The sequence below is a fragment of the Cellulophaga geojensis KL-A genome (assembly GCF_000568425.1).
Lineage (GTDB): Bacteria > Bacteroidota > Bacteroidia > Flavobacteriales > Flavobacteriaceae > Cellulophaga > Cellulophaga lytica.
This window is the reverse complement of the sequence record NZ_ARZX01000016.1, coordinates 1-57,671: the sequence shown is the minus strand read 5'-3', so window position 1 is coordinate 57,671 and position 57,671 is coordinate 1. Positions and strand designations below refer to the sequence as shown.

Below are 57,671 nucleotides of genomic sequence, written 5' to 3'. Positions count from 1 at the left end.
CCTCAAAATTTTGCAGAGCTTGTTTTAAAACGTTTTTAGATTTTATATCTAAGTGGTTGGTGGGCTCATCCATTACCAAAACATTTAGCGGTTGCAACAGCATTTTAGCTAATGCTAAACGGTTACGCTCACCACCAGACAATACTCTTACATACTTATCTACATCATCTCCTCTAAATAAAAATGACCCTAAAATATCTCTAACTTTGCTTCGGTTGGTTTCATTAGCAGCATCAATCATAGTATCTAAAATGGTTTTGGTACCATCTAAATACTCTGCTTGGTTTTGCGCAAAATACCCTATTTGTACATTGTGTCCTAGTTTTAAATGGCCTGTATAATCTAACTCACCCACCATAATTTTAGCCAAAGTAGATTTACCTTGTCCGTTTTGTCCAACAAATGCAGTTTTACTATCGCGTTCTATTAATAAATCTATATTATTTAATACTTGCTTTTCTCCGTAGTTTTTAGATAAATTTTCAATTTCAGCAATAATTTTTCCAGGAGTTATAGATATCGGAAAACGTAAATTCATAACACTATTATCATCCTCATCTACCTCTATCCTATCAATCTTATCTAATTTTTTAATTAAAGATTGTGCCATAGTTGCCTTAGATGCTTTTGCTCTAAATTTCTCTATCAGCTTTTCTGTTTGCTGTATTTGCTTTTCTTGATTTTTTTGCGCACTTAATTGTTGTGTTTTAAGCTCATTACGCTGAATTAGGTATTCTGAATAAGGTTTATTGTAATCGTATATTCTACCTAAAGATATTTCTATGGTTCTGTTGGTAACATTATCTAAAAACATTTTATCATGCGATACAATTACCACTGCACCAGAATATCCTTTTAAAAATTGCTCTAACCAAATAATAGATTCTATATCTAAGTGGTTGGTAGGCTCATCTAACAACAATACATCATTGGTTTGTAATAGTAATTTAGCCAACTCTATACGCATACGCCAACCACCAGAAAATGTTTCGGTTTTTTTATCAAAATCTTCTCTACTAAAACCTAAACCCTGTAACACTTTTTCTGTTTCTCCTTGGTAGTTATAACCTCCAAGAATTTCATAATGATGCGTAATATCATTTAAGTCTATTATAAGCTGACTATAACTTTCGCTTTCATAATCTGTACGTTCTGCTAGCTGATGATTTATTTCATCTAACTTTAACTCTAATGCTTTTATTTCTTCAAACGCCTGGTAAGACTCTTCTAAAACAGATCTGCCTTCTACAAAATCTATATCTTGTTTTAAAAAACCAATTTTTACATCTTTATCTGCGGCTATTGTACCACTATCTATTGGCATTTCTTTAGACAGTAGTTTTAACAGTGTAGATTTACCTGCTCCATTTTTTCCTATTAACCCAACACGGTTTCCAGGATTTAGTCTAAAAGAAATTTCTTCGAATAAAAATTCTCCTCCAAAAGAGACAGATAAATTGTGAATATTAAGCATAAATTGTGACTAATGTTACAGATGAAAATTATAGAATATAGTATTTTTGTATAAACTTTTTGCAAATGTTAAAAAAAGGAAACAAACTTGGCAGTATTTTAACAGGAACTTGTCCTAAATGTCATTCTGAGAGTATGTATAAGGATAAAAATCCTTACCATTTATCAAATGTTTACGATATGCACGAGCGCTGTTCTCATTGTGGCACCAAATATCAAATGGAACCTTCTTTTTTTTATGGTGCAATGTATGTTAGTTATGGCGTTGGTATTGCCTTTGCTGTTGCTGCATTTTTTATCTCATATTTGTTTATTAAAACAAGCCTGCTAGTAAGTTTTATTTGTATTGTTGCTACGTTAATTGGTTTTATGCCTATAATTATGAGACTTTCTCGTAATATATGGATTAATATGTTTATGCATTACGATAAAAACGCAGTTGCTAACTTTAAGAAACAGAAGTAAGATACCTTTTTACAAAACGTTTACAGTCTATTTCTGCTGCAAGTGGCTTATTATTTTCTATAAAATTGTACAACTGCTGTGCTGCATATGGCCCAGCCATTACTCCTCTAGAGCCAAAACCGTTTAACACAAATATGTTTTTATGTTTGGGGTGCTCACCTACAAGTGGTTTACGGTCTGCTACCGTGGGTCTTACGCCTGCTTTGTGGTCTACCACCTCATAATTGCATTTTAAAAATGTATGAAGCTTAGTTAACAACTCTTCTTTAGCTGCTTGTGAAGTATTGTTAGTTTTATCATCTCTGTTATATGTAGCTCCAATTCTGTATAAATTATTACCCATTGGAATAATAAAAACCGATGACTTTATAACTCTTTCTTCCTTTAAATCTGGTGCTTTTATAGTTAAAAGCTCGCCTTTGGTTCCATTTAAAGGCAAATAATTAAAATATGGATTGTTTTTTAGCCCAAAACCAGTTGCAAAAATTATTTTTTCTGCTTTTATGCCTTTGTAGTTTATACAATCATCTTCAATTGTTAGTGCATTAAAATTAAAAGTTTCTTGCAGCAAAGCATTTTTAGAAATAAGGTAATTTTTATAGGTAGATAAAAGCTCTTTAGTATCTATTCTACCTGTGTGCAAAACCTCTCCGTAGCCAAAATTAGCATCTATATTAGCATTTTTATTTTGAATAATTTTAGGCGACAAAAAATAACTAAGACTAGGTTTATCCATAGCCTCAAACCACATATTTTGTTCTTCTACAGATACAAACCTACGTAGCACTGGTATTTTATAGTCTAACTGTACTTGTAATTTTTTTTCTAGTGTTTTATAAAATGGCAAAGCAATATCTAATTGGTGTTTTGCATTCCAAGCTAACGTAAAGCGTTTTAAAATTACAGGATTATACAACCCGCCAGCAACTACAGAAGATGTCTGTGAACTATCTGCAATTACCTTAAACGTTTTATTGTTTTGCTCTAGTGTCTCACAAAAAGATATACCTGCCAAACCAAGACCTACAATTACATAATTTACCATACTACAAAAGTAGATAAAGTAGCTTAATTTAAAGCATAAAAAAACTCCCTAGGATAAATATCCTAAGGAGTTTGCTTATTTTATTTGAATTGGAATTCTAAAGCAATTTTTTTAATAGCTCCACATATCTTGTTCTCTGTCTCTAATAACCTCTTTAATTCTTTTGGCTTCTAGTAACTGGAACAATGCGTTGTCTGAAATGTAATCTTTAATTTTACGATCTCCGTGTACATTTTCTTCTTTGTAAATTGTTGCATGAAACCTTCTAGAGTTTAGCAACATATCAAAAGAAATTGGACTTGCAGAATTACGCTGGTTAAAGACTTTTGCTTTATGTAATATTTCTCTGGCATCTGGGTACCAAACCCAAAATAAAGGAATTTTATTACCATCTATATCTACAGATTCATCATCTATAAAGTTAACATCTGGTGCAACTGGTGCAATACCTAATAAACGATATTTTAACTCACCTTGTCTTTTATCAAAATACCACATTCCTTTAATTAGGTATTCTTCTAAATCTGCTGCTACAAGATCTCTTTTATTAATGTATTCTTCAGATACTTCTTCACCAGCATTGTACTGGTCATAACCGTAATCTGTTGTATCTACTTTTTGCATAGAAGCTTTTAAATCTTCTAACTTTCTTTTTTCTGTAAAGTAAGAATCTGCATAAACTTCTAATTCTCCGCTTTTAATAGCTTTCATTAAAACGTGGTATAAAGACCTTCTGTTTTTTCCTATATCAATTGTATCTATAGGGTAGTATAACGGAAAGTTTACACGCTCATCTAAATCTATAACTTCCCATACAGTTGTAGACCATAAAACATCTCTGTCGTCTACGTAACCATACTTTAAAGGTCCGTCATTATCTTTTTTAATTTGTGCCTCAGTTTTTACACCTATTTCTTCTGGCTTTTTTGCATTCAATACGTTTGATTGCGCCATAGCAGATATTGAAGACACTGCTAAAAATCCTACTACTAAAATGTTTTTCCAATTCATCATTTAAATAATTTTGTTTTGAAGCTATAAGTAAGTTGCCATTTTACAATAGCAACTTACCGTTTAGTTTCATTTATTCTAGTTTGTAATTTCTACAAGTACACTAGAAACTTTCTTTAATCTGTAACTCTTGTTATTTGTAATATAAGCTTGGATATTAAATATCTGAACCATATCACCTCTTTTTGCTCTTTTTAATGCAGACTTAGCTCTACTGTCTAATTTTCTACCATTAACTCTTATTGTTGGTTGTCCTGGAACTTTAAAGCTAAAGCCGCTTACACCAATATTTAAATCAAAATCAAAATCTTCTAATATTGCACCTATTGTAGAAACTTCTAAGTTTTTACGAGGCATTTTAACGCTACCAGTTTCTCCTCTAATAGAACCTGTTGGACTTGGTATATCTTTAATTCTAAATTCTGAAGAAGAACTAACTGGTTTGCCATCTGGCAATGTACCAGAAGCTTTAATTGTTACTGTTCTACCAGAACCAGGAGTCATAACATACTTGCTACCACTTACAGGCTTTAAACCAGGAGCAGAAGCTCTTACTTTATTGTTTGGTATACCAGGTATAGAAATTGTCATTGGGTTAGCAACACCTCGGTAAACAACGTTCATTTTATCTGCTGCAATTAATGCTGCACTTGGCTTAGATATAGTTGCAAAAGAATTTTTAACTTCTACTGGAACTTCTTCACCATCTTGCTTAAAGAAAAGTGTACCTGCTACTTCGTGATCTCCTGGGTTACCAGCACCAATTAACATTTTAACACCTCCAGCTTCTAGCTGATAATCTGTACCTTCTTTTAATTTTCTACCATCTAATGTTAACTCTGCTCTTACTGGAGTAGATGTATCATCAGTTTTGCTAATTATAATTTTACCATCATACTTTTCACCTGCATAAAATGCTGATTTAGATCCAAAAAGTGATGTTTTAAATTTCTTTAAAGAAACTTGGTCTGTTAAATTACCTTCTAACATTGCTTTTAAAGCGTCTTCTTCAGTTGCTTTAATATCAGACTGTAAAGCTGTAATTTTAGTTAAAGAAGCTATTAAAGGAAAACCTTCGTAGTGATAGTTAATCCAATCTTGCTTGGTTTTATCTTTCTTCTCTACTTTACCATTAGCGTCACCAGTTTCAAATCTAGCTTTTACAGATCCTTTAATTTTATCTGGCACAAGGCTAGATACTTGCTCACGGTAGTCTTTAATTCTTTTCATGAACTCTTTACCACCTGGAGCTAAATTTTCTCCGCTAAAGAATTTTTGATCTAAATAATCAGACTTATCCATAACTTGGTAATCTGTAGGATCCTCAACGTTCTTAGTCATCTCTTTCTTAAGACCTTCTAAATAGTCATAATACTCTTGAGATATTGCTTGTACTTTTTGTGCTTTTTTGTAATCCTCAGCATATTTTGCTGCGTTTTCTTCAGCCTTTGTTCCAAGACCTTCTAAAAAAGCTACGTTGTTTTCTGTTGTTTTTTTGTTAGAAGCTTCCATCTTTACATTCATTAAGCCGAATGCAGCTAGAACTTCTTTACTCATATTTAACGCCAGCATACAAATGAACACTAAGTACATTAAGTTTACCATTCTCTGACGTGGTGACTGTTTTCCTCCTGCCATGTTTTCTACTAATTTTAGTTAATAATTGATTTGGGGTTAAGTATTAACTAATTAGTTTTTACTCATTGCTGATAACATACCACCGTATACTCCGTTTAAAGAAGATAAGTTAGTAGCTAAAGATTCCATTTGATCTTTTAATGCAGAAGAGTTTTGTACTACTTCTTCATTAATTGAAGCTTGTCTGCTAGCACTCTCTAATTGTACTTTGTATAAGCTGTTTAATGATTCCATCTGCGTAGCAGCCTGTACCATTTCTTCAGAATACTTTCTAGTAGATTCCATTGCGTCTACAGTAGGAGCAATTCCTTTAGCAGCACCTTCAAAGTTTTTAATGCTGTTACCAAGGCTTCCCATTAATTCTGCATCAACACCAGCTTCTTTTAACATATCATCTAATTTTTTAGATAAAGATGCTTCTGTTTCTTTAACTTCTAAAGCTTCGTTTTTCTTTTTAGCTGATCCTTCACCACCTGCTAACTCTGGGTATACTAAAGACCAATCTAACTCGTCTTCTATTGGCTCAAATGCACTAATGGCAAAAATAAGTGCCTCTGTAATAAGACCAATTGCTAATAATACACCACCGTTTAATGGACCTAACTCCCAGTGAAGAATTTTAAACAATGCTCCAATAATTACTACAGATGCTCCAAGGCCATAGGCCATATTAAATAATTTCTTTGTTGATTTTGATTGTGCCATAATTTCTAATTTTAATTTGGGTTTATTAATTATAAGTATTTAAGGTTAAATTTATTCGGTTTTTTAGTCGGTAGAATCTTCTTCTCCCATATAATCTTGTACAGTTCTAAAGCCAATATAACTACGGGCAGAATCTCTGTATTCATAATCTCTTGTAGATACTTGTAAGAAGTAAGCAACATCTTTCCAAGAACCACCACGTATTACTCTTCTTGCGTTTCCACTATCTCCTCCGTTAGGATTCATTGTAGATACAAAATCATAAGTACTTGGGTCGTAGCTAGAGCTTGTCCATTCAGACACGTTACCAGCCATATTATACAAGTTAAAGTCGTTAGGCTCATAAGATTTAGCCTCTACTGTATATAATGCTGCATCTGCAGCGTAATCTCCTCTTTGTGGCTTAAAGTTTGCCATATAGCAACCTGTGTCACTAATAACATAAGGACCACCCCATGGGTACATACCACCTTCAATACCACCTCTTGCAGCGTACTCCCACTCTGCTTCTGTAGGCAATCTAAATTTGTTTACTGGTTGTTTACCTCTACTTTTTTGGTCGTCGTTCTTTAATTTTGTTCTCCAGTTACAAAAAGCTGTTGCTTGGTCCCAAGTAACACCAACTACAGGGTACTCACTATAAGCATCATGCCAAAAATAATCGTTATGCATTGGCTCGTTATAAGAGTATTCAAAATCTTTAATCCAAACTGTTGTATCTGGGTATATTGGTAACTCTGTCTGCTTAATAAAATCTTTTCTGCTTCCAGTTTTAGATCTTGCAGCTGCGTCAATATCCATCCAACTATACTTGTATATAAGTTGTGTTACATCTATAGTACGTTGGCCGTTGTATGCTTCTTCTTCAGGTATGTATAATTTATCCATTACCTCTACATAGTACTCATCTGGAAATTCAAACGTGTCCCAAATAAGTTTTTCATCCTTATTTAAAGCTCTACCTTCATATCCTAATGGGCCACCACCTCCGTAGTTGTCCATCATATACTTATCATACTCAGACATTTTAGTTGTATCTGCATCTTTAAATGCATAATCTCCAATACCACCATCTTCTGGGCCTAAGCCTAACTCGTCTGCCAGTATTGCCAATTTTGTTCTTGTGATAGAATCTTTAACCCATTCTACAAACTGACGATACTCACTATTTGTTATTTCAGTATCATCCATATAAAAAGAAGTTACTGTAACAGTTTTAGTTGGCGCATTTAAAACCTGCGCTTGGTCTTCTTCTGTTTTACCCATGATAAAAGATCCTCTTGGGATCAATTCCATACCATAAGGTTTCTCCGGATACCATTTTTTTCCTTGGGCTCCTACCAATTCTCCTTTTGTTCCTGACTTACCACAACTGCCAAGTAAAAGAACAAATCCCATGGACATTAACAATAGTTTCTTCATAATTATAGGTTAAATTTCGATTTAAGATATTTAGTTCTTAAACATATATATTCAATCATTAAAACAGCGTTTTAAACGAAATATTGTATTAAGACACGTTATTTTGTTATTTTTTTAATTGAGGCCTTTTTTAAATGCCTTAAACCACCTTTCTGGAATGTTTTGGTTGGTAGCCTCAACATAATCCGCCTTGGTGCAGGGTAATAACGCAGGCATTTCGTTTTTATTATATGAATTTAAAATTGATGGCACTTCTACCCACCATCTTTCTGTTAAATTACTTTTATAAAAAACTAGTTCCTCTAAGTCTGACGGAACTATATACTTTGTAAATGCTTCTTTATTTAAATAAGGTAGTTCTTGTACTCTAAAGTTGTATCCTTCTATAAAGTACCATATTATTTGGGCTACTAACTGAAATGATTGGTTTGAGTTTTCGCTTTCAAAAACGCCAAACACTGCTAATTTTTCACTTATACCTGCATACCTTGCAATGGCACAAATTTCTCTTCCTGTAAATCCGTTTGGAGAAAAATTATTTAACATTCCCATTTCGCTTGCGCGCACAGCTCGAGCATCTAAACTAACAATATGTGCATTTCGTAGAATTGGCTCTACCAAGGTAATGTCTGATGTTACCTCTCCTAAACGATAAGCATCAAAAAAAAGACGCTCCATTAAGTCTATTTCTTCTTGAGAGTTAAAATAGCTTTGATAGCCAATATTTGAAAAATTAAATAAGTTATTAGGCTTATCTGTAATAATTTTACTCATATAGGAATGAGAGGAAATAAGCTCTTCATGATCTCCAAAATCAAACCTACTATCTACATTTACTAGGTTAATCATATTTCGGAGTCCGTCAAAAGCTCTGTAACAAGGGTATGTTAGGTCTTGTGTAGGACCAATTACTATTGGCACTATATTTTCTTCTATTAAGCCAGCTATTACTTCTTTTACTACAAAATATGTGTCACTAACTTTTTCGCCTGGCTCTACATCTCCTAAATCTATAATGGTAGAGTTCCAATTACCTACCATTAGTTTGTATAGCTCTAGCCTAACTCCAGATAAATCTAAAGGTTCTGCTTTTTTTTCAAAAGCATTTCTGGCTTCGTTTACACCAATTATAGCTATAGATGCCATTGCCAAAACTGGCAATCCTTCTTTTTTTGTGTGTTTATATATTTTTTTTCCTAATGCTTGCGACGGTAATAGCTCACAATGAGCTATTACTTTATCTGCCACTGGAGTCAAAAAATCGAACGCCATATATTTTTACTTCTTAGTCTTTGGTTTTGCTTTTGCCTTAGGTTTTGCTTTTGCTTTGGTTTTTTTCTTTGGGGTTTTCTTTTCTATCATTGCTTTAGCTTCTTCTAAAGTAATTTTAGTAGCGTCTACTGTTTTAGCCAATTCTACTTTTATTTTACCTTTAAGAACATTATGTCTACCCCACCTTGCTTTTTCTATACGTATACCTTCTTCTGGCCATTCTTGTATTAACTTATCTATTTCTTTTTGCTTTTTAGCTTCAATAAGTTCTACAATATCTTCATAAGAAAGTGTATCAAAATCGTATTTTTTATTTACGTTAATAAACATTCCGTTCCACTTTATAAACGGACCAAAACGCCCTACACCTTTAGTAACCTCCATATCTTCATAAGAAGCTATTGGTGCATCTGCCTTTTGTTTTTCTTTAATTAACTCTATTGCTCTTTCTTTGGTAATATCTAAAGCACTTTCTCCTTTTTCCATAGAGATAAACTTTTTACCAAATTTTACATAAGGACCAAACCTACCAACGTTTGCAGATACTTCTTCACCTTCATACGTACCTAAATCTTTTGGAAGTTTAAAAAGCTCCATTGCCTCATCAAAAGTAATAGTACCTAAGGAGTGCTCTGGTAATAAACTTGCAAATTGTGGTTTCTCTTCTTCTTCTGCTGTACCTATTTGCACCATTGGCCCAAACCTACCTAAACGTACAGAAACTTGCCTGCCTGTTTTTGGGTCTGTACCTAAAATACGTTCTCCACTTGCTCTATCTGCATTTTGCTCTACATCTTCAACCTTAGGATGAAAATCTTTGTAGAAGTCTTTCATTACTTTACCCCAGTCTTCATCTCCTGTTGCAATTTCATCAAAATCTTCTTCTACTTTAGCTGTAAAATTATAATCTAAAATTGTTTCAAAATGATTTACCAAAAAGTCGGTTACAATCATCCCTATATCTGTAGGTACCATTTTACCTTTATCAGAACCAACTGTTTCTGTTAAGTTCTTTTCTTCTACATTATTAGCCTCTAACACCAATTGTGTATACTTACGCTCTACACCTTCTATAGTTCCTTTTTCTACATAACCTCTGTTTTGTATTGTAGAAATTGTTGGCGCGTAAGTAGATGGTCTTCCTATTCCTAATTCTTCTAGTTTTTTAACTAAAGATGCTTCTGTAAACCTGTACGGAGCTCTAGAAAAACGTTCTGTTGCTGTAATGTAGTTGTTAAGTAATGCTTCCCCAACCTTCATTGCTGGTAACATTCCTTCTTGCTCCTCTGTTTCTTCATCATCATGACCTTCTAAATATACCTTTAAAAAACCATCAAACTTAATAACCTCTCCGTTAGCTGTAAATTCTTCTTTATGTTTGTCTGCTTTTATTTTTACATTGGTACGCTCTAATTGTGCATCACTCATTTGCGAAGCTAAAGTACGTTTCCAAATAAGCTCATAAAGTCTTGCTTGGTCTCTTTCTAATGAAGGAGATTGCCTTTTCATATCTGTTGGTCTAACCGCCTCATGCGCTTCTTGTGCACCTTTGGTTTTACCTACATAATTACGTACCTCACTATATTCCTTACCGTAGTTTTGTATTATTGCCTCTTTAGCTGCATCTAAAGCTTCTTTAGACAAGTTTACACTATCTGTTCTCATATAGGTTATTAAACCTGCCTCATATAAACGTTGTGCAACTTGCATTGTTCTTCCCACAGAAAAATACAATTTACGTGCAGCCTCTTGTTGTAAGGTTGATGTTGTAAATGGCGCTGCAGGAGATTTTTTAGCTGGTTTTTTATCTAAGTTAGCTATAGAAAAATTAGCACCAATATTTTTATTTAAAAAATCTTGAGCTGCCTTTTTACTAGAAAATGTTTTATTAATTTTTGCAGAAAAACTACTGCCAGATTCTGTTTTAAACTCTGCAACTACTTTAAATGAAGCCTCTGGCGTAAAAGCTTCTATTGCTCTTTCTCTTTCTACTATTAACCTCACCGCTACAGACTGCACACGACCTGCAGAAAGTCCTGGTTTAATTTTTTTCCAAAGCACCGGAGATAATTCATAACCAACCAACCTATCTAAAACCCTACGAGCTTGTTGTGCATTTACCAAGTTATAATTAATTTCTCTTGGGTTTTCAATTGCTTTTTGTATTGCAGATTTTGTAATAGAGTTAAAAACAATTCTTCTTGTTTTGCTTTTATCTAATTTTAATTCTTCTGCCAAATGCCATGAAATAGCTTCTCCCTCACGATCCTCATCACTTGCAAGCCATATAACTTCTGCCTTGTTTGCTAAATCTCTAAGTTTTTTTACAAGTTTTTTCTTTTCGCTATCTACTACGTACTTAGGGGTAAAATCGTTTTCTACGTCTACTCCTAACTCTTTAGATGGCAAATCTGCTATGTGTCCAAAGCTAGACTCTACCTTGTAATCTTTTCCTAAAAATTTCTCTATTGTTTTTGCTTTTGCAGGTGACTCTACAATTACTAAATTCTTCGCCATTTTTTGGTTTTTGGTTGTACAAAAGTATAGCAATTTTTTTATTTAATACGTTATAAGGTAGAAACCAACAAAAAAAGACCGCTTAAATTAGCGATCTTTTGTCTGTTTTTGTATTAAATTAATCTAGATTTAAGCTACTTAACAAGCTTATATTATTTTCTAAATATTTGTATTGATACAATGTATTATCACCAACCATTAATAGGTTATCCTCTCTAGGAATAACATCAAAAGTTACAATATCTTTAAAATGATTAATTTCTTTTAGGTTGTTTACATCTGTTTTATCATAAACTTTTAAACCAGATTCTCCATCGCATATAAAAAGAGTATTACCTTTTATTCCCAACCCATAAGGGCCATCTAAAGGATATTGTTTAGCCAATACTGGATCTGCAATAGTACTTATATCTACTATATACAAACCACTTTCTGTTGCCCCACAGGTATTGCCTCCACGTAAAGTTACGTATGCATAATCTCCGTCTACAACAACAGGATCACAAGCTGTACCGTGCTGAAACTCTGACACAAATGTTGGTGTTTCCGGATTTGTTATATCATATATATACATACCACTTTTGCTCCCTAAAAATAAATGATTATCTCTATTAAAAATAGTTTCTATATCAAAACCAGCATATACATCTTCTAAATCTACAGGGTTTTCTAAATTTTTAATATTAAACACATTTATATTGTGGTTATCTACTGCGTACAAATAATCCTCTACAATTTTAAAACGCGCTAAAGAGCCACCTTGACCAACACTACGGTCACCTGTTGCATTGTTTACTGCTACATCTTCAAACATTAATTGCACATCTTCTTTTAACCTACGTTCTGTAACTACTTGCCAACCAACTAAAACCTCGTCCTCTGTAGTTGCATTATCCCACTCATAAATATCGGCTAGAGGCCAAATAATATTTTCTTTAAGTACATTTTTTAATCTATTTACCAGTTTAATATTATCTTTATTAGCAATATTAAAAACCAATAAATCTCCAAGACTGTCTGCGTACAAGTAGTTGTCTTTTACAGAAATATCTACATTACCCGCAATTTTAATAAACGCAATTTTTATTGGACTTTCTGGATTTTTATTATCAATAACGTGTACACCTTTATATTTATCATTTATAAAAATGTAATTGTTATATGCATATATTTTACCAGATTCTTCAATAGGTTTTGGCGCAATAATATCTCCACTATTCTCAAACTCAGACAAGCTAATTTTTAATGGTTTTGCCACTAAAAAATCTGCATACTTATCACTATTTTCATCATCTGTACAGCTAAAAAGTGTAGCTATAAGTACCAGCAATAAACTAAAGTGTTTTTTCATTTTCATATCTTTTTGGTTGTTACAAAATAGATACACAAAAAACACAAAGGTTGCGTAGGTTACTCAAAATCAGGTGCAAGCGCTTTTAATCTATCTTCTGTTTCATCTGCAAAACCAACTCCATTTTTATAAGCGTAGTAAATAGGAATTCTTGCTAGCATTGCCGTAAACAAAACTCCTACTACGCATAGTATTACACCAAGTTGTGCTATTAACCCCATTACAAAGGTAACTCCAAAAAGCACCAACCAATTTTTATTACCTAAAGCAAAACTAGCCTTTACTATTTCTAGGGCAGACAATTCTTCTTCAAAAGCTAAAAACACAGGAAGTAAAGCCAATGGCACACCTAAATAAATTAAACCTACACCACAAGCAAGCATACCTACTATAGCTAAACCAATAGTTATTGAAGCCAAAATAAAAGCTTTTATCATATATTGTTTTTTAAAGTAGTAAAAATGACCATCTGTGTTTAGTTTTGCATCTTTAGCCCTACATATTCTATAGAAACCAGCCATTAATAACAGGTTTGCAGCAAAAATACACATCATTATAATTGGCATTATAACCATTGAAAACAAAGTATAAATAATAGGTGGGTCTTGTCTTTCAAATGCTTCTGCATTAAAAATACCAAGTGCTATTAAAGGCGTGTACATAACTAAAACAAGCAAGAATGTTAACAATGCACTAAACAGCACCGTAACAAACCCTGGCAACCAAACCACTTTAAACAATTCTATACTTTTATTAAAAATATCACCAAAATCTAATGCTGGTTTTGTAATTATTTTCCCTTCTACGTTGTAAAAATTCATCTCTATAATTTGTTTAAAAAAAGCAAAAATAAACTTAACTGGGATTTTACTACTAAAAAACTATTAAATTTAACTGTCAAATTGTCACATTTTTATATTTAGTACTATCTTTGTGCTTTTACAAGCTAGTAGTAGAATTAGATATGGCAGAAGAGAAAGTAATAGACGAAACAATACAAGGTAATTCTTTAACACTAAAGAACAAAAGAGACAATAAACGTAAACTATACATAGAAAGTTATGGTTGCGCTATGAATTTTTCTGACAGTGAAATTGTTGCTTCTATTTTATCAGAAGAGGGTTTTAACACTACAAAGGTTTTAGAAGATGCAGACCTTGTTTTAGTAAACACTTGCTCTATTAGAGAAAAAGCAGAACTTACTATACGCAAAAGGTTAGAGAAATTTAACGCTGTTAAAAGAACCAAACCACACTTAAAAGTAGGTGTTTTAGGCTGTATGGCAGAGCGTTTAAAAAGTCAGTTTTTAGAAGAAGAAAAAATTGTAGATATGGTTGTAGGCCCAGATGCCTACAAAGATTTACCTAACTTAATTAAAGAGGTAGATGAAGGCCGTAATGCTATAAACGTAATTTTATCTAAAGAAGAGACTTATGGTGATGTTGCCCCTGTACGTTTAAACACAAACGGAATTTCTGCTTACGTATCTATTACTCGCGGTTGTGATAATATGTGTACGTTTTGTGTTGTTCCTTTTACACGTGGTAGAGAACGTAGTAGAGAGCCACAATCTATTTTAGAAGAAGTAAATGATCTTTGGAACAGAGGTTACAAAGAAATTACACTTTTAGGGCAAAACGTAGACAGCTACCTTTGGTATGGTGGCGGTTTAAAAAAAGATTTTAACCAAGCTACAGAAATGCAAAAAGCTACGGCTGTTAACTTTGCTAATTTATTAGAGATGACAGCAATTGCACAACCCAAAATGAGAATTCGTTTTTCTACATCTAACCCACAAGATTTAACGTTAGACGTGGTTAAAACTATGGCCAAGTATGATAACATTTGCAAACACATACATTTACCAGTACAAAGCGGAAGCGATAGAATTTTAAAAGCTATGAACCGCTTACACACAAGAGAAGAATATTTTACATTAATAGATAATATTAGACAAATTATTCCTGATTGTGCTATTTCACAAGATATGATTGCCGGCTTCCCAACAGAAACGGAAGAAGACCATAAAGACACACTTTCCTTATTAGAATACGTAAAGTACGATTTTGGCTATATGTATTCTTATTCTGAAAGACCAGGTACAATGGCTGCACGTAAACTAGAAGATGATGTACCTGAAGCAGACAAAAAAAGAAGATTAGCAGAAATTATAGCATTACAAAGACAACACTCTGGCTACAGACTACAACAACGTTTAGGTAAAATTGATGAAGTTTTAATTGAAGGAGAATCTAAAAGATCTACAGAACATTGGATGGGCAGAAACTCACAAAATGCTGTTGTTGTGTTCCCTAAAGAAGAAGGTAGCCAAGTTGGAGAATTTGTACAAGTAAAAATTGAAGATTGCACAACAGGAACCCTTTTAGGTAGTATTGTAAAAAAATAAATATAATGGAATCTGTACAAGCAATAAAACAACGATTTGAGATCATTGGAAACGATGTACAACTTAATAGAGCTATAGAAAAAGCGATACAAGTTGCACCTACAGATATTTCTGTATTAGTTACTGGTGAAAGTGGTGTTGGTAAAGAGTCTATTCCTAAAATAATACACTCATTATCTCACAGAAAACACGCAAAATATATTGCTGTAAACTGTGGTGCAATTCCAGAGGGCACAATAGACAGTGAACTTTTTGGCCATGAAAAAGGAGCCTTTACAGGTGCTACAACTACCCGTAAAGGATATTTTGAAGTTGCAGATGGCGGAACCATTTTTTTAGATGAAGTTGGAGAGTTGCCCTTAACAACACAAGTACGTTTGCTACGTGTATTAGAAAATGGGGAATTTTTAAAAGTTGGCTCTTCACAAACACAAAAAACCAATGTGCGTATTGTTGCTGCTACAAACGTAAATATGTTTGAGGCTATTAAAAAAAATAGATTTAGAGAAGATTTATATTACAGATTAAGCACCGTAGAAATAAACCTTCCTCCTTTACGAGAACGCTTAGAAGATATTCATTTACTTTTTAGAAAATTTGCATCAGATTTTAGTCAAAAATACAAAATGCCAACTATTCGCTTGTCTGATGATGCTGTGCAAATATTACAAAAATACCGTTGGGCTGGTAACATTAGGCAATTACGTAATGTTGCAGAACAAATTTCAGTTTTAGAGTCAGAACGTCATATTTCTGCCACTACGCTACACTCTTACTTACCAAATGGTGGTAATACCAACCTACCTGCAGTTGTAAATCAAGAAAAAAAAGAGAGCGATTTTAGCAATGAAAGAGAAATTTTATACAAAGTTCTTTTTGATATGAAAGCAGACCTTAACGATCTAAAAAAGCTAACACTGGAGTTAATGAAAAATAACGATAGTGAAAAGGTTCAAGAAGAAAACGAACATTTAATTCAGAAAATATACGGCAATCACGATGATGATGATTTTGAAGAGGCGGACAGCACTCCCTCAGAAATATTACATCTACCAAATCCTTCAAGAGAAAGAGAAGAAGTTATTTCACCAGTAATACCACAGGATGACAAATACCACTTTGCAGAAGAAATAGAAGAGGAAGAAACGCTATCTTTACAAGACAAAGAAATAGAGCTTATTAAAAAGTCTTTAGAAAGAAACAGAGGAAAAAGAAAAGCCGCAGCTGCAGAATTAGGTATTTCTGAGCGTACTTTATATAGAAAAATAAAACAGTTTGATTTATAATTTGATGAAAAACATAAAAAACATACTTGCTGTACTCCTAATAATTAGCACTGTACAAGCTTGCGGACTAAAAAGTGTTGGCTATAATTTTACTGGAGGTAGCACTGGAGACGCAAAATCTTTTCAGGTAAACTTTTTTCAAAATTATGCTTCGCAAAGCCCAGGGTCTACAGTAGAACCAGGTTTAGACAGAGACTTTACAAATGCCTTACAAGATTTATTAGGAAGTCAAACTAGCCTTAGTCTAACTCCATCTAACGGAGATTTAGTGTACGAAGGTGAAATTGTAGAATACCGCATTTCTCCTATGACAGCTACAGCAGCACAAACTGCTGCACAAAACAGGCTAACAATGACGGTTAATGTACGTTTTTACAATAAAACAAAAGAAGATTCAGATTTTGAACAGCGTTTTTCATTCTTCTATGATTATGATGCTAACTCTTTATTAGCTTCTGTAAAATCTGAAGCGCACGCAGAATTATTTGAGCGTATTACACAAGATATTTTTAGCAAATCATTAGCAGACTGGTAGTTTTATGAAAGTAACAGATTTTACACATTTATTACAAAAGCCAGAAAGTATTAGCTCTGTAGCGCAAATTAACCAGCTAGAGGAAATTATTACAGACTACCCTTATTTTCAGGCAGCACACGCAATACACTTAAAAGGCTTAAAAAATACCAATAGTTTTAAGTATAACAACGCACTAAAAGTTACTGCTGCACATACTGCTAATAGAGATGTTTTATTCGATTTTATTACTTCTCCAGAATTTTTAAACAATACAACCACTATAAAAGAGATTAGAGAAAATGCTAATCTAAAAAAATTAAATGTAGTTTCTGAAGAAGTTGCCTCGCCACCAAATATGTTAGAAGAAAGTGAAGACAAACCTTTACCACAAAACATAGACGATGCAGAAAAAATTTTAGACGACACTCTTTTTGAAACCAAAGAGGTAATTAAAGAAGAAGTTGTTGAAACTGAAAAAGAATTAGAAATTTCTAATGAGACCCAAGAGTTAGAAATTAAAACCCAAGAAGAAGCGTTAAAAAACAATGCAGAAGAAACTAGAGAGGTTATTCCAACAGAAAAACTTGAAGAAGAAAAAACTGAAGCTGAAAAATTAAATATTGGAGAACCTTTACACTTTACAAAAAAAGAAAAATACTCTTTTGCTCAATGGTTAGAGCTTACAAACCCTAAGGTTAATAAAGAAACAGCCGAAACTACTAAAGAAGAAAACACCCAAGAAGAGGAAACTAAAACAACTTTAGAAAACAAAAAGCCTAAGCAAAAAAAAAATAAAAAATTTGATTTAATAGATAAGTTTATAAAAACCAATCCTAAAATTACACCTACAAAAAACATAGAAACCAAAGTAGATATTTCTAGCTCTGTAAAACTTAATAAAGATGAGTTAATGACCGAGACTCTTGCAAAGGTATATTTAGAGCAAAAAAAATACAAAAAGGCAATTCAAGCTTATAAGATTTTAAGTTTGAAATATCCAGAAAAAAGTAGTTTCTTTGCAAACCGAATAAAATCGGTAGAAAAAATTCAAAAAGAAAACATATAACAGATGAGTACGTTTACAATATTTTTAGTTCTTATTATTATAGTATCACTTTTACTAATGTTGGTAATTATGGTACAAAACCCAAAAGGTGGTGGTTTATCTTCTTCTTTTGGTGGTGGTGGCAACCAAGTAGTTGGTGGTGTTAAAAAGACTGGGGATTTTTTAGATAAAAGTACTTGGACTTTAGCTGCACTATTAGTTATACTAATTTTAATGTCTAACGTTGCATTACCAGGCAAAGGAAGCAACTCTGATTCTAAATTATTACAAGAAAAAAATACAGAAGCTCCTGCTACTACAAATACAGCTGCTCCTTCAAGTAAAGACACTAACTTAATGGACAGCATTAAGTAAAAACGTACCTTTTAAAATATATCAAAAATGCCAGCTTATGACAAGCTGGCATTTTTTGTTTTACAACTTGTCAGTTTTACGCTATGGCACAATTTCTGCCTATGTAACACCAGAAAAATTAATATTAAAAATCATAAAATATGGCTAAAGTTAACATTAAACCATTGGCAGATAGAGTGCTAATTGAACCGATGGCAGCAGAAACTAAAACAGCTTCTGGATTAATAATTCCAGACACTGCTAAAGAAAAACCTCAACAAGGTAAAGTAGTTGCTGTTGGCCCAGGAACTAAAGATGAAAAAATAACTGTAAAAATTGGTGACACTGTACTTTACGGTAAATATGCCGGTACAGAGTTAAAGTTAGAAGGTTCTGACTATTTAATGATGAGAGAAAGCGACATTTTAGCTATTATCTAAAACAGCTATTTGCTAATAGCCTATGGCTTTTAGCTCTAAATTAATAATCAAACTTATGTCTTTAGTTAAAACTAAAGACTAAACTTAAAAAACACATAAACAAAGATGGCAAAAGATATTAAATTTGACATTGAAGCTAGAGACGGCCTTAAAAGAGGTGTAGACGCTTTAGCAAACGCAGTAAAAGTAACATTAGGCCCTAAAGGAAGAAACGTAATTATTAGCAAGTCTTTTGGAGCTCCAACAGTAACTAAAGATGGTGTATCTGTAGCTAAAGAAATAGAGCTTGCAGATCCTTTAGAAAATATGGGAGCACAAATGGTTAAAGAAGTTGCTTCTAAAACTAATGATTTAGCTGGTGACGGTACTACAACCGCTACAGTTTTAGCACAATCTATAGTAAAAGAAGGTCTTAAAAACGTTGCAGCAGGTGCAAACCCAATGGATTTAAAAAGAGGTATAGACAAAGCTGTTGAAGCTATTGTAGAAGACCTTGCTAAACAATCTAAAAAAGTTGGTGATTCATCTGATAAAATTAAACAAGTTGCATCTATCTCTGCAAATAACGACGAAACTATTGGCGAACTAATTGCACAAGCTTTTGGTAAAGTTGGTAAAGAAGGTGTTATTACTGTAGAAGAAGCTAAAGGAACAGATACTTATGTAGATGTTGTAGAAGGTATGCAGTTTGACAGAGGTTACCTTTCTCCTTATTTTGTAACAGATTCTGAAAAGATGGTTGCCGAGTTAGAAAACCCATACATTTTATTGTTTGATAAGAAAATATCTGCAATGAAAGATCTTTTACCTGTATTAGAGCCAGTAGCTCAATCTGGTAAACCTTTATTAATTATTTCTGAAGATGTAGATGGTGAAGCTTTAGCTACTTTAGTAGTTAACAAGTTACGTGGATCTTTAAAAATTGCTGCTGTAAAAGCTCCTGGATTTGGAGACAGACGTAAAGCAATGTTAGAAGATATTGCCATTTTAACTGGCGGTACTGTTATATCTGAAGAAAGAGGTTTTTCTTTAGAAAGCGCTACTTTAGATATGCTTGGTACTTGTGAAAAAGTATCTATAGACAAAGATAACACTACAATAGTAAATGGTTCTGGTGATGCAGCTACCATTGACACAAGAGTTAACCAAATTAAATCTCAGATAGAAACTACTACATCTGACTACGATAAAGAAAAATTACAAGAGCGTTTAGCTAAATTAGCTGGCGGTGTTGCCGTACTTTATGTTGGTGCTGCTTCTGAGGTAGAAATGAAAGAGAAGAAAGACAGAGTTGATGATGCATTACACGCTACAAGAGCTGCCGTAGAAGAAGGTATTGTTGCTGGTGGTGGTGTTGCTTTAGTTAGAGCTAAAGCTGTTTTATCTAAAATAAAAGCAGAAAACGCAGACGAAGAAACTGGTTTACAAATTGTTGCTAGAGCTATTGAAGCTCCATTGCGTACAATTGTAGAAAATGCTGGTGGAGAAGGTTCTGTTGTTGTTGCTAAAGTTATTGAAGGTAAAGGAGATTTTGGTTATGATGCTAAATCTGAAACTTATACAGATATGCTTAAAGCTGGTATTATAGATCCTAAAAAAGTAACTAGAGTTGCATTAGAAAACGCTGCTTCTGTTTCTGGTATGATCTTAACTACTGAGTGTGCTTTAACAGATATTAAAGAAGATACACCAGCTGCTGCTGCACCTCCAATGGGTGGCGGTATGCCAGGTATGATGTAATCTTTAAAATATAAGAATACTAAAAAACGCTCCAATTTTCATTGGAGCGTTTTATTTTTATAGTTATTATAACACTATTCTTTATGGTCTTCTTGCACATCTATATCTCTATAAAAACAACATGCATGCAAACTATTGTAAACCTCATCTGGAGCTTTTAAGTTTTTAGTATCATGACCTACAGCCGCAACACTACTCTCTATAGCGTCTAAATTTGTTTTTCGCTCATCAAAAATAACTTTAAGCTCATGTGTTTTTACATTCCAAATAGCGCTTTTTACTCCTTTAGTTTTTATACAAGCTTTTTCTATACGATCTTTACACATTTGACAAACCCCGTCTACCTCTAAACTTGCTTTTGCATTTTTGTTTTGCCCAAAAGAAACATAAGCAAACAACATCATTACTATTACAGCTATTTTTCTCATAATTTTTATATTTTATTTTTTAAACTTATTTATTTTAAATCGCAACCCTGCGTAGTACATACTTCCAAAAACTGGTCCGTATACAAAAGTAGTATCAAAATTAGAGCCAAAAGGGTCATCTGCTCCTACAATTGGCATATCTTGCCTAACATTAGTTATATTTTCACCGCCTACATACACCTCAAACTTAGGAGAAAACACTTTAGTAATTTGCGCATTTACAGTTGCTACATTTGGCGTGTAACTTGGCAACCTATATGCTTCAGGATTAGTTTCTGTAGAAGAAAAACGTTGTGTACCTAACCAATTAAAGGTTGCATCAAACTTCCATTTTTTAATAAAACCGTGACCTTTTGTTTGGTATGATGCATTTGCAAAAAACCTATGTTTAGGCGTTAAAGACCTTTCTAGCTTTGCAGATTTGTATTGCGTTTTAATATCATATAATTTATAAGCAACACGCAAATCAAAATTACCAAACACATTATAGTTTAACTCTGCCTGAAAACTATTTGCATAACTATCTCCTTCTAAATTATAAAAACTAACCTCTTGCGGGTTTTCCCAATCTACAACTATCTGATTCTCAAAATCTGTTCTGTAAAAGTCTACAGAGATATCACCTTTTTTATCAAATAAATTAAAACCTTGTAAATAAGACACGCCATAATTCCAAGCAATTTCTGGATCTAAACCGTAAATATTACCGCCATCATCATCAATATTTATAACTCTACCACTTGCAAACATACGTTGGTTTTCTGCAAAAATATTAGCTGTACGTTTACCTCTACCAAATGAAGCTCTAAGAGCAGATTTCTCCCATGGAGAATAACGCAAATGAAACCTAGGAGTTACAAAAAAGCCAAGTCTATTATGGTTGTCTACACGTACACCTGCTGTAATATTTAACTTCTCTAAATTATCATAACCATACTCAAAATAACCTCCTATAGAGTTATCTATACGCGCATAATTATCTGTAAGTACTAACTCATCATACTTATCATACGTAAAATTAATTCCGGTTTTAACCTTATGTCTAGAGTCTCCTATTATAGAGTTGTAATTAATGTTTGAGTATACACTGCTATGCTCTATATCATATACATTTAAGCCAAAATATGAATCTTGCTTATGGTTGCTTACTGCAAACTGTGCACCTAAAACCTGCCAAGGCAATTCTGGATTAACATAACCAAACTTTGCAGAAAAATCTATACGCTCTGTATTAATTTCACTGCCCCAAGCATTGGTTGTTAATTTATCTGTATCTGGATCAAAATTTAACTGCCCAGTTTGTTTATCATCATTTAGATACCTAATATTAAAAAAGGATCCAATTCCTTTTTCCATATCTATATACTGCCACCTGTTCATGATATTAATTTGGTTGTATATTGGCATATCCATAAAGCCATCATTATTAACATCATGCTTTTTATTATGCTTATTACCGTGTATATACAAGCCTGTACTCCATTTGTCACTTACCTTAGTATTAAAATGGGTATTTAGCTCTAAACGCTCACTACTTGCTGCATATAAATTCACAAATAAAGCATCATCTGAAATAGGTTTTTTAAGCTCTGCATTTATTTGTCCTGCAATACTCTCGTAGCCATTTATAACACTCCCCATACCCTTGGTAATTTGTATACTCTCTACCCAAGTACCTGGTATAAAACTTAATCCATATGCTTGTGATGCACCACGTACAGATGGTATGTTCTCTGTAGCTATTAAAATATAAGGACTTGTTAAGCCTAACATTTTTATTTGCCTTGTTCCAGACACAGCATCTGCAAAGTTAACATCTATAGATGGGTTGGTTTCAAAACTTTCAGACAAATTACAACAAGCAGCTTTAAGCAACTCATCACTACTTACAACCATTGTATTTTCTGCTTTTAAATACAGTTTGGTTGTAGCTTCTTTTTTTGCAGTAATTGTAACTTCATCTAAAGTACTTGTAGATTGTAAATTATGGGTAATTTTTCCTGATTTAGTTATGGTAAGTGTATCTGTCTTAAACCCAACATAACTAATTATTAGTTTAGAATATTCTTTTTTGTAAGGCACAGAAAACGTACCGTCTAAATCTGTTATAACACCCACCTTAGTATTATGCCAGTACACATTTGCACCTGCTAAAGGCAGAATTTGCCCATTAGCCGTTTCTTCATTTATTACACCACTAACCTTGTCCTGAGCGCACATAAATAAGGGAAATAAAAGAAAAGTAAATAGTATTTTTTGCATTTTTAAAATCAATTTTTAAAACTTGAAATATATTTTTTAAAAGTTTACATAACATAAACTTTTGCAACACTATGCCACTTGTGTGCATTGTGTTGTAAAATCACAATCAATTATTTAAAAAAATCAAATTATAAAAACCTGATGGGATACTTGTAAGTTTTGCACCAGAAGTGGTGGCGCATATTTTTTTTCGCTAGTTTTTTGCTCTAAAACATATAAATCACTAGCTGTTAAGCTTAAAATTGAAGTAACAACATATTGCGTAATTACTTTTTCTTTTTGGTCTGATGCTACTGTTAATCTATCCTGACCTTTTACAGCTTCTAGAATACCTTTACAACAATTGTCTTCTGAAGTGTTAGACGTTTGCACAAAAGCGCTTTCTCCGCAGCCAAAATCTTCTGGATATACAGAAACTGAAACTAACTCTCCACAACAAAAATGTTTTTCTACAGCAAAAGAAACTGTAGAAAGCAGCACTAACAATGCAAGTGCAATAGTTGTTATTTTATGTAGTAGTTGTTTCATTATAAGCACAAAAGTAAATAAAAAACTCTTATTTACACAGATTTGGTTGCCAAACCAACGTTAAATGTGGTAGGCTCTTCTAGTTTTGTTATTTAACAATTGGTTTTATTCAAAAAAAAATAATAATGTAGAATTAAAAATTAAGGCATATTTTTGCATAAAATTTTTAGTTTACAAAAATGTTACAAGATCTAAAATCATCAGTTTTAAACATCATAGAAGAAAACAAAGGCAATAGAGACCAAAGTCTTTTAGCAATTTGCGAATTATTAGAAGAAAACGTGCCTTACTACAACTGGGTAGGTTTCTATTTTAAAAACGGTGATAAAAACGAACTTAAGCTAGGCCCTTACGTTGGCGAACCAACAGACCACGTAATTATACCGTTTGGAAAAGGTATATGTGGGCAGGTTGCAGTTTCTAATGAAAATTTTGTTGTACCAGATGTACAAGCACAAGACAATTACATTGCTTGCAGCATAACTGTAAAAGCAGAAATAGTAATTCCTATTTTTGTAAACGGAGAAAACATTGGGCAAATAGACATAGACTCTAACACTCCTGACCCTTTTTCTAAAGAAGATGAAGACTTTTTAGAGTTTGTATGTGCAGAAGTTGCTAAAATTCTTTAAAACTTTGTGTTTTTGTTAATAAACCATTGCTGTTCTTAATCGCAAAAAAATTACTTTTGTGTCCTTATTCAATCTTTTAACAATAAGCACATAAAATGAGTACCACAAAAAAAGCTACATCAGCATTAATTTCTGTTTTTCACAAAGACGGTTTAGAACCTTTAGTAAAAAAGTTTAACGAACTTGGAATAACAATTTACTCTACTGGAGGCACAGAAAAATTTATTAAAGAATTAGGAATTGATGTTATACCTGTAGAAGATGTAACTAGCTACCCATCTATTTTAGGAGGACGTGTAAAAACCTTACACCCTAAAGTTTTTGGTGGTATTTTAAACAGACAAGAAAACGAGAACGACCAAGCACAGTTAGCTGAGTTTGATATTCCTCAGTTAGATATTGTAATTGTAGATTTATACCCTTTTGAAAAAACAGTTGCAAGTGGCGCTCCAGAACAAGATATTATTGAAAAAATTGATATAGGTGGTATTTCTTTAATTAGAGCCGCTGCCAAAAATTTTAAAGATGTACTTTGTGTTTCTTCTATGGAAGATTACAGTGAAGTTTTAGATATTATTACTACTGGTAATGGAACAACAACTATAGAAGATCGTAAGCGTTTTGCTGCTAAATCTTTTAATGTATCTTCTCATTACGATACTGCCATTTTTAACTACTTTAATAAAGAAAAAGAAGAAACTGTTTTAAAAATTAGCGAAACTAATGGTAAAGTTTTACGCTACGGAGAAAACCCACACCAAAAAGGATTCTTCTTTGGAGATTTTGAAGCAATGTTTAACAAATTACACGGTAAAGAATTAAGTTACAACAACTTGCTAGATGTAGATGCTGCTGTAAACTTAATGGGTGAATTTAAAAATGATGAACCTACGTTTGCTATTTTAAAACATAATAATGCTTGTGGCTTAGCCTCTAGAAGTACTTTACACCAAGCATATGTAGATGCCTTAGCTGGCGATCCTGTTTCTGCTTTTGGTGGTGTATTAATTGCAAACAAAGAAATAGACCTTGCAACAGCAGAAGAAATACACAAATTATTTTGTGAGGTTGTTATAGCTCCTAGCTATGCAGCAGATGCTTTAGAAGTATTAAAAGGTAAAAAGAACAGAATTATTTTAGTGCAGAATGATGTAGCCTTACCAGAAACATTGGTTAGAACTTGTTTAAATGGTGTGCTAGTACAAGATAAAGACCATAAAACAGATACTGTTGCAGATTTACAAAATGCTACAGACACAAAACCTACAGCAGAAGAAATTGAAGATTTAATATTTGCCTCTAAATTATGCAAACACACAAAATCTAACACAATTGTACTTGCTAAAGGAAAACAATTATGTGCTAGCGGAACAGGACAAACCTCTAGAGTAGATGCTTTAAACCAAGCTATACATAAAGCTAAGTCTTTTAATTTTGATTTAAACGGAGCGGTAATGGCTAGTGATGCTTTTTTCCCATTCCCAGACTGTGTAGAAATAGCAGGTACTAATGGCATTACAAGTGTAATACAACCTGGCGGATCTATAAAAGACCAATTAAGCATAGATTATTGCAACGAAAACAAAATTTCTATGGTAATGACTGGCACACGTCATTTTAAACATTAATTTTGTTACATTCGTCGATTAAACTTACTTTTAGTCCAGAAACCAATTTATAATACATGGGATTTTTTGATTTTTTTACAGAAGAGATAGCTATAGATCTTGGAACAGCCAATACGCTAATAATACATTTAGACAAAGTTGTTGTAGATAGCCCTTCTATTGTTGCTAGAGATAGAATTAGCGGAAAAATAATTGCAGTTGGTAAAGATGCCAATATGATGCAAGGTAAAACCCATGAAAATATAAAAACAATTAGACCTCTTAAAGATGGTGTAATTGCAGATTTTGATGCATCTGAAAAGATGATAAATATGTTTATCAAAAACATACCTGCATTAAAAAAGAAATGGTTTCCGCCTGCATTGCGTATGGTTGTTTGTATTCCTTCTGGTATTACAGAAGTAGAAATGCGAGCAGTAAAAGAATCTTGTGAACGTGTAAACGGTAAAGAGGTTTATTTAATTCATGAACCTATGGCAGCAGCTATTGGTATTGGTTTAGATATTATGCAACCTAAAGGTAACATGATTGTAGATATAGGTGGTGGTACTACAGAAATTGCTGTTATTGCATTAGGTGGTATTGTTTGTGATAAGTCTGTGAAAATTGCAGGTGATGTATTTACAAATGATATTATATACTATATGCGTACACAACATAACCTTTATGTAGGTGAAAGTACTGCCGAAAATATAAAAATAACAATAGGTTCTGCTACAGAAGATTTACAAGAACCACCAGAAGAAATGTCTGTACAAGGTAGAGATTTACTAACAGGTAAGCCTAAGCAAGTATCTATCTCATACAGAGAAATAGCTAAGGCTTTAGACAAGTCTATCTTAAGAATTGAAGATGCTGTGATGGAAACTTTATCTCAAACTCCACCAGAGTTAGCTGCAGACATCTATAACACAGGTATTTACCTTGCAGGTGGAGGATCTATGCTAAGAGGATTAGACCGTAGGTTATCCCAAAAGACAGATTTACCCGTATATATAGCAGAAGATCCTTTACGCGCAGTTGTTAGAGGAACAGGTATTGCTCTTAAAAACTTAGAACGTTATAAAAATATCCTAATTAAATAATTAGTTAGGATGTTTTTATGACATAAGTATAGGCTTAAGTTTATACCGCCAAATATGTAAAATGAATGCAACAAATTATCAACTTTTTAATAAGAAACAAAAACGGGCTACTGTATGTTTTTTTATTACTAATTGCGTTGGGATTTACGGTACAAGCAAACTCTTATCATCAATCTAAATTTTTAAATTCTTCCAGTTGGCTTACTGGTAATATTTACCAAACATCTACCAATATATCTACCTATTTTTCATTACAAAATGAAAATAATATACTGGTAGAAGAAAACAAAAGGCTACGCAACTTACTTTTTAATAAAAACATTGTTGCTCCAGATAGTATTAAAACAGACTCCTCTTCTACCTACAACATAGTAACTGCCAACGTTATTAAAAATAGTTATTCACTATCTAAAAATTACATTACTATTAACGCTGGTAAAAATCAAAACATAAAAGAAGATATGGGTGTTATAACGTCTAATGGTATTTTAGGCATTATAGATCATACATCTAACAATTTCTCACTAGTACAAAGTATACTAAATACAAAGTCTACAATTAATGCCAAACTTAAAAACGAAGAATATTTTGGTTCTTTAGTATGGGATACCAAAGATTTTAACACTGCACAGCTAACAGATATTCCTAGGCTAGTTAAATTAAACATAGGAGATACTATAGTTACTGGTGCAAGTTCTAGTATTTTCCCAAAAGATATTCCTATTGGTGTTATAAAAGATTACAGTTTAAAAAAATCTGAAAATGTATACCACATTAACATTAGCCTTTTTCAGGATATGGCTAACATTAAAAATGTATACATTATTAAAAACAAAGATATTGCAGAGATTAAAGAATTAGAAAAGAAAATTAAATAATGCTAAATAATAAAATTACAATACATATTATTAGGTTTTTCTTTCTTGTTCTTGCACAAGTATTAATTTTTAATAACATCAACTTTTTAGGTTTTGTAAACCCTATGGTTTATGTGCTATTTTTTTATTGGTATCCTGTAAAAGAAAATAAATCTATTTTGCTTATTGTTAGTTTTTTCTTTGGATTAACAATAGATTTTTTCTCAGACACAATGGCAATACACACAGCAGCATGCTTAACAATTGCATATATAAGGTCTGGCATTATGCGCTTTTGTTTTGGCGTAAACTATGATTTTCAAAACTTTAAAATGACCTCTACAACAACATTACAACAGGTTACTTTTTTAGCTTTATTAATTTTATTTCATCATTTAATTTTCTTTTCGCTAGAAATTTTTAGTTTCAGTAATTTGTTGCTAATTTTAAAGAAAGTTTTAATTGTTGGTAGTGCAACCTTACTTCTTTGCCTATTAATAAAATCATTGTTTAGTACCCAGAAAAAATGAAAAAATTCCTACTTTCATCTTTCATCATCTTAATAGGACTATCCTTTTTAGGAAGGTTATCCTATTTACAAATTTTTAGCTTTTCTCCTAATCAAATATTAGAAGACCCTGCAATAAAAACTTTGTATGATTTTCCTGAACGCGGTTACATTTATGACCGTAACGGAAAATTGCTTGTGGCTAACCAAGCTGCTTATGATGTTATGGTTATACCAAGAGAGGTTAAACCGTTAGACACTCTGGAGTTTTGTAATTTAATTGGCATTGATAAAAGTACATTTATAAAGAACCTTAAAAATGCACGCAAACATTCCCCTAGGTTGCCATACGTAATGGTTTCACAATTATCTAAAGAAGATTATGCCAAGCTACAAGAAAAAATGCGAAAGTATGAAGGGTTTTATATTCAAAAACGTTCTCAGCGTTATTATGATACCAAAAGTGCTGCAAATGCTTTAGGATATATTAGCCAAGTAACACCTGGCGACTTAAAAAAGTTTCCATATTACAGTCAGGGTGAATTAAAAGGAAAAACCGGAGTTGAAAAACAATATGAAGATATATTACGAGGAAGAAAGGGCGTAAAATATATACAAAAAGATAGATTTAACAGAGATATTGGCCCTTATAAAAACGGCGCACTAGATACTTTACCAGAGCCTGGCAAAGAAATACAATTAACCATAGATAAGGAACTGCAAGAATACGGAGAAAAATTAATGGTTGGTAAACATGGAGGTATAGTTGCTCTAGATCCTAATTCTGGTGAAATATTATCATTAATTTCTGGCCCCACTTATGACCCAGCCTTATTGGTAGGCAGAAAACGTTCTGCCAATTACAGCAAACTGTATTATGATAGTATTGCCAAACCAACTTGGGATAGAAGTTTACTTGCCCAAGAGTCTCCAGGTTCTCCTTTTAAAGTAATTAACGCACTTGTAGCTTTACAAGAAGATGTTATGACTCCAGAAGATAAAATACGTTGCTATAATGGTTTTTACGTTGGAAAAAACAGAACCAAAAGAGGATGCCATTGCGGTGGAGGTCTAAGAGATATGTATAGCGGAATTTACAAATCATGTAACGCTTATTTTGCTGGGACTTTTAAACAAATTTTTGACAAGTTTGAAACTACAGATGAAGCTATGGATGTGTGGCAAAAACACGTTAAAAGTTTTGGACTTGGAGAATATTTAGGAACCGATTTACCTACTGGAAGCAGAGGACGAATTCCTGGAAAAGAATATTACGACAGGGTTTATGGAGATAATAGATGGACGTGGTCTTATATTGTTTCTATATCATTTGGACAGGGTGAAGTTGCTGTTACACCTATACAATTAGCTAATATGACCGCTGCTATTGCTAACAAAGGCTATTATTATACCCCACATATTTTAAAAAAGGTAGAAGGCAAACCAATTACAGACCCAAAATACACCCAAAGAAAATATACTACTATAGATAAAGAAAATTTTGAGCCAGTTATTAAAGGTATGGAAGCTGTGTACAAAACCCCAGGTGGTACTGCACATTGGCTACAAGTTCCTGGTATTAACATTGCCGGAAAAACTGGTACTGTAGAAAACTTTACCAGAATTAATGGCGTAAGAACACAACTTACAGACCACTCTATTTTTGTTGCTTTTGCTCCTGTAGAAAACCCAAAAATTGCTTTAGCTATTTTTATAGAGCACGGTTATTTTGGAGGAAGATATGCCGGACATATAGCTTCGTTAATGATTGAAAAATATTTAAAAGGAGAAATTACTCGTAAAGACTTAGAAAAGAAAATGCTTGAAAAAACTTTAGAAAAAGAATATGCAAAGCCATATAGTGGCGAGCCTTTTCCTATTAACGAAAGAGTTTGGTAACTTTTTAAAAAGCAAAAAAACAAGAAAACTCCTTTATGTCTGGAAACACTTTTTTAAAAAGAATAGATTGGCTTAGTATCTTTATTTACTTAGCGCTAACCATTATTGGTTGGGTAAGCATATATTCTAGTACATTTTCAGAGAGTAACCCATCTATATTAGATTTTGGAACCTTTTACGGTAAACAGGCTTTTTTTATTGGAGTTAGTATATTAACTGTGGTTTTTATTTTTGCTACAGAGGCTAATCTTTTTGAACGGTTTTCTGGCATTATTTACGCATGTAGCATTGTTTTACTAGTTGGGTTATTTCCGTTTGGTAAAACTATTGCCGGAGCAACATCATGGTATAATTTAGGTTTTTTTAATTTACAACCATCAGAAATAGCCAAGGTTGCCACAACACTTGCTTTAGCTAAATACTTAAGTGATATACAAACAGACCTTAAAAAACAAAAAGATAAGTTGTATGCTTTTGGTATTTTAATAATACCTGCAATATTAATTGTACTACAACCAGATCCTGGTAGTGGCGTTGTATTTTTAGCCTTAACATTTGTTTTGTTTAGAGAAGGTTTGCCATTGTACTACTTAGCTATTGGTTTAGTAATGCTTCTTATTTTTGTAGCTACGCTTAAATTTGGTACTATTTGGGTAGTTATAGCTGTTAGTATTTTAATTGCTTTATTTTATTTAACAAAAAAAGAAAGAGTAAAAGTATCTCCATTACCAATTATACTGTTCTTTATAGCATCTGTAACCATTTCTTTATCTGTAAGGTTTGTTTTTGATTCGGTTTTAAAACAACATCATAGAGACAGATTTAATCTTTGGTTGCGTCTAGAAAAAGATCCAAAAAAATTAGAAGACATTAGAAAAACCATAGGTTATAACACATACCAGTCTGAAAAAGCAATTGAATCTGGTGGTTTTACTGGAAAAGGTTTTTTACAAGGAACAAGAACAAAGGGTGACTTTGTACCAGAACAACATTCAGATTACATTTTTACAACTGTAGGAGAAGAATGGGGCTTTTTAGGAACCGCCACTGTTGTTTTATTATTTTCTGTATTACTACTACGACTGGTATACATAGCAGAGCGCCAAAAAAATGCCTTTAGTAGAATATATGGCTACGGTGTAATATCTATTTTATTTATACATTATTTAATAAACATAGGAATGGTTATTGGCTTAGTACCCACAATTGGTATTCCGTTACCATTTATGAGTTACGGAGGCTCTGGCTTACTTGGTTTTACATTGTTGCTTTTTATCTTTTTAAAGTTAGATGCAAACCGTTTAAAAGAATGGGGCTAAAGAGCCCAATTTGTAACATTTACTTTAGCCTCTAGCTTATCTTGAGTCTGTTTTGGTAATGCTTCAAAAAAATCTATCCCAGTTTCTTTTTCTATCTTATCAACAGAAACCACAAAAGAACTCAGCTCTTTTTTACTCTCTTTATGCGGAAACAAAAAAGCTATTACTTTTAAGTTATCTTCTTTTCCTTTAGCTACAATTTTGTAAAAGTAATTTGGAACAGCTACATCTTCATCTCCTATCTCATCCATATGCCCTTTTAAAACACCTCCTGTTACAACATACAGCTCTTTATCTGTCTTTACCCATTGTCTTACTTTTTTCTCTAAACGATTCCATACACCAGCATTAAAATCGTTTTTTTGAGGGGTTATATTACTTGTGTAAAATGTTTCATTATACGCTTGTAATGCAAACCTACGATCACCGGCAGGACAAAGATGCCCCCTATCATAACCAGAGCGTTTATAATTACGCCAATCTGCAGATTTTGTTTTAACTTTTGGGTCTTCAATAAAATAAGGTCTTTTTCTATCCTCATAAGTTAAATGTTGCTTGTTTAACAGATAAGCAACCCACTCTGCTTGCTCATATTTTTCATTATATGACAAGGTAAAATAATTGTGTTTAACAACAACTCCTGTAGTAGATGATGGTTGCAAATAGTTCTCTAATTTAACTTGCTTATTATCTTTTACTACACTGGCATCTGTATAAGTATCTGGCGTATAAAAATTATTAAACAGCCAAAAACCTACTGTACAAATTACCATTAAAATTAAGTATGTTGTTTTTTTAGTCATTTTTAAAATTCTAATTATTTACATCCAATTTAAATAAAAAATAAAGCTTCCAGATAAAAAATCTGAAAGCTTTACTATTCTTGTTTATATAGCATAGCTACTCTTTAATAGCTGCTGTATATCCGTTAGAATCTTCTAAGGTTGTATAACCTGCTACTTTTACAATTTTAAAAACATCATTAGATCTCCCCTCTACATACTCTACAGTATACTTTTCTCCGCTTTGTGACCAAGTAAATGTTGTGCTAGATTTTAAGTCTCCGTTTGTGAACTTTTTAAAAGTCCCCATTTTATCTGAGTCAAATTTCCATTCATCTTTAGAACTTTGTTCTTCTTGCCCCTCAAAAGAAACAGAAAAATCACTTGACCAAGTACCAACTATGGCAGAAGATTCATTTTTAGAACAACTTGTTGTTAATACAACGGCAAATAAAATAAGTAATAGTTTTTTCAAAATAAATTATGGTTTGGGTTAATTATACTTTTTTAACGTGTTTATTTTTACAATAGTATAATGCATAAAAAAGCCTAGTTAAAAAACTAGGCTTAAAAAAATACTGTAACAAAAACTTACCCTTTAATTGCGGCTAGTTTGTTGTTATTTTTAATATTATTAATTTTTAAATCTTTAAGCACACTAATAGCTTCTTCTACGTAAACGTCTCTAGCTAAATCTTTATGCCATCTTTCTCTTTTTTCTTTTAAAATAGTGTCTTTTACAAATAAATCTTTTTCATACTTTAACGACTCAAAAGTTAAACCTGTTTTGTAATCATAAATACCTTTAAAGTGTTTAGATTTTTCTAAAAGCTTTTCCTTTTCTTTTTTATAATCGCTATAGCTTAAAGATACCACATTTTCATCTTGCTGCTCTTTTAACCATTTTGCATTTTCTTCAATTAATTTTAATTGAGAGTTTGCTGCCATACGCTTAGCACTATTTGCTATAGTTTGCTTGTAATCTATATAACCATCCCAAGTCTTATAATTTGCAGGACTAATTTTATCCCAAGCTAATGGATTTTGCTGATCTCTTTCACCTAAATCTATATAGCTATATTTGTCTGGAACTACTACATCACTCTTAACACCTTCTAACTGAGTAGATCCACCGTTAATTCTGTAAAACTTTTGCGTAGTTACTTTTAAAGCTCCTAAATCTCCGTGTTCATTATTACGGACAATATCAGATAAAGACCATAAGTTTTGAACCGTTCCTTTACCAAAAGTTTGCTTACTACCAATTACAACACCTCTTTTATAATCTTGCATTGCAGCTGCTAAAATTTCTGAAGCAGAAGCAGACAATTCATTTACCAATAACACCAAAGGACCATCCCATTGTATACGCTCATCTTTATCTTCATGTACTACTTTTTCTTCTGTACTGCCTGAAGATTTTACCTGTACCACAGGACCATCTTTAATAAATAAACCAGCCATTTCTACAACGGTACGCAAAGACCCTCCTCCGTTATCTCTAAGGTCTAAAACTAAACCTTCCATACCGGCTTGCTTTAATCTTTCAATTTCCTTTGCTACATCAGAAGCAGCATTACGGTTACTATAATCTTTAAAATCTACATAAAACTTAGGTAGGTTAATTATTCCGTAGGTATGATCTTCTTTTTTTACTGTAGCAGACTTAGCATAAGATTCTTCCATCTCTACTAAATCTCTAGTAATTTTTACAACTTGTGTAGAACCGTCTACCTTTTTAACAGTTAAATAAACATTAGTTCCCTTAGGACCTTTCATTAATTTAATTGCGTCATTTAATTGCATTCCTGTAACGTCTACAGGTTCTTCATCTGGTTTTTGACCAACTTTTATAATTTCATCACCAACTTCAATAGTTTGATCTCTCCAAATAGGACCTCCAGAAATTACTTCTACAATTTTTATTTGGTCTTTCTTTTTCTGTAATCTAGCTCCAATTCCTTCAAATTTACCAGACATACTCACATCAAACTTATCTTTGTCTTCTGGTGCAAAGTAGTATGTATGTGGGTCAAACCCTTCTACAATTGTGTTAATGTATTGTCCAAACCAATCTTCACGGTCGTACTCATTATTCACAAAATCAAAAAAGTCATCTAACGTAGATTTTGTTAACTCTCTAGCAGCTTTTTCTGCTTCAGTTTTAGATAATGGCTTTTCTTTATCTGTAAGTTTATCATCAAAAGTGCTAATTGTAGCATACTTTAATTGTTTTCTCCACCTTTCTCTTAATTCTTTTTTTGACGAAACAAAAGTCTGATCTTCATAATTGATATCTATTTTCTCTGCAGTATCAAAATTAAAAGGCTTACTTAAAATATCTTTGTAAATGTCTGAAGCTTCATCCATACGCTTCATCAATCTTTTGTGTACCAAATCAAAAAAACTAATGTCAGTATTTTTTATTTGATCATCTATCTGAAACTTATACTTTTCAAATTCTTTTATATCACTTTCTAAAAAATATCTTTTTGTTGGATCTAAGACATCTATAAACTCTTCAAAAACTGACACTGAAAAATCGTCATTAATATCTTTAGGTTCATAATGCCCCTTTTCTAACATATATGCAATTATCTCTATCAGTAATTTATCTTTATCACCGTCATTAACAGTGTCTAAAGATTTATTTGTGAAACTGCAAGACGCCACTGCAAATAGCATCCCCAATAACATAACAATTAAATTCTTTTTCATCTATTATTATTTTAACTTTAGTAGAATTTGGACTCTTAAAATTACATTAAACAATGTAAATCTTAATTATTTTACCAAGATACTGAAAAAACTATGCCACATTATAAGTTAGCAGTAGTTTTTTAACCTTTTTATGATAATTATAAGATAGATTTTTAAAAAGCATTCTTGTAAACATTATAAAAACGTATTTTTACGGTATAAATTATATGTTAGATGCAAAAACCATTAATATTAGTTACCAATGATGACGGAATTACAGCTCCGGGATTAAGATCTTTGGTAAAATTTATGAAAGAGATAGGTGATGTTGTTGTTGTAGCACCAGATAGTCCGCAGTCTGGTATGGGACACGCAATTACTATTAACAACACTTTACATGCTAACTTAGTAACTGTAGATGATATTGATGGTGCAGAACAAGAGTATAGCTGTAGCGGAACACCGGCAGATTGCGTAAAAATGGGACTTCAGGAGCTTTTAGACCGAAAACCAGACTTATGTGTTAGTGGTATTAATCACGGGTCTAACTCCTCTATAAATGTAATTTACTCTGGTACAATGAGTGCTGCTATTGAAGCCGGAATTGAAGGCATACCTGCTATTGGTTTTTCTTTGTGTGACTTTTCATGGGATGCAGATTTTGAAGAAGCCAAACCTTTTGTACAAAAAATTGTAAAACAAGCACTTGCAAACGGTATCCCTAAAGGAGTTGTTTTAAATGTAAACATTCCTGTTATTGAAAATGAAAAAATAAAAGGGATTAAAATTTGTAGGCAGGCACGTGCCAACTGGAAAGAAAAATTTGATAAACGAACCAACCCAATGGGAAAAGATTATTATTGGTTAACTGGTAAATTTGAATTGCTTGATAAAGGCGAGGACACAGATGAATTTGCACTTGCTAATAATTATATTTCTGTAGTGCCAACTCAGTTTGACTTAACAGCGCACCACACCATACAACAACTAAACAATTGGAATTTAAATGAACACTAAAAAAGAAGTTATAATTGGATTTCTTGTAGGTATAATTGCTAATACTATTGGTACATTAGCATATATTTTACTTTTTTCTGATTTAAGTATTGTAGAAACATACAAAGCAGCTGTAGAAAGTGACCATATTGGCAGTCTACTAGCACTTGGAGCTATATTAAATTTAATTGCTTTTTTTCTTTTTTTAAAAATTAAAAGAGATTATAGAGCCAGAGGTGTATTAATAGCTACATTATTAACTGCTCTTGTTATTTTATATTACAAGGTTTTTTAAATAAGTTACATACTACATGAAATATTACATTATTGCCGGTGAAGCTTCTGGAGACTTACACGGCTCTAACCTTATAAAAGCTATTAAAGTTGCAGACACTAACGCAAATATTAGGTGTTGGGGTGGAGACCTTATGCAACAAGCTGGTGGAGATCTTGTAAAACATTACAAGAGTATGGCTTTTATGGGCTTTATTGAGGTTATAAGTAATATTAATAAAATATCTAAAAACTTAAAATTTTGTAAAGAAGATATTGATGCTTTTAAACCAGATGCTATTGTTTTTATAGACTATTCTGGATTTAATTTGCGTATTGCAAAATGGGCTAAAGAAAATAATTACCGTACCAACTATTATATATCTCCACAAATTTGGGCCTCAAGAGAAGGTAGAATTTCTAAAATTAAACGAGATATAGATGCTATGCACGTTATTCTTCCGTTTGAAAAAGATTTTTACGAAAAAAAACACAATTATCCAGTACATTTTGTTGGCCATCCCTTGTTAGATGCCATTAACAAACAACCACTTCCTAATGAGGCAAATTTTAGAGCCAACAATAATTTAGATCCTAAAAAACAAATTATTGCTTTATTACCTGGTAGTAGAAAGCAAGAGGTTCAAAAAATGCTAAATGTAATGTTATCTGTAACAAAATCCTTTACAAACTACCAATTTGTTATAGCTGGTGCACCAAGTTTAGATTTAGACTTTTACAAGCCCTATTTAAAAAATCCTCAAGTAGGCTTTGTAGCCAACCAAACTTATAGTTTATTAGCGTTGTCTACTGCTGCTTTGGTTACAAGTGGTACAGCAACATTAGAAACTGCATTGTTTAAAGTACCACAAGTGGTTTGCTATAAAGCTCATTGGCTGTCTTACTACATTGCAAAAAAAATAATTACTCTTAAATACATTTCATTAGTGAACTTAATAATGGACAAAGAAGTAATTAAAGAATTAATACAAGACGATTTAAATACAAACAACCTTACTTTAGAACTGAATAAAATATTATCTAAAGACACCAGAACAAAAGTTTTTGAGGAATATTACCAACTTGAAAAAAAACTAGGAGGAGTAGGTGCCAGTAAAAAAGCGGCAGAATTAATTGTTTCTAATACAAAAGCTAAAACATAAAAACCAATAAAATTTACTAAATTTGGTAACCAAGTGTCCTAAATTTTTCTTGGAATGATCCGTAAAGTAACTTTTTTTCTAATAATTCTTTCTCTAGGCAGCTGTGTCTCTAAAAAGAAAACCACCTACAGCAAAGATCGCAAAGTAAGCGTAGCACCATCTAAAGTAATCATAAAAAAAGGAGCCTCTTCTAAAGCCAAAAGAAAAGCAGAAGAAATTGCTGTTGAGCGTAAAGCAGACAAAATTATAAATTCTGCCTTGGCTTTTTCTGGCACGCCGTATAAGTTTGGTGGAACCACAAAAAGAGGAATGGATTGCTCTGGACTACTCTATGTTGCTTTTTCTGAACATAACATCACTCTTCCTAGAGTGTCTTACAATATGGCTAATGAAGGCAAAGAAATACGAGTTAAAGATGTAGAAAAAGGAGATTTACTTTTTTTTAGAACCTCAAAAAAAAGAAAACGTATAAACCATGTTGGTTTGGTAGTTGCAACAGATAATAACGAAATTAAGTTTGTACATGCTAGCACCTCTAGAGGTGTAATTGTTTCATCTTTAAGAGAAGGCTATTGGAATTATGCTTTTGTAAAAGCTACTAGAGTACTGTAATTTATGAAACCGTTTCAGTTTATTTCAGTAAAACTTACACTATGTTTAATTACTGGAATACTGATACAAACTGCTTTTAATTTTTCTCCTTTTTATTGTTTATACGCACTTATTACATCACTAATAATTCTTGGTATACTATTAAAAACATCTAAAAAAAGAGCATTAGTTTTTGGCATTGTAGCTGCTTTTGCAAGCATATTGTTGGGGGTAACTACTGCAAATTTTGCCACACCTAAAAATAACACATTACACTACAGTAATAAAACTACCAACAATGCACATTTATGGCATTTGAAAATACAAGAGGTTTTAAAATCTAACACTTACAACCATAAGTATGTAGCAACCCTTGTTACTCTGGATAACCAAAATGCTACAGGAAAATTTTTATTAGAGACACCAATAAATAGTGCTAAAACAATTTTTAATGTTGATGATGAACTTGTTGTATACACAAAGCTTTCTCCTGTTAACTCCCCTTTAAATCCGCATCAATTTAACTATGCTTTATACTTAAAAGATTTAGGCATTTACCATAAAATAGAAGCTAAAGACAATTACAAACTACTTTTATTAAACAATAAAACCCTAATTGGTACAGCTGCAATTATTAGAAATAATATTATTAACAAACTTAATGACGCGGGTTTTAACCCTGAAGAATTAAGCATTATAAAAGCATTATTGCTGGGGGAACGTAATACCGTACAAACAAAAACCTTAGACGCATACAAAAATGCTGGCGCTATACACATTTTAGCACTTTCTGGTTTACATATTGGAATACTTTTATTGGTCTTACAATTTTTACTTTCTCCTTTAGAGTATTTACCAAAAGGCAAAACAATTAAACTTATTATTATAGTCTTATTTCTTTGGAGTTTTGCTTTCATTGCAGGCTTATCTAGCTCATTAATAAGAGCAGTAACTATGTTTACATTTGTTGCCTACGCTATGTTTTTAAACAGGCCAACGAGTTCTTTTAACATTTTAGCATTATCGTTATTTTTTATACTCTTATGCAAGCCTAACTTATTGTTTTCCGTAGGCTTACAAATGAGCTATGCCGCTGTATTTTCTATTGTACTATTTAATCCTATTTTTAAAAAATTATGGGAACCTAAATATTACCTTACTAATAAAATATGGCAATTATTAACTGTTAGTTTAGCTGCTCAACTTGGAGTTTTACCTATTAGCCTATATTATTTTCATCAGTTTCCTAGTTTGTTTTTTATTACCAACTTAGCTATTATTCCGTTTTTAGGAGTTATTTTAAGTGTAGGTATTGTGGTTGTAATTTTAGCGCTTTTTAATGCTTTACCAAATTTTTTAGTTACACTTTACAACGGTATCATTTTTAGTATGAACAGTGTTGTAAAATGGGTTGCTACACAGGAAAATTTTTTAATTAAAGCCATTTCATTTAACAAGATACAAATAATACTTAGCTACCTTATTCTGCTAATATTGCTTTTATATATGACTAAAAAAACCTTTAAAAGAACAGCTTGGTTACTGGCTAGTGTTCTAGTTTTTCAATCATGCATAATTTACTATAATTACAAAGCATTACAAAAAGAAGAATTACACATATTACACCAAAGTAAACATACGGTACTAACCCACCAAACAGGAAAAGAATTAAAAGTTTACACTAATAATAGCCACATAAATCCGCAATCCATTCAAAATATTGCAATTGCAGAACGCGTAAATTCAATATCTAACCAAAAACTAAAAAATAACTACAGTTATAAAAACAAGCTACTAATTATTGTAGATAGTTTAGCAGTTTACCCTAAAAATAAAAACAGCATTGTACTACTCACACAGTCTGCTAAGCTAAATTTAGATCGTTTAATTACAGACATACATCCAAAACAAATAATTGCCGACGGTAGCAATTACAAAACCACAGTTGCCCTTTGGAAAGCTACTTGCTTAAAAAGAAAAATTCCTTTTTACTATACAGGAGAAAATGGCTATTATACCTTTCATTAATTACAAACACTAACTTTTATACCTTTATTTTCCAGATTTTTTACCATATTAGGAGCTATTCCGCTATCCGTAATAATTTCATCAATTTGATCTAGATTACAAATTTTAGCAAAGCTTTTTTTACCAAACTTAGATGAATCTGCTAAAACAATTATTTTTTGCGCGGCACCCAACATTTTTTTATTAAGCTGAGCTTCTTCTAAGCTAGAGGTAGATAAACCATACTCTAAATCTATACCATCTACTCCCAAAAAAAACTTACTACATGAAATGTTATCTAATATTTGTACTGCATAATTACCAATAACAGAAGCAGAACTATGCCTAACATACCCTCCAAGTTGCAAAATTTGTATGTCTTTATTATGTATTAAATGCAAAACAACATGTAAAGATGAAGTAATTACGGTTAGTTTCTTTTTAGGTTCTATAAACTTAGCCAATGCTTGCACTGTAGTACCAGATGCAATCATTATAGAATCATTTTCGTCTATTAATGTAGATGCGGTTTGCGCTATTCCTTTTTTTTCTTCAACAGAAATTTTTTCTTTTTCGCCAACTGCTCTTTCATTTATATACGGATTTTCTAATGATGCTCCGCCGTGAGTTCTAAAAAGTAACCCCTTTTCTTCAAGCAGGCGTAAATCTTTCCTAATTGTTACCGCAGAAACATTAAGTTGCTCACATAAATCTACAACTTCTACATGTTTTTCTCTTGCAAGAATATCTAATATAATCTGATGTCTTTTCATAGAATGATCAAATATAGTTAAAAAATGAAAAAAAATTAACATAATTTAGTTTCGTTTACTTTCGTTTTGTTTTAAAAATTTATTAGTTTTGATCAAAATCAAAAGAAAGTGACAAAAAACATATTTAACAGAGAAGCATTAATAGCGCAATTACAACAGGAAAAAAACTGGGATGTATTAATTATTGGCGGTGGTGCTTCTGGTTTAGGAGCTGCACTAGATAGTGCTACTAGAGGGTACAAAACAGTATTGTTTGAACAGATAGATTATGCAAAAGGAACTAGTAGCCGTAGTACAAAACTAGTACACGGTGGGGTACGTTATTTGGCTCAGGGCAATGTAGATTTGGTAAGAGAAGCTTTGCATGAAAGAGGATTATTAGCTAAAAATGCACCGCATTTGGTTAGCAATCTCTCATTTATAATTCCAAATTACAAATGGTGGGGAACTCCATTTTACACCATTGGCTTAAAAGTGTATGATATTTTATCTGGTAGACTAAGTTTTGGAAAATCGTTTTCACTTTCTAGAAAAAAAACTATTCAGAAATTAAAAACAATAAAGACAGACGGACTAAAAGGTGGTGTTTTATACCATGATGGTCAGTTTGACGATTCTAGACTTGCTGTTAATATAGCACAAACAGCTATTGAAAAAGGCGCAACACTTTTAAATTATTTTAAAGTTATAAAGCTCACAAAAGACACTAATGGCAATACCAATGGTGTGGTAGTTTTAGATACAGAAACAAATACAGAGTATACTGTTTTTGCTAAAACAATAATAAATGCTACAGGTGTTTTTACTGATGAAATATTAAAAATGGATGATGCTGCTTCCAAAAACCTTGTACGTCCAAGTCAAGGTATTCACTTAGTTGTAGACAGGTCATTTTTACCAGGTAATGAAGCCATAATGATACCAAAAACTACAGATGGTAGGGTATTATTTTTAGTGCCTTGGCACAACAGAGTAATTTTAGGAACAACAGACACCCTTATAGACAGCCATAGTTTAGAGCCTAAACCTTTAGAAGAAGAAATAGATTTTATACTAGCAAATGCCAACGAGTATTTAAACAAAAATGTTAGTCGTAAAGACGTATTAAGTATGTACTCTGGATTACGTCCTTTAGCTGCACCAAAAGATAAATCTGAAAAAACAAAAGAAATATCTAGAAGTCATAAAGTTTTAGTTTCTAACTCTAAATTAATTACAATTACTGGCGGTAAATGGACAACCTATAGAAGAATGGCACAAGACACCATAAACAAAGCTATAGAAGTAGGACAGCTTGCCAAAAAGGAATGTGTTACAGAAGATCTTCAATTGCATGGCGCGGTTGCCAACAATGATATAATTAATCATTTATCCTTTTATGGGTCTGATGAAGCCAGTATTTTAGAAATGGTACAACATGACCCAAGTTTAGGTGAAAAATTGCATCCTAATTTAGAGTTTGTAAAAGCCGAAGTAGTTTGGGCAGTTAAAAATGAAATGGCAAGAACCATTGAAGATATTTTAGCTAGGCGTGTACGAGTATTATTTTTAGACGCCAAAGCCGCAATAGAAATAGCACCATTAGTTGCAGATATTATAGCTAAGGAACTAAATAAAGATAATGCCTGGAAACAAAATCAAATTGAAAACTTTACAAAAGTTGCTGAAGTTTATGTTTTAAAACATTAAAATTTCACTTAAAACCAAACAACCTTACACACAAAACATGGAGAAATATATATTAGCATTAGACCAAGGCACAACAAGCTCTAGAGCAATTGTATTTAATAAAATGGGAAACATTATATCTGTTGCTCAAAAAGAGTTTACACAGTACTTTCCCAAACCAGGCTGGGTAGAACATGACCCTGACGAAATTTGGTCTACACAAGCTGGTGTTGCTACAGAAGCTATTACAAAAAAAGGACTAGATGTAAAAAATATTGCTGCAATTGGCATTACAAACCAAAGAGAAACTGTAGTTGTTTGGGATAAAAAAACAGGTAAACCTGTTTATAACGCTATTGTTTGGCAAGACAAAAGAACTGCTGCATATTGTGATGAATTAAAAAAAGCAGGACACACAGATCTTATTAAACAAAAAACAGGCCTTGTAATAGACTCTTACTTTTCTGGAACTAAAATAAAATGGATTTTAGATAACGTAGAAGGCGCTAGAGAACGTGCAGAGGCTGGTGATCTATTAATGGGCACTATAGACTCTTGGCTTATTTGGAACTTTACAAAAGGAAACAAACACGTTACAGATGTTAGTAATGCGTCTAGAACGTTACTATTTAACATTAATACTTTAGAATGGGATGATGAGCTGTTAGAGCTACTTACCATTCCTAAAAGTATGTTACCAGAGGTAAAAGAATCTAGCGAGGTCTACGGTCATACACAATCTGTTTTTTATGATTCTAAAATTCCTATTTCTGGTATTGCAGGAGATCAGCAAGCTGCATTATTTGGACAAATGTGTACCAAGCCCGGAATGGTAAAAAACACATACGGCACAGGTTGTTTTATGCTTATGAATATTGGTAAAAAACCAACATTATCTAAAAATAACTTACTCACCACTATAGGTTGGAAAATTAACGGAGAAACACATTATGCATTAGAAGGCAGTATTTTTATAGGAGGAGCTGTTGTACAATGGCTTAGAGATTCTTTAAAAATTATTAGAACATCTTCAGAGGCAGAAACGTTAGCTAACAGCATTACAAGCTCAGAAGGGGTTTACTTTGTTCCTTCTTTTGCTGGTTTGGGAGCTCCTCATTGGAACCAACAAGCACAAGGTACTATTTTTGGATTAACAAGAGGCAGCACAGATGCACATATTGCAAGAGCTGCTTTAGAGTCTATTGCCTACCAAACAATGGATATTTTAAAAGCCATGGAGGCAGATTCTGGCATTTTAATTAAAGAGTTAAGAGTAGATGGTGGAGCTACTGTAAATAATTTACTAATGCAGTTTCAGGCAAATGTTTTACAAACTACTACTATAAGACCTAAAGTGGTAGAGACCACTGCTATGGGAGCTGCTTTTTTAGCAGGCCTAGCTGTAGGCTACTGGGATAGTCCAAAAGAAATTGAAGAAATTTGGCAAACAGATAAACGTTTTGAACCAGTTATAGAAAATGAAGACATTTTAGAAGGCATTAAAGGTTGGTACAAGGCCATTAAAGCACTTGAATATTGGACAACCTTAAACTAAAAAAATGACTCCTTTTATTGCAGAAATTATTGGTAGTGCCATTCTAATTTTACTTGGTGGTGGCGTAGTTGCAAATGTTGTATTAAATAAAACTAACGGTAATAACAGTGGCTGGATTGTGATTACCACTGGCTGGGCACTTGCTGTTTATGTAGGTGTGGTTATAGCTGGGCCTTATAGTGGTGCTCATCTAAACCCTGCTGTTAGTATTGGTTTGGCTATTGCAAACAAATTTGAATGGTATAAAGTACCTATGTATGTACTTGCGCAATTTATTGGTACTATGGTTGGCGCTACTTTTGTTTGGCTTACATACAAACATCATTTTAATGAAACAGAAGATAAAGATGCTAAAAAGGCTGTTTTTTGCACTGCTCCTGCCATTAAAAATACATTTAGCAACTTATTTAGTGAGGCCATAGGCACTTTTGTGCTGTTACTTACTATTTTCTATTTTACAGATGCTACACTAACAGAGCCTAATACTATAATTGGACTAGGCTCGGTTGGCGCTATACCCGTAGCATTTTTAGTCTGGGCAATTGGGCTCTCTTTAGGCGGTACTACAGGTTATGCTATTAACCCTGCTAGAGATTTGGGACCTAGAATTATACACGCTTTACTTCCTATTAAAAATAAAGCTAAAAGTGATTGGAGCTATGCTTGGATACCTGTGGTAGGCCCTATTTTAGGTGCTTCACTAGCAGCTTTTCTAATGCTTGCATTAAGCTAACTAAATAAGATTACTTAAACTAAAAATCCCTTTTTACAATCTGTAAAAAGGGATTTTTTATATGTATTACCAAGTATACTTTTTATTTTATACCGTGCATCATTTTCTTTATTTTACCATTTAATAATAGCATAATTACTCCGGCTCCTGCAGGAATTAATGTGAATATTAAAAAGAAGGTTGATAAACCGTATTTCTCAGAAATTGGATCTATATAACTAGCTGTCCAACCACCAATTACACCTGCCAAGAAATTAGCTATAAACCAAATACCGAACATAATACCTACAAATTTAACTGGCGCCAATTTACTAACATAAGATAAACCTACAGGAGACACACATAGCTCTCCTAATGTATGGAATAAATACGCCAATACCAGCCAAACCATACTTACAGATGCCGTTTTAGCTCCTTCAGGAATACCAGAAGAGCCATAAGCCAATGCTGCAAAACCTACACCAACTAAAATTAAACCTAAAGCAAACTTAACAGGTCCAGAAGGGTTGTATTTAGACTGCCATATTTTAGAAAACAAAGAGGCAAACACTATAATAAATAAAGAGTTAAGCACAGAAAACCAAGAAGCAGAAACCTCTACTTGTGAGCTTTTCACCTCTGTTACTTTAGCTGTTACTGTATCCTCAGATGCTTCAGCAACATAGCCTAAATTTTGTGTAAGCTTTAATTGTACTACAGATCCAGCTGTAAAAGTAGTATCTCTAGACAATGCTAATTTTTGCTTTAAAACTTCATTTTTTTGATTTTCAAAAGCTAAAGAAGCATATGTATTATCTTTCCAAAATAGCCCTTTTGCAGACTCTTCTTTTAAATCTGTTATTTTAGCGTTAAAAAAGTAACCAATAGCATTTTTATCTTCATTAAGCAAGTTACCATCTTTAACTGTATTTGCAAGGTTTAAGCTGTCTGCAGGGTTGTAAAACTCATATTTGTTATTCACTTTTACATTTATAACATCACCTACTGTTAAAGGGTCACTAGTTCTAATTTCTTTTACCTTTTCTACGTTATTCACATCAGAATAAGCTACCGCATAAGAAGTAGTTTTATAATCGTTCTGCAACATCCAAATAACCAAAGCCCAAACAATAACAAAACTAGATGCTAGTACGATATTAGCTGTAGAATATTTAGAAAATGTCTTTTTAAATAACAAGCTTAATACATATGTAATAATACCTAAAGGAATAATTACTATAACACTATTTATTATTTTAAAAGCAGTAGCAGAAGAGCCTTCTAAAACTCTTTGTGTATAATCGCCAGCAAAAATAGTCATAGAACCACCTGCTTGCTCAAAAGCCCACCAAAAGAATGTTGTAAACAAAGCAAAAATACCAATAACAATCATTCTATCTGATATTACTCTAGATTTAGAAACACCTTCTACAAGTTCTTCTACGTTATCTTCTAATTTCTCTGCATCATCCTCAATAGTTTCCTCTATACTTTTATTTGTATTTGGTTTTAATCCTATTTTTCCAAATATTTTTTGCGCTAAATAGAATTGTACCATTCCTATAAACATAAAAACACCTGCTAAACCAAAACCATAATGCCAGCCTATTTTTTCACCTAAATACCCACATAAAAGAATACCTAAAAAAGAACCCGCATTAATACCCATATAAAAAATGGTATAACCTGCGTCTTTTTCTTCACCTTGTGTTTTATATAATTGACCAACAATTGAAGAAATATTTGGCTTAAACAAACCGTTACCAATAATTAATAATGTTAAACCTGCATAAAAAAACCAGTGTGTAGTACCTTCTAATGCCATAGATGCGTGACCAAGCGTCATAATAAACGCTCCTAAAATTACGGCATTTCTAAATCCTAAAAATTTATCTGCAATGTAACCACCAATAATTGGTGTTAAATACACTAGACCTATATACCAACCATATAAAATTGTTGCATCTGCTCTTTCCCAGCCCCAACCTTCATTTAGTAAAGATGATGTTAAAAAAAGCACCAACAATGCACGCATTCCATAGTAACTAAAACGCTCCCACATTTCAGTAAAAAACAGCACAAAAAGCCCAGACGGGTGTCCTAATACTGTTTTCTGATTAGTCTCAGATCCTCCGTATTTAAATTCCATATATAATTAGTTAGTTTATAAATTTGATTTCATCAAAAATAACAGATTTAAAGCATATTTTCATCAATTAAGAAATATGAATACTTTGCCCTAAATTATTAAATTCATAAAATGCTTTTAAGAAAGACCAAGTTTACTAATTATTTTAATAAATAGTAAACTTTTTATCTTAAATATTGCAATTATAAAGGCAAAACTCACAGATATATCAGTCAAAAAAAGTTGCCACATTATGTTTATCTTTGGCACTTGTAAAAAACCAACTATGATTACCCCTATTCAAGGATTTTCTAAACTAAGTAAAGACGAAAAAATAAACTGGATTGCTAGCAATTACACACACAATACCCAACAAACAAAAGAGGTATTAAAAGTGTATTGGAATTCTGATGCTAAACTGCAAAAACTGCATGACGAGTTTATAGAAAATACGATAACAAATTATTACCTGCCTTTAGGTATTGCTCCAAACTTTTTAATTAATAACAAGCTTTATGCTGTACCAATGGCTATAGAAGAAAGCTCTGTGGTTGCTGCCGCTAGTAAGGCTGCTAAATTTTGGTTAACACGTGGCGGATTTAAAACCACTATTTTAGGAACTGAAAAAGTAGGACAGGTGCATTTTATTTTTAAGGGTGATGAAAAAAAGTTAGAATCATTTTTTACGGCTATTAAACCTGTACTTTTTAATGATTCTGATAGTATTACCACCAGTATGAAAAAACGTGGTGGAGGAATTACAAATATTGAGCTACGTAATAAAACTGAAGATTTAGAACACTACTACCAGTTACACTGCACTTTTGAAACACTAGATGCAATGGGTGCCAACTTTATAAACTCTTGCTTAGAGCAATTTGCAAAAACACTAAAAAGAGAAGCATTGGCTTATACTGATTTTTCTGATGAAGAAAAAAATATAGAAGTTGTAATGAGTATTTTATCTAACTACGTACCTAATTGTGTTGTTAGAGCAGAAGTTAACTGTACAGTTGAAGAGCTTAGCGAAGGAAATACTGAAGAGGCACAACATTTAGCTGAAAAAATAGTACAGGCCGTTAACATTGCCAAAATAGAACCTTACAGAGCTGTTACACATAATAAAGGAATTATGAACGGAATAGACGCTGTGATTTTAGCTACTGGAAATGATTTTAGAGCTATAGAAGCTGGTGTACACGCATACGCTAGTAGAAACGGAAAATACAGTAGCCTAACTAATGCTAGCGTAGATAATGGTGTGTTTAAGTTTTGGTTAGATGTACCTTTAGCTTTAGGTACTGTAGGCGGCTTAACAAACTTACATCCACTAGTAAAAACTGCTTTAGAAATTTTACAAAAACCTTCTGCAACAGAATTAATGCAAATTGTAGCTGCCACCGGATTGGCTCAAAACTTTGCTGCTGTACGCTCTTTGGTAACAACTGGTATACAAGAAGGACATATGAAAATGCACCTGCTAAACATTTTAAATCAACTTGGCGCCACAGATAGTGAAAAAAAGACACTAACAGCACACTTTAAAACCAATACTGTTACGCATAGCGCTGTAGTTACTGCATACAACAATTTAAAAAATGACTAAAGAATTTTACAGCAACGGAAAATTACTACTCACAGGAGAGTATGTTGTTTTAGATGGCGCACTTAGCTTAGCAGTACCAACAATTTATGGTCAAAATTTAAGAGTAACACAAACTAATAGCAATAGCATTACTTGGAGCAGTATAGACGTAGCTAATAACACTTGGTTTAACGCAACTTTTAACAGCGATACTTTTACTGTTTTAAATGATAAACTAAACGATGAAGCTTGGACTAATACAGCAAAAACTTTACAACAAATTTTAAAAGAAGCACAATTACTAAATCCTAACTTTTTAAAAAACACGAAAGGGTTAGCTGTAGAAACAAAATTAGATTTCAACAGAGATTGGGGACTTGGGTCTTCATCTACTCTAATAAACAACATTGCAAAATGGGCAAATGTAGATGCTTTTAAGTTATTAGAAAATACAATGGGTGGCAGTGGGTATGATATTGCTTGCGCACAAAACAATACACCAATTTTTTATCAGAAAATAAACAAAATACCCACCACTACTACCATAAATTTTAATCCTCTTTTTGTTGACAATTTATACTTTATTCATTTAAACAAAAAGCAGAACAGTAGAGAAGCTATTGCTGCATATAAAAAATGTTCATTTAATAAAGATGAACTAGTTAAAAACATTACTGAAATAAGCAAAAACATAGCTAATACAAGTTCTTTATCTTCTTTTGAAGCACTTATTACTAAACACGAAGAACTACTATCTACAGCCTTAAAAACAAAAACAGTTAAAGACTTACTATTTAAAGATTTTACTGGCGCTATAAAAAGCTTAGGTGCTTGGGGTGGAGATTTTATATTAGCCACAGGTAATAAAACTACTCCCAACTACTTTAAGCAAAAAGGGTACAATACTATTTTTAGATATACCGATCTAATAAAATAAAAAAGCCTCCAAATTGGAGGCTTTTTTTAAATATGATTATTAAACAATTTCTACTAGTAGAACATTGCTCTGTTATCTTCAATTTCAGCAGATTTCTTTAATGCATTTAATACAGCAGAATTTGCTCTTTGCATAGCTGTTGTTTGCACCATATTTGCATAAGTACTGTAATTATCTAATTTAGGAGCTTCCTCTTTTTTAGTTACAGTTAACATAAATACTCCTGTTTCTCCTTCTAGTAAACCAGAAGTGTCTCCTTGGTTAAGTCCAAAAGCACTACCTACAACAAATGGTTCTCTACCTGCACCAGGTATTGTTGGTGATTTCATAGTTAATGCAGATGCAGTAGAAGCAGATACATTATTATCTTTAGCTATAGCATCTATACTTTTACCTTTATTAGCGGCAATAATTTGTGCTGCTTTTTTCTCTTTTCTTAATTTAGGTAACACCATAAATGAAGCATCTTCTACAGACATTAAGCCTTCTTTATACTTACCTGTTAATTGTACTACAGCGTAACCGTTGTTTACAGGAAAACGTTTAATATCTCCTACTTCAGAATCATCATTAAAAGCCCATTGTACAATTGCTCTTTGTGCAGCTAAGCCAGGAAGGTTTTCATCCATAGCCTTAATTTTATTTACTGGTCTTGCAACGTATTTTTTCTCTTTAGATAATTCTAAAAATGTTTTGTCAGAATCTTTTGCGTCACTTTCAAACTGAGTAGCTTCTGTAAACAAAGAGTTTATTGTAGCTTCAGACGCCTCTATAGCTCTTGCTAAAGTAGCAACACGAACTAAATCTTGCTTATCATCAATTTTAACAATGTGGAAACCAAATTCTGTTTCTACCATACCTATAGTACCTACATTGTTACTAAACATAAATTCATCAAACTTAGGAGTCATTCTACCTTGTTGGCTATATCCTAAATCTCCACCTCTTGATGCAGAAGGACCATCTGAATTATCACGAGCTAAAACAGAAAATTCTACATCTCCTTTTTTAGCATCTTTTAATAACTCTTCTGCTCTTTTTTTAGCTTCTTCTTTTGTTCTTTTTACTTCAGGGTTTGCTCTTTCTGCACCTTCCCAAGCAACAAGTATATGACTAGCCTTAACGTTACCATCTTTTTTCTTATCCATCATTTTAGTAACTTTAAAATAGTTACCATCACGATAAGGACCATAGATATCACCAATATTTAATGCCATTAAAGTGTCTGCAAATTTTGGAGATAATACGTTTTTAGTTTTGTAGATAGTATCATACTTTAAATCTGAATTACGATCTAAAAACTCTTCAATATTTTTTGTATTTCTAAAACCTAAAATAGTATCGTTATACTCTACTTTATCATTTAGTAAAGAAACTACTTTAGCTTCAACAGCTTTTTCATCTTCTAAAGATGGCTTCTCTTCAAAGTATACAAACTGAAAATCTCTTGCCTTTTCTTGCTTAAAATCTTCTTCGTGATCTTTTATATAAGCTGCAATTTCATCTTTACTTACCGCTACAGAACTATCTGCAATAGAAGTATAAGGTACTCTTACATACTTAATATCAATTTTATCATTAGCTAATTTATAATCTAACTCACCTTCTTTTAATGTAGCTCCTAAACCAGCTTTAACCAAGTTAAAGTAAGTTTGCTCTTTAGCTGCTTGCATAATAGCTTGCTCTTGCTGAAGCCATAGTGCATATTGTGCAGGGTTTTCTGTTTTTAAAGTAGAAATAAACTCTTTAAAAATATACTCATCAAAAACACCGTTCTCATTTTGGTACTGTGGGTTTTGAGAAAATCCTGGGTTAGATGCTATAAAGTTAATAATTTGGTCTTGCTCTATAGAAATCCCTAAATCATCAAACTCATCACTTAAAATAGCGTTTTTCACTTCTTGATCCCATACACTGTTTACAACCTGCATAGAAGTTGCGCCAGCTCCAAAACGATTAGAAGCAGCCTCAACCTCTCTTCTAAATTTGTCTATAGAAATATCTTTTCCGTTAATTTCTGCAACGGTAGTACCTGTTTTTACACCAGACATACCATCTGCACTAAAAATACCAGAGATTACAAATGCAAATAAGGCTAAACCTATAATTAGGATTAATACAGTTGTTCTCTTTCTTATGTTCTCTAAAATCGCCATTTTATAAAATGTTTAAAATCAGTGGGCAAAAATACCATTTCTTTTTGGGTTTTAAAATTTAATTTTTATCAAATTTTTAACACTAAAAACCTACTCTTTTTCAAGTATATGCAGGGTTACCAAATCTATCTTAGTATTTGACACTTCTATTATTTTAAAATTGAAGTTTTCAATTTTAATTTCCGAATCTTTTTCGGGTATTTCTCCTGTTTCGTTTACTATTAAACCTCCTAGAGTTTCATACTCATCACTCTCTGGAAGTTCTAACTTATAATTTTCATTTATATAATCTACATCTAGCCTTGCAGAAAACTTATATGTATCTTCAGACAACTGCTCTTCTACCAAATCTGTAGAGTCATGCTCATCTTCTATTTCTCCAAATAATTCTTCTACTATATCCTCTACCGTCATTATACCTGCTGTACCACCATACTCATCTAACACTACAGCAACACTTTTTCTCTTTTTTGTAAGCGAATCTAAAATATCGCTTACCAACATAGTTTCGGGCACAAATTCTATAGGTAGTAAAATACTTTTTATGGTTTTAGGTTTTTTAAAAAGCTCAAAAGAATGCACGTAACCTATTATATTATCTATAGTTTCTTTATAAACCATTATTTTAGAAAAACCTGTTTCTGTAAATAATTTGGTTAAATTTTTAGGAGTATCATGAAGCTCTACTGCTACTATTTCTGTACGTGGCACCATAACTTCTCTTGCTTTTACAGCTGCAAATTCTAATGCATTCTGAAAAATTTGAATCTCAGAATCTACCTCGTCTTCAGTATTAACAGTCTCTAGCTGCTCTGTAATGTAATCTCCTAGCTCTACTTTACTAAACGCAAGCTGACTATGATCACCATCTGTTTTAAAAAAAGTTTTTAAGATAAAATCTGACACACTAATTACAAAATTGGAAATCCAAGAGAATAATCCGTAGAAAAAATATGCAGGTATTGCCAATACTTTTAAAAATGAATTGGCATAAATTTGAAAAAATACTTTTGGCAAAAACTCTGCCGTAATTAAGATCACTAATGTAGAAATTACAGTTTGTGATAAGAGTCCAAAATCTGTAAGCAACAAATCTAAAAAGCTACTACTTGTAGGTAACATGTTTACAAACCAACTCATAAGTAAGTCTCCCATATACATACCATATACCACCAAGGCAATATTGTTGCCTATAAGCATTGTAGCTATAAACTTAGATGGTTTTGCTGTTAATTTAGATAAAACAGTAGGCAAAAAACCTTCTTGTTTTTTTTCTATTTCTAAATGTATTCTATTAGCAGATATAAAAGCAATCTCCATTCCTGAAAAAAATGCAGAAAGTAATAATGATACAACAATAATAATGATTGATGTTACCAAGGTTACGAGTTGTTATCTTGTTTTCTTTTTTCAAACTTTTTACGGTAGTGTCTTCTAAAAAAGAACATACCAACAGAAATAACTGCAAAAAAAGCAAATAAAAAATAGTCCTCATTAGCTCTCCAAAGTGTATACATTTTATAAGTTGCCAGTATAGCTACTACCAAATACAAAACCTCTGTATACCTTAAAATTTTCATCATATTTCCTCGTCTTTTATTGTTTTTAAGCCTGTTGTTTTATGTGCATTAACTTGTTTTAAATCTTTATCAGAATCAAAACCCTCACCATACATTACAGATTCATCTTCTGGGTTTATAAATTCAAATTTTTCTTGTGTAAAAATCCATTTATTAACCTGATCATAAAACAGCTGTGGTGTTTTAAACTGTTTACCATCATGTGTGTGTATAACAACATTACCTCGTAAACTTATTAATTTTGTAGAAGAATAACTAATACCATAATCCGCTGTTATAATACTTTTTTGGTTTTTATCATCAAAAAACTCTACCTGCAGCCCCTTAGGAAATACCTCTTTAGGAAATGTTAAGTTATTAAAATCTTCTCTAACAGGCGCTGTTAACACTGCTAAAACTTTAGAGGTTACCTCTTCTTTATTTTTAACAGGGTCTTTGGTTTCTGTGTAGGTAAAAACTAAATCATTAGCAACACCTTGCGGATACACCAATTTAGTTGCCTCTACTCCTACACGTTTGTAGCTATCTTTACACGAAAAAAGCATTGCCATAAAACAAATTATGGCAATGCTTTTTAAAAATTTATATGTTTTTCTTGTGATCATCTTATAGGTTAGGCACCTTTACACTACCACCAACCCAACATTTAAAGCTAACTGTTTTGCCTTGCATGTTGTTAGAAAAAATTTCTGTTTTAGTAGGCGCTCTTTGCAAGTATCTACTAGCAGCAGATTTTGCAGTAGAACCTAATGATGGGTCTACTCTACCTGCTTTTCTTGCTAATTCTGCAGCTTTCCAGTTTACAGCTAATTTTTCAAATTTAGTAGAACCACAATCGTTAGCACTACTAGACACTAAGCTCGCCATTAATAAGTAAGCTTTTCCGTTAGATGGGTTTGCTTGTAATGACTTGTTAGCATATTTGTAAGATGTAGACTTGCTAATTCTGCTATACCTAGCTGCAATTTTGTATAGAATATCTGCCTTTTTGTAAGGATCTGTCTCTAACTCACTAGCTTGTGTAAAATCACTTAATGCACCTTTACTATCACCTGCTTTTAGTTTTAAAGAAGCTGAGTATAAGTAAGCACTTGCAGATGGCTCCATTGCCAATTGCTTTTCAAATAATTTTTTAAACATTGGAGAATCTAAACAATCTTTAGAATACATTCTTCCTACTGCTCTTTTTACCCATTTAAGGTCATTTTGCTTGGCCTCAAAGTTTTTCTCATATAATGGTATTAAGTTTTCACAATTAGCTAAATCTCCTAATTTAGAGTCTATACTAGCAGATACTTTACCATAGTTACCAGAGTTTGCACTGTAAACTCTTAAGTTATTAGCTTCTTTTTTAGTAATTGTACCCGCATCTTCCTTAGCTAACAATGTACTAATTTTAGCAGTTAAAGCTTTGTTATCTTCTTCAATTTTTTCTGTTACATCATCATATACATCAAAAACAGTTTGTAACTCCTCTTTACCAGCTTTATGCAGGTCTACAAGGCTAGAAAAATATAAGTATAATGCTTTTACACTTTTAAAGTGAGCTCTATCTTCTGTAAAAGCTGTTTTTAACGCAGCATAATCTTCTTCATCAGTAGACATTTTGTTATCATACTTTAACAATTGCTTGTCTATGATTACTTCTGCCTTAGATGTTTTTGTAGGATAATATTTAATGTAATTATCATACAAGCCTAATAACATATTTATAAACTCAGTTTTTTCTGCTCCTGTAGTATTTTTTATTTTATGCTTTAAAATACGCTCTCCGTACTGAAAATTTGCTTGATGATAATCTGGGCATACATCATAAACTTTTTTCCAAGGTCCGTATGCAGCATCATAATTTTTAACTTTTGCATCTTGTGCATATAATTGAAAGTTATTTGGGCATTCCGACTTATCAACTGTAGCAGCAGCTGTTTCCTGAGCATAGCTTACACCCATAACGCTTATAAAAGCAATCGCTATAAAGTAAAGTTTCTTTTTCATCTTAATTGGTTTTTATTATTAATGGTTATAAACTTTTTTAATTTATTGTTCTTTTTCTAAACCACTTAGAGTTTAGAGATATTCCTAGGTTAACTTTAAAATAGTTTTCCTGAATAAGGTCTGCATTTGTTGTTCCTCTTTTTCCTATTTCAAAACCTATGTTAATATTAGAAAAAGGATCGTTAACTGCATTCAATGGTAGTCCTAATCCAAAAGTTATGCCAAAGTCTTTAATATCTTCATTATTTACAACCATACCGGTGTTCTCAAATCTTGCACCTGCTCTGTATGTTATTCTTTTATAGTAACTTGTAAAAGAAGTATAATCTGGTATATAAAAACCACCAAAAGCAATTTTAGAAGCATTTTTGTACGTTAAATTACTTACTGTAAAAAATGGGGCTCTGTAATCTTCTAAGTTTTGCGCACTATATTCTGTACCAATAAACCATTTTCTATCTTGACCAAATCCTAAACCAACTGTAGTTGTTGTTGGTATTGTAACACCTCTGTTAGCTAAACCTGCATTATCTAAGTCTACTTCTATAGTTTCTATTTCTTGTCCTGTACTAGATGAAAAAGAACCAATAGTTTTTGTGTTCTCTGAAGATAGGTTATTCTGTGTTTCTACACCAAAATAAGTATTCATTCTTATTTTATCTGTAAGCATTGGAGTGTAATTAGCAGATATTTTAAAGTTTGCTCCGTTTACTCTAGAGTTTCTAAAGTCAAAAGTACCATATTGTACATCTTCCACGTCTTGCACTCTTCTACTGTCTACAACACCAAAATAATAATTAGCAGTAACACCAACTGTAAAATCTTCTATTACTTTAACTCCTGCTGAGAAAAAAACCGAATTTACACCGCCATCTCCAGAAAAAACGTTTGTAATTTCTCCGTTGTCTGCGCTTGTAAAGCTTTCCTCTATTTCATAACCAGAAGAAGTAAATGGCTTTATACCAAAACCTACACCCAACCTGTCATCAATAATTGGAAAACCAATTGCTAAATAATCTAAATTAGTTACAGATGAGTTATCTGATAAATTTTGCCCTTTAAAGTTTATATCTTTTCTAGATAAAGAAGCAGTGTATGTAGTTTGTCTTAACCTAGCATAAGCCGCTGGGTTATTTAGGTTTATATGTATACTATCTGCATACATACTAATACCACCCATCATTTGATTTTCTACTGAACCTATAGATCTTAAATCTCCAATTCCAAAATAAGAGTATGGAGAAACTGTGCCGTTTTGAGCGTAAATAGTACCTGCCATACAGCATACTATTGCAATAATTATTTTTCTTATCATTTAGTCTTTGTTGTATTCCAGCAAATAATTAAGTCCGTCAAGGAGAAAATTGGAATGCGCAAATATGGTATTTTTTAATCGTTTTGACAAAAAATGAGCGTCGCCGCCTGTTAAAATAACTGTTAAATCTGCAAATCTAACCTTATATTCTTTAATTACACCATCAATTTCTAAACAAATTCCATTAATTACACCACTTTTCATGCAAGATGTTGTAGAATTCCCAATTAACTCAATTTCACCATTTTTATCTAATAATGGCAATTTAGCCGTTTGATTATGCATAGCTTTAAATCTCATTGCTACACCAGGTGATATAGCTCCTCCTAAATAAGCGCCGTTTTTATCTATAAAATCATACGTAACACAAGTACCTGCATCTATAACCAAAGTATTCTCACTTGCATTATTATAAAACGCTGCTGTAGCAAGTGCAATACGGTCTACTCCTAATGTCTTTGGCGTACTATATAAGTTTTTAAAAGGTATTTTGGTTAGCGCACTTAAAGTGTGCACATTACAGTACACAGCAAGCTTAGTAACCTCTTCTTCACCTAAAAAACCAACAGATGAAACAATAGCATCTTTAATATCTGGATAGGCTAAAAAAGTTTCTTTTACTAAATCTAAAAAATTTTTAAGCACTACGGCATCAGAAAAAACAAGTTGTTTTCCTTTGTAAACCGCTAGTTTTACTGAGGTATTCCCTGCATCAACAATTAAATTCATTTTACAAATATTATAAATATTAAAAAAAGTTTAATCTTTTTTTCAATTTTTGTTTGGATATACGAAAATAGAAATTATATTTGCACCCGCTTAACGGCATGGTGCCTTAGCTCAGTTGGTAGAGCAATGGACTGAAAATCCATGTGTCCCTGGTTCGATTCCTGGAGGCACCACTTTAAAAACCCGATCAGA

50 protein-coding genes and 1 tRNA gene (1 of these 51 running past the window's edge) are annotated in these 57,671 nt (G+C 32.5%); 26 read left to right on the top strand and 25 right to left on the bottom strand.

Features of this window, described 5'->3' with window-relative positions; genetic code table 11:
• Nucleotides 1-1,474 carry the 5' portion of an ABC-F family ATP-binding cassette domain-containing protein gene (locus KLA_RS12175; RefSeq protein WP_013620333.1) on the bottom strand. Its footprint begins 437 nt before the window's first position, so the window shows 1,474 of its 1,911 coding nt (coding positions 1-1,474); it begins with the start codon at nucleotides 1,472-1,474; its stop codon lies off the left edge, out of view.
• Nucleotides 1,475-1,539: 65 nt separating this feature from the next.
• On the opposite strand from KLA_RS12175, the gene KLA_RS12170 reads away from it, so the two are divergent.
• Nucleotides 1,540-1,938 (top strand): DUF983 domain-containing protein, encoded by a 399-nt coding sequence (locus KLA_RS12170; protein ID WP_013620334.1) that lies wholly within the window; start codon nucleotides 1,540-1,542, stop codon nucleotides 1,936-1,938.
• Here the strand turns inward: KLA_RS12170 and KLA_RS12165 are convergent.
• The 9 genes from KLA_RS12165 to KLA_RS12125 form a co-directional block, all read right to left on the bottom strand.
• Complete coding sequence (locus KLA_RS12165) at nucleotides 1,922-2,983, bottom strand: NAD(P)/FAD-dependent oxidoreductase (RefSeq protein WP_034646188.1); 1,062 nt, start codon at nucleotides 2,981-2,983, stop codon at nucleotides 1,922-1,924. The two genes, KLA_RS12170 and KLA_RS12165, sit on opposite strands and share 17 nt — an antisense overlap.
• Before the next feature lie 111 nt (nucleotides 2,984-3,094).
• A complete protein-coding gene (gldN, locus tag KLA_RS12160; RefSeq protein ID WP_034646186.1) occupies nucleotides 3,095-3,994 on the bottom strand; it encodes a gliding motility protein GldN in 900 nt (299 codons plus the stop codon).
• A gap of 78 nt (nucleotides 3,995-4,072) precedes the next feature.
• Complete coding sequence (gene gldM / locus KLA_RS12155) at nucleotides 4,073-5,632, bottom strand: gliding motility protein GldM (protein WP_013620337.1); 1,560 nt, start codon at nucleotides 5,630-5,632, stop codon at nucleotides 4,073-4,075.
• A 51-nt stretch (nucleotides 5,633-5,683) separates the two neighbouring features.
• Nucleotides 5,684-6,337, bottom strand: coding sequence for a gliding motility protein GldL (gene gldL, locus KLA_RS12150; RefSeq protein WP_013620338.1), 654 nt, complete (start codon nucleotides 6,335-6,337; stop codon nucleotides 5,684-5,686).
• A 63-nt stretch (nucleotides 6,338-6,400) separates the two neighbouring features.
• Nucleotides 6,401-7,759 (bottom strand): gliding motility lipoprotein GldK, encoded by a 1,359-nt coding sequence (gene gldK / locus KLA_RS12145; RefSeq protein ID WP_034646184.1) that lies wholly within the window; start codon nucleotides 7,757-7,759, stop codon nucleotides 6,401-6,403.
• 114 nt (nucleotides 7,760-7,873) lie between these two features.
• Complete coding sequence (locus KLA_RS12140) at nucleotides 7,874-9,031, bottom strand: formimidoylglutamase (RefSeq protein ID WP_013620340.1); 1,158 nt, start codon at nucleotides 9,029-9,031, stop codon at nucleotides 7,874-7,876.
• A gap of 6 nt (nucleotides 9,032-9,037) precedes the next feature.
• Nucleotides 9,038-11,548 carry a type I DNA topoisomerase gene (topA, locus tag KLA_RS12135; RefSeq protein WP_034646182.1) on the bottom strand — a complete coding sequence of 837 codons (2,511 nt, stop codon included), beginning with the start codon at nucleotides 11,546-11,548 and terminating at the stop codon, nucleotides 9,038-9,040.
• 118 nt (nucleotides 11,549-11,666) lie between these two features.
• On the bottom strand, nucleotides 11,667-12,905 hold the full coding sequence (locus KLA_RS12130; protein ID WP_235183568.1) for an LVIVD repeat-containing protein: 1,239 nt from the start codon (nucleotides 12,903-12,905) through the stop codon (nucleotides 11,667-11,669).
• 53 nt (nucleotides 12,906-12,958) lie between these two features.
• Nucleotides 12,959-13,720 carry a hypothetical protein gene (locus KLA_RS12125; protein ID WP_034646177.1) on the bottom strand — a complete coding sequence of 254 codons (762 nt, stop codon included), beginning with the start codon at nucleotides 13,718-13,720 and terminating at the stop codon, nucleotides 12,959-12,961.
• Nucleotides 13,721-13,863: 143 nt separating this feature from the next.
• Between KLA_RS12125 and miaB the strand changes: the two genes are divergently transcribed.
• From miaB to groL, 7 genes are all read left to right on the top strand, one after another.
• Nucleotides 13,864-15,306, top strand: coding sequence for a tRNA (N6-isopentenyl adenosine(37)-C2)-methylthiotransferase MiaB (miaB, locus tag KLA_RS12120; protein WP_034646175.1), 1,443 nt, complete (start codon nucleotides 13,864-13,866; stop codon nucleotides 15,304-15,306).
• Between the two features lie 5 nt (nucleotides 15,307-15,311).
• Nucleotides 15,312-16,592, top strand: a complete 1,281-nt coding sequence (locus KLA_RS12115; RefSeq protein ID WP_013620345.1) for a sigma-54 interaction domain-containing protein — start codon at nucleotides 15,312-15,314, stop codon at nucleotides 16,590-16,592.
• A gap of 4 nt (nucleotides 16,593-16,596) precedes the next feature.
• Nucleotides 16,597-17,127, top strand: a complete 531-nt coding sequence (locus KLA_RS12110) for an LptE family protein (protein ID WP_013620346.1) — start codon at nucleotides 16,597-16,599, stop codon at nucleotides 17,125-17,127.
• A 4-nt stretch (nucleotides 17,128-17,131) separates the two neighbouring features.
• Nucleotides 17,132-18,175, top strand: coding sequence for a hypothetical protein (locus KLA_RS12105; RefSeq protein ID WP_034646173.1), 1,044 nt, complete (start codon nucleotides 17,132-17,134; stop codon nucleotides 18,173-18,175).
• Between the two features lie 3 nt (nucleotides 18,176-18,178).
• Complete coding sequence (secG, locus tag KLA_RS12100; protein WP_034646170.1) at nucleotides 18,179-18,529, top strand: preprotein translocase subunit SecG; 351 nt, start codon at nucleotides 18,179-18,181, stop codon at nucleotides 18,527-18,529.
• Nucleotides 18,530-18,669: 140 nt separating this feature from the next.
• Nucleotides 18,670-18,948, top strand: coding sequence for a co-chaperone GroES (gene groES, locus KLA_RS12095; RefSeq protein WP_013620349.1), 279 nt, complete (start codon nucleotides 18,670-18,672; stop codon nucleotides 18,946-18,948).
• A 105-nt stretch (nucleotides 18,949-19,053) separates the two neighbouring features.
• Nucleotides 19,054-20,688, top strand: coding sequence for a chaperonin GroEL (groL, locus tag KLA_RS12090; RefSeq protein ID WP_013620350.1), 1,635 nt, complete (start codon nucleotides 19,054-19,056; stop codon nucleotides 20,686-20,688).
• 74 nt (nucleotides 20,689-20,762) lie between these two features.
• On the opposite strand, the gene KLA_RS12085 is transcribed toward groL, so the two are convergent.
• The 3 genes from KLA_RS12085 to KLA_RS12075 form a co-directional block, all read right to left on the bottom strand.
• Nucleotides 20,763-21,116, bottom strand: a complete 354-nt coding sequence (locus tag KLA_RS12085; protein ID WP_013620351.1) for a heavy-metal-associated domain-containing protein — start codon at nucleotides 21,114-21,116, stop codon at nucleotides 20,763-20,765.
• A gap of 12 nt (nucleotides 21,117-21,128) precedes the next feature.
• Entirely contained in the window at nucleotides 21,129-23,378 is a 2,250-nt protein-coding gene (locus KLA_RS12080) for a TonB-dependent receptor (protein WP_034646168.1), read from the bottom strand.
• A 123-nt stretch (nucleotides 23,379-23,501) separates the two neighbouring features.
• On the bottom strand, nucleotides 23,502-23,906 hold the full coding sequence (locus KLA_RS12075) for an HYC_CC_PP family protein (protein ID WP_051456104.1): 405 nt from the start codon (nucleotides 23,904-23,906) through the stop codon (nucleotides 23,502-23,504).
• Between the two features lie 179 nt (nucleotides 23,907-24,085).
• Between KLA_RS12075 and KLA_RS12070 the strand changes: the two genes are divergently transcribed.
• From KLA_RS12070 to rodA, 7 genes are all read left to right on the top strand, one after another.
• Entirely contained in the window at nucleotides 24,086-24,538 is a 453-nt protein-coding gene (locus KLA_RS12070; protein WP_013620354.1) for a GAF domain-containing protein, read from the top strand.
• A 95-nt stretch (nucleotides 24,539-24,633) separates the two neighbouring features.
• Nucleotides 24,634-26,166, top strand: coding sequence for a bifunctional phosphoribosylaminoimidazolecarboxamide formyltransferase/IMP cyclohydrolase (gene purH / locus KLA_RS12065; protein ID WP_034646166.1), 1,533 nt, complete (start codon nucleotides 24,634-24,636; stop codon nucleotides 26,164-26,166).
• 56 nt (nucleotides 26,167-26,222) lie between these two features.
• Nucleotides 26,223-27,251, top strand: a complete 1,029-nt coding sequence (locus tag KLA_RS12060) for a rod shape-determining protein (RefSeq protein ID WP_013620356.1) — start codon at nucleotides 26,223-26,225, stop codon at nucleotides 27,249-27,251.
• Between the two features lie 65 nt (nucleotides 27,252-27,316).
• Entirely contained in the window at nucleotides 27,317-28,129 is an 813-nt protein-coding gene (gene mreC / locus KLA_RS12055; RefSeq protein WP_034646164.1) for a rod shape-determining protein MreC, read from the top strand.
• A complete protein-coding gene (gene mreD / locus KLA_RS12050; RefSeq protein ID WP_034646162.1) occupies nucleotides 28,129-28,638 on the top strand; it encodes a rod shape-determining protein MreD in 510 nt (169 codons plus the stop codon). The genes mreC and mreD overlap by 1 nt, the downstream gene beginning before the upstream one ends.
• Nucleotides 28,635-30,515: a peptidoglycan D,D-transpeptidase FtsI family protein gene (locus KLA_RS12045; protein ID WP_013620359.1), complete on the top strand. Its 1,881-nt coding sequence runs from the start codon at nucleotides 28,635-28,637 to the stop codon at nucleotides 30,513-30,515. Before mreD ends, KLA_RS12045 begins: the two co-directional genes overlap by 4 nt.
• A gap of 35 nt (nucleotides 30,516-30,550) precedes the next feature.
• Nucleotides 30,551-31,834 (top strand): rod shape-determining protein RodA, encoded by a 1,284-nt coding sequence (gene rodA / locus KLA_RS12040; protein WP_034646160.1) that lies wholly within the window; start codon nucleotides 30,551-30,553, stop codon nucleotides 31,832-31,834.
• Here rodA and KLA_RS12035 read toward each other — a convergent pair.
• The 3 genes from KLA_RS12035 to KLA_RS12025 form a co-directional block, all read right to left on the bottom strand.
• Complete coding sequence (locus KLA_RS12035; protein ID WP_034646158.1) at nucleotides 31,831-32,637, bottom strand: DNA/RNA non-specific endonuclease; 807 nt, start codon at nucleotides 32,635-32,637, stop codon at nucleotides 31,831-31,833. The two genes, rodA and KLA_RS12035, sit on opposite strands and share 4 nt — an antisense overlap.
• 97 nt (nucleotides 32,638-32,734) lie before the next feature.
• Nucleotides 32,735-33,091 carry a lipocalin family protein gene (locus KLA_RS12030; protein ID WP_013620362.1) on the bottom strand — a complete coding sequence of 119 codons (357 nt, stop codon included), beginning with the start codon at nucleotides 33,089-33,091 and terminating at the stop codon, nucleotides 32,735-32,737.
• A 116-nt stretch (nucleotides 33,092-33,207) separates the two neighbouring features.
• Nucleotides 33,208-35,334: a carboxy terminal-processing peptidase gene (locus KLA_RS12025; protein WP_013620363.1), complete on the bottom strand. Its 2,127-nt coding sequence runs from the start codon at nucleotides 35,332-35,334 to the stop codon at nucleotides 33,208-33,210.
• Nucleotides 35,335-35,550: 216 nt separating this feature from the next.
• On the opposite strand from KLA_RS12025, the gene surE reads away from it, so the two are divergent.
• From surE to KLA_RS12000, 5 genes are read left to right on the top strand one after another with little or no spacing between them, the layout of a single operon-like run.
• Nucleotides 35,551-36,333 (top strand): 5'/3'-nucleotidase SurE, encoded by a 783-nt coding sequence (surE, locus tag KLA_RS12020; RefSeq protein ID WP_013620364.1) that lies wholly within the window; start codon nucleotides 35,551-35,553, stop codon nucleotides 36,331-36,333.
• Nucleotides 36,323-36,607, top strand: a complete 285-nt coding sequence (locus tag KLA_RS12015; RefSeq protein WP_013620365.1) for a hypothetical protein — start codon at nucleotides 36,323-36,325, stop codon at nucleotides 36,605-36,607. Before surE ends, KLA_RS12015 begins: the two co-directional genes overlap by 11 nt.
• Nucleotides 36,608-36,623: 16 nt before the next feature.
• On the top strand, nucleotides 36,624-37,748 hold the full coding sequence (lpxB, locus tag KLA_RS12010; protein ID WP_034646155.1) for a lipid-A-disaccharide synthase: 1,125 nt from the start codon (nucleotides 36,624-36,626) through the stop codon (nucleotides 37,746-37,748).
• A 54-nt stretch (nucleotides 37,749-37,802) separates the two neighbouring features.
• A complete protein-coding gene (locus tag KLA_RS12005; protein ID WP_013620367.1) occupies nucleotides 37,803-38,360 on the top strand; it encodes a C40 family peptidase in 558 nt (185 codons plus the stop codon).
• A 3-nt stretch (nucleotides 38,361-38,363) separates the two neighbouring features.
• Nucleotides 38,364-40,367, top strand: a complete 2,004-nt coding sequence (locus KLA_RS12000; RefSeq protein ID WP_034646153.1) for a ComEC/Rec2 family competence protein — start codon at nucleotides 38,364-38,366, stop codon at nucleotides 40,365-40,367.
• Here the strand turns inward: KLA_RS12000 and KLA_RS11995 are convergent.
• Complete coding sequence (locus KLA_RS11995; protein ID WP_034646232.1) at nucleotides 40,364-41,119, bottom strand: DeoR/GlpR family DNA-binding transcription regulator; 756 nt, start codon at nucleotides 41,117-41,119, stop codon at nucleotides 40,364-40,366. The two genes, KLA_RS12000 and KLA_RS11995, sit on opposite strands and share 4 nt — an antisense overlap.
• A gap of 108 nt (nucleotides 41,120-41,227) precedes the next feature.
• Here KLA_RS11995 and KLA_RS11990 point away from each other — a divergent pair, with 108 nt between their 5' ends.
• From KLA_RS11990 to KLA_RS11980, 3 genes are read left to right on the top strand one after another with little or no spacing between them, the layout of a single operon-like run.
• Nucleotides 41,228-42,808 carry a glycerol-3-phosphate dehydrogenase/oxidase gene (locus KLA_RS11990; protein ID WP_013620370.1) on the top strand — a complete coding sequence of 527 codons (1,581 nt, stop codon included), beginning with the start codon at nucleotides 41,228-41,230 and terminating at the stop codon, nucleotides 42,806-42,808.
• Between the two features lie 37 nt (nucleotides 42,809-42,845).
• Complete coding sequence (gene glpK / locus KLA_RS11985; RefSeq protein ID WP_034646152.1) at nucleotides 42,846-44,342, top strand: glycerol kinase GlpK; 1,497 nt, start codon at nucleotides 42,846-42,848, stop codon at nucleotides 44,340-44,342.
• A 4-nt stretch (nucleotides 44,343-44,346) separates the two neighbouring features.
• Complete coding sequence (locus KLA_RS11980; RefSeq protein ID WP_013620372.1) at nucleotides 44,347-45,075, top strand: MIP/aquaporin family protein; 729 nt, start codon at nucleotides 44,347-44,349, stop codon at nucleotides 45,073-45,075.
• A gap of 82 nt (nucleotides 45,076-45,157) precedes the next feature.
• Here KLA_RS11980 and KLA_RS17635 read toward each other — a convergent pair whose 3' ends face one another.
• Complete coding sequence (locus KLA_RS17635) at nucleotides 45,158-47,203, bottom strand: peptide MFS transporter (protein WP_051456103.1); 2,046 nt, start codon at nucleotides 47,201-47,203, stop codon at nucleotides 45,158-45,160.
• A 265-nt stretch (nucleotides 47,204-47,468) separates the two neighbouring features.
• Between KLA_RS17635 and KLA_RS11970 the strand changes: the two genes are divergently transcribed.
• Complete coding sequence (locus tag KLA_RS11970) at nucleotides 47,469-48,788, top strand: hydroxymethylglutaryl-CoA reductase, degradative (RefSeq protein WP_034646150.1); 1,320 nt, start codon at nucleotides 47,469-47,471, stop codon at nucleotides 48,786-48,788.
• Nucleotides 48,781-49,704: a GYDIA family GHMP kinase gene (locus tag KLA_RS11965; RefSeq protein ID WP_034646148.1), complete on the top strand. Its 924-nt coding sequence runs from the start codon at nucleotides 48,781-48,783 to the stop codon at nucleotides 49,702-49,704. Before KLA_RS11970 ends, KLA_RS11965 begins: the two co-directional genes overlap by 8 nt.
• 53 nt (nucleotides 49,705-49,757) lie before the next feature.
• Here KLA_RS11965 and KLA_RS11960 read toward each other — a convergent pair whose 3' ends face one another.
• The 7 genes from KLA_RS11960 to KLA_RS11930 form a co-directional block, all read right to left on the bottom strand.
• Nucleotides 49,758-51,860 (bottom strand): peptidylprolyl isomerase, encoded by a 2,103-nt coding sequence (locus tag KLA_RS11960; protein WP_013620376.1) that lies wholly within the window; start codon nucleotides 51,858-51,860, stop codon nucleotides 49,758-49,760.
• A gap of 90 nt (nucleotides 51,861-51,950) precedes the next feature.
• The gene (locus KLA_RS11955) at nucleotides 51,951-53,240 is read right to left on the bottom strand and encodes a hemolysin family protein (RefSeq protein ID WP_013620377.1); all 1,290 of its coding nucleotides are present in this window, start codon (nucleotides 53,238-53,240) and stop codon (nucleotides 51,951-51,953) included.
• Nucleotides 53,241-53,242: 2 nt separating this feature from the next.
• Nucleotides 53,243-53,443, bottom strand: a complete 201-nt coding sequence (locus KLA_RS11950) for a hypothetical protein (protein WP_013620378.1) — start codon at nucleotides 53,441-53,443, stop codon at nucleotides 53,243-53,245.
• Complete coding sequence (gene lptC / locus KLA_RS11945; RefSeq protein ID WP_034646145.1) at nucleotides 53,440-54,045, bottom strand: LPS export ABC transporter periplasmic protein LptC; 606 nt, start codon at nucleotides 54,043-54,045, stop codon at nucleotides 53,440-53,442. The genes KLA_RS11950 and lptC overlap by 4 nt, the downstream gene beginning before the upstream one ends.
• Before the next feature lies 1 nt (nucleotide 54,046).
• Entirely contained in the window at nucleotides 54,047-55,435 is a 1,389-nt protein-coding gene (locus KLA_RS11940) for a tetratricopeptide repeat protein (RefSeq protein WP_034646143.1), read from the bottom strand.
• 37 nt (nucleotides 55,436-55,472) lie between these two features.
• Nucleotides 55,473-56,750 carry a hypothetical protein gene (locus tag KLA_RS11935; RefSeq protein ID WP_034646141.1) on the bottom strand — a complete coding sequence of 426 codons (1,278 nt, stop codon included), beginning with the start codon at nucleotides 56,748-56,750 and terminating at the stop codon, nucleotides 55,473-55,475.
• Nucleotides 56,751-57,479, bottom strand: a complete 729-nt coding sequence (locus KLA_RS11930) for a type III pantothenate kinase (RefSeq protein ID WP_013620382.1) — start codon at nucleotides 57,477-57,479, stop codon at nucleotides 56,751-56,753. It abuts the gene before it with no gap.
• A gap of 100 nt (nucleotides 57,480-57,579) precedes the next feature.
• On the opposite strand from KLA_RS11930, the gene KLA_RS11925 reads away from it, so the two are divergent.
• Nucleotides 57,580-57,652, top strand: a tRNA-Phe gene (locus KLA_RS11925).
• Nucleotides 57,653-57,671: the final 19 nt, after the last annotated feature.

Excerpts from the sequence above, each read along its gene's own strand:
- KLA_RS12170 (WP_013620334.1), top strand. The coding sequence starts at position 1,540 with ATGTTAAAAAAAGGAAACAAACTTGGCAGTATTTTAACAGGAACTTGT.
- KLA_RS12165 (WP_034646188.1), bottom strand. The coding sequence starts at position 2,983 with ATGGTAAATTATGTAATTGTAGGTCTTGGTTTGGCAGGTATATCTTTT.
- gldN (WP_034646186.1), bottom strand. The coding sequence starts at position 3,994 with ATGAATTGGAAAAACATTTTAGTAGTAGGATTTTTAGCAGTGTCTTCA.
- gldM (WP_013620337.1), bottom strand. The coding sequence starts at position 5,632 with ATGGCAGGAGGAAAACAGTCACCACGTCAGAGAATGGTAAACTTAATG.
- gldL (WP_013620338.1), bottom strand. The coding sequence starts at position 6,337 with ATGGCACAATCAAAATCAACAAAGAAATTATTTAATATGGCCTATGGC.
- gldK (WP_034646184.1), bottom strand. The coding sequence starts at position 7,759 with ATGAAGAAACTATTGTTAATGTCCATGGGATTTGTTCTTTTACTTGGC.
- KLA_RS12140 (WP_013620340.1), bottom strand. The coding sequence starts at position 9,031 with ATGGCGTTCGATTTTTTGACTCCAGTGGCAGATAAAGTAATAGCTCAT.
- topA (WP_034646182.1), bottom strand. The coding sequence starts at position 11,548 with ATGGCGAAGAATTTAGTAATTGTAGAGTCACCTGCAAAAGCAAAAACA.
- KLA_RS12130 (WP_235183568.1), bottom strand. The coding sequence starts at position 12,905 with ATGAAAATGAAAAAACACTTTAGTTTATTGCTGGTACTTATAGCTACA.
- KLA_RS12125 (WP_034646177.1), bottom strand. The coding sequence starts at position 13,720 with ATGAATTTTTACAACGTAGAAGGGAAAATAATTACAAAACCAGCATTA.
- miaB (WP_034646175.1), top strand. The coding sequence starts at position 13,864 with ATGGCAGAAGAGAAAGTAATAGACGAAACAATACAAGGTAATTCTTTA.
- KLA_RS12115 (WP_013620345.1), top strand. The coding sequence starts at position 15,312 with ATGGAATCTGTACAAGCAATAAAACAACGATTTGAGATCATTGGAAAC.
- KLA_RS12110 (WP_013620346.1), top strand. The coding sequence starts at position 16,597 with ATGAAAAACATAAAAAACATACTTGCTGTACTCCTAATAATTAGCACT.
- KLA_RS12105 (WP_034646173.1), top strand. The coding sequence starts at position 17,132 with ATGAAAGTAACAGATTTTACACATTTATTACAAAAGCCAGAAAGTATT.
- secG (WP_034646170.1), top strand. The coding sequence starts at position 18,179 with ATGAGTACGTTTACAATATTTTTAGTTCTTATTATTATAGTATCACTT.
- groES (WP_013620349.1), top strand. The coding sequence starts at position 18,670 with ATGGCTAAAGTTAACATTAAACCATTGGCAGATAGAGTGCTAATTGAA.
- groL (WP_013620350.1), top strand. The coding sequence starts at position 19,054 with ATGGCAAAAGATATTAAATTTGACATTGAAGCTAGAGACGGCCTTAAA.
- KLA_RS12085 (WP_013620351.1), bottom strand. The coding sequence starts at position 21,116 with ATGAGAAAAATAGCTGTAATAGTAATGATGTTGTTTGCTTATGTTTCT.
- KLA_RS12080 (WP_034646168.1), bottom strand. The coding sequence starts at position 23,378 with ATGCAAAAAATACTATTTACTTTTCTTTTATTTCCCTTATTTATGTGC.
- KLA_RS12075 (WP_051456104.1), bottom strand. The coding sequence starts at position 23,906 with ATGAAACAACTACTACATAAAATAACAACTATTGCACTTGCATTGTTA.
- KLA_RS12070 (WP_013620354.1), top strand. The coding sequence starts at position 24,086 with ATGTTACAAGATCTAAAATCATCAGTTTTAAACATCATAGAAGAAAAC.
- purH (WP_034646166.1), top strand. The coding sequence starts at position 24,634 with ATGAGTACCACAAAAAAAGCTACATCAGCATTAATTTCTGTTTTTCAC.
- KLA_RS12060 (WP_013620356.1), top strand. The coding sequence starts at position 26,223 with ATGGGATTTTTTGATTTTTTTACAGAAGAGATAGCTATAGATCTTGGA.
- mreC (WP_034646164.1), top strand. The coding sequence starts at position 27,317 with ATGCAACAAATTATCAACTTTTTAATAAGAAACAAAAACGGGCTACTG.
- mreD (WP_034646162.1), top strand. The coding sequence starts at position 28,129 with ATGCTAAATAATAAAATTACAATACATATTATTAGGTTTTTCTTTCTT.
- KLA_RS12045 (WP_013620359.1), top strand. The coding sequence starts at position 28,635 with ATGAAAAAATTCCTACTTTCATCTTTCATCATCTTAATAGGACTATCC.
- rodA (WP_034646160.1), top strand. The coding sequence starts at position 30,551 with ATGTCTGGAAACACTTTTTTAAAAAGAATAGATTGGCTTAGTATCTTT.
- KLA_RS12035 (WP_034646158.1), bottom strand. The coding sequence starts at position 32,637 with ATGACTAAAAAAACAACATACTTAATTTTAATGGTAATTTGTACAGTA.
- KLA_RS12025 (WP_013620363.1), bottom strand. The coding sequence starts at position 35,334 with ATGAAAAAGAATTTAATTGTTATGTTATTGGGGATGCTATTTGCAGTG.
- surE (WP_013620364.1), top strand. The coding sequence starts at position 35,551 with ATGCAAAAACCATTAATATTAGTTACCAATGATGACGGAATTACAGCT.
- KLA_RS12015 (WP_013620365.1), top strand. The coding sequence starts at position 36,323 with ATGAACACTAAAAAAGAAGTTATAATTGGATTTCTTGTAGGTATAATT.
- lpxB (WP_034646155.1), top strand. The coding sequence starts at position 36,624 with ATGAAATATTACATTATTGCCGGTGAAGCTTCTGGAGACTTACACGGC.
- KLA_RS12005 (WP_013620367.1), top strand. The coding sequence starts at position 37,803 with ATGATCCGTAAAGTAACTTTTTTTCTAATAATTCTTTCTCTAGGCAGC.
- KLA_RS12000 (WP_034646153.1), top strand. The coding sequence starts at position 38,364 with ATGAAACCGTTTCAGTTTATTTCAGTAAAACTTACACTATGTTTAATT.
- KLA_RS11995 (WP_034646232.1), bottom strand. The coding sequence starts at position 41,119 with ATGAAAAGACATCAGATTATATTAGATATTCTTGCAAGAGAAAAACAT.
- glpK (WP_034646152.1), top strand. The coding sequence starts at position 42,846 with ATGGAGAAATATATATTAGCATTAGACCAAGGCACAACAAGCTCTAGA.
- KLA_RS11980 (WP_013620372.1), top strand. The coding sequence starts at position 44,347 with ATGACTCCTTTTATTGCAGAAATTATTGGTAGTGCCATTCTAATTTTA.
- KLA_RS17635 (WP_051456103.1), bottom strand. The coding sequence starts at position 47,203 with ATGGAATTTAAATACGGAGGATCTGAGACTAATCAGAAAACAGTATTA.
- KLA_RS11970 (WP_034646150.1), top strand. The coding sequence starts at position 47,469 with ATGATTACCCCTATTCAAGGATTTTCTAAACTAAGTAAAGACGAAAAA.
- KLA_RS11965 (WP_034646148.1), top strand. The coding sequence starts at position 48,781 with ATGACTAAAGAATTTTACAGCAACGGAAAATTACTACTCACAGGAGAG.
- KLA_RS11960 (WP_013620376.1), bottom strand. The coding sequence starts at position 51,860 with ATGGCGATTTTAGAGAACATAAGAAAGAGAACAACTGTATTAATCCTA.
- KLA_RS11950 (WP_013620378.1), bottom strand. The coding sequence starts at position 53,443 with ATGATGAAAATTTTAAGGTATACAGAGGTTTTGTATTTGGTAGTAGCT.
- lptC (WP_034646145.1), bottom strand. The coding sequence starts at position 54,045 with ATGATCACAAGAAAAACATATAAATTTTTAAAAAGCATTGCCATAATT.
- KLA_RS11940 (WP_034646143.1), bottom strand. The coding sequence starts at position 55,435 with ATGAAAAAGAAACTTTACTTTATAGCGATTGCTTTTATAAGCGTTATG.
- KLA_RS11935 (WP_034646141.1), bottom strand. The coding sequence starts at position 56,750 with ATGATAAGAAAAATAATTATTGCAATAGTATGCTGTATGGCAGGTACT.
- KLA_RS11930 (WP_013620382.1), bottom strand. The coding sequence starts at position 57,479 with ATGAATTTAATTGTTGATGCAGGGAATACCTCAGTAAAACTAGCGGTT.